The organism is Paenibacillus sp. OK003 (assembly GCF_900109515.1).
GTDB lineage: Bacteria > Bacillota > Bacilli > Paenibacillales > Paenibacillaceae > Paenibacillus > Paenibacillus marchantiae.
The window spans coordinates 1-57,671 of the sequence record NZ_FOBD01000025.1; the positions used below are offsets into that span (position 1 = coordinate 1).

Annotated in this window: 56 protein-coding genes, 1 rRNA gene and 1 riboswitch (1 of these 58 running past the window's edge); of the genes, 54 read left to right on the forward strand and 3 right to left on the reverse strand. The window is 47.7% G+C overall.

The window, feature by feature from the left end:
• Together rrf and BMW94_RS27215 are read left to right on the forward strand one after the other, a co-directional pair.
• A 5S ribosomal RNA gene (gene rrf, locus BMW94_RS27210) occupies positions 1-93 on the forward strand; the annotation flags it as partial.
• A 291-nt stretch (positions 94-384) separates the two neighbouring features.
• Positions 385-822 carry a hypothetical protein gene (locus BMW94_RS27215; protein WP_079697642.1) on the forward strand — a complete coding sequence of 146 codons (438 nt, stop codon included), beginning with the start codon at positions 385-387 and terminating at the stop codon, positions 820-822.
• 649 nt (positions 823-1,471) lie between these two features.
• On the opposite strand, the gene BMW94_RS27220 is transcribed toward BMW94_RS27215, so the two are convergent.
• A complete protein-coding gene (locus BMW94_RS27220; protein WP_063568461.1) occupies positions 1,472-1,996 on the reverse strand; it encodes a hypothetical protein in 525 nt (174 codons plus the stop codon).
• A gap of 594 nt (positions 1,997-2,590) precedes the next feature.
• Between BMW94_RS27220 and BMW94_RS27225 the strand changes: the two genes are divergently transcribed.
• The 12 genes from BMW94_RS27225 to rsmI all read left to right on the forward strand — a co-directional run bounded on the left by BMW94_RS27225 (position 2,591) and on the right by rsmI (position 12,287).
• Entirely contained in the window at positions 2,591-2,776 is a 186-nt protein-coding gene (locus tag BMW94_RS27225; RefSeq protein ID WP_024633689.1) for a sigma factor G inhibitor Gin, read from the forward strand.
• Positions 2,777-3,119: 343 nt separating this feature from the next.
• Positions 3,120-4,952, forward strand: coding sequence for an aminotransferase class I/II-fold pyridoxal phosphate-dependent enzyme (locus BMW94_RS27230; RefSeq protein WP_091001836.1), 1,833 nt, complete (start codon positions 3,120-3,122; stop codon positions 4,950-4,952).
• Positions 4,953-5,171: 219 nt separating this feature from the next.
• Positions 5,172-5,600 carry a CidA/LrgA family protein gene (locus tag BMW94_RS27235; protein WP_091001837.1) on the forward strand — a complete coding sequence of 143 codons (429 nt, stop codon included), beginning with the start codon at positions 5,172-5,174 and terminating at the stop codon, positions 5,598-5,600.
• On the forward strand, positions 5,570-6,262 hold the full coding sequence (locus tag BMW94_RS27240) for an LrgB family protein (protein WP_091001838.1): 693 nt from the start codon (positions 5,570-5,572) through the stop codon (positions 6,260-6,262). Before BMW94_RS27235 ends, BMW94_RS27240 begins: the two co-directional genes overlap by 31 nt.
• A gap of 229 nt (positions 6,263-6,491) precedes the next feature.
• Positions 6,492-7,139 (forward strand): dTMP kinase, encoded by a 648-nt coding sequence (gene tmk / locus BMW94_RS27245; RefSeq protein WP_091001839.1) that lies wholly within the window; start codon positions 6,492-6,494, stop codon positions 7,137-7,139.
• Positions 7,140-7,201: 62 nt separating this feature from the next.
• Entirely contained in the window at positions 7,202-7,531 is a 330-nt protein-coding gene (locus BMW94_RS27250; RefSeq protein WP_091001840.1) for a cyclic-di-AMP receptor, read from the forward strand.
• 269 nt (positions 7,532-7,800) lie between these two features.
• Entirely contained in the window at positions 7,801-8,244 is a 444-nt protein-coding gene (locus tag BMW94_RS27255) for a YaaR family protein (protein ID WP_024633694.1), read from the forward strand.
• Positions 8,245-8,253: 9 nt separating this feature from the next.
• Positions 8,254-9,225 (forward strand): DNA polymerase III subunit delta', encoded by a 972-nt coding sequence (gene holB / locus BMW94_RS27260; RefSeq protein WP_091001841.1) that lies wholly within the window; start codon positions 8,254-8,256, stop codon positions 9,223-9,225.
• Between the two features lie 117 nt (positions 9,226-9,342).
• A complete protein-coding gene (locus tag BMW94_RS27265; RefSeq protein ID WP_024633696.1) occupies positions 9,343-10,143 on the forward strand; it encodes a PSP1 domain-containing protein in 801 nt (266 codons plus the stop codon).
• Between the two features lie 28 nt (positions 10,144-10,171).
• Positions 10,172-10,540 (forward strand): DNA replication initiation control protein YabA, encoded by a 369-nt coding sequence (gene yabA, locus BMW94_RS27270; RefSeq protein WP_091001842.1) that lies wholly within the window; start codon positions 10,172-10,174, stop codon positions 10,538-10,540.
• An 85-nt stretch (positions 10,541-10,625) separates the two neighbouring features.
• Positions 10,626-11,405 carry a tRNA1(Val) (adenine(37)-N6)-methyltransferase gene (locus BMW94_RS27275; protein WP_091001843.1) on the forward strand — a complete coding sequence of 260 codons (780 nt, stop codon included), beginning with the start codon at positions 10,626-10,628 and terminating at the stop codon, positions 11,403-11,405.
• A complete protein-coding gene (gene rsmI, locus BMW94_RS27280; protein ID WP_091001844.1) occupies positions 11,406-12,287 on the forward strand; it encodes a 16S rRNA (cytidine(1402)-2'-O)-methyltransferase in 882 nt (293 codons plus the stop codon).
• Between the two features lie 290 nt (positions 12,288-12,577).
• Here rsmI and BMW94_RS27285 read toward each other — a convergent pair whose 3' ends face one another.
• A complete protein-coding gene (locus BMW94_RS27285; protein WP_024633700.1) occupies positions 12,578-12,832 on the reverse strand; it encodes an AbrB/MazE/SpoVT family DNA-binding domain-containing protein in 255 nt (84 codons plus the stop codon).
• 318 nt (positions 12,833-13,150) lie between these two features.
• On the opposite strand from BMW94_RS27285, the gene BMW94_RS27290 reads away from it, so the two are divergent.
• From BMW94_RS27290 to BMW94_RS27350, 13 genes are all read left to right on the forward strand, one after another.
• Entirely contained in the window at positions 13,151-14,431 is a 1,281-nt protein-coding gene (locus BMW94_RS27290; RefSeq protein WP_091001845.1) for an HD domain-containing protein, read from the forward strand.
• Positions 14,432-14,759: 328 nt separating this feature from the next.
• Positions 14,760-15,530 carry a TatD family hydrolase gene (locus BMW94_RS27295; protein WP_175382525.1) on the forward strand — a complete coding sequence of 257 codons (771 nt, stop codon included), beginning with the start codon at positions 14,760-14,762 and terminating at the stop codon, positions 15,528-15,530.
• A gap of 241 nt (positions 15,531-15,771) precedes the next feature.
• Positions 15,772-16,025: riboswitch (cyclic di-AMP (ydaO/yuaA leader) on the forward strand.
• 273 nt (positions 16,026-16,298) lie between these two features.
• Positions 16,299-17,483 carry a 3D domain-containing protein gene (locus BMW94_RS27300; RefSeq protein ID WP_091001846.1) on the forward strand — a complete coding sequence of 395 codons (1,185 nt, stop codon included), beginning with the start codon at positions 16,299-16,301 and terminating at the stop codon, positions 17,481-17,483.
• 155 nt (positions 17,484-17,638) lie between these two features.
• Complete coding sequence (rnmV, locus tag BMW94_RS27305) at positions 17,639-18,184, forward strand: ribonuclease M5 (RefSeq protein WP_091001847.1); 546 nt, start codon at positions 17,639-17,641, stop codon at positions 18,182-18,184.
• 4 nt (positions 18,185-18,188) lie between these two features.
• Positions 18,189-19,091, forward strand: a complete 903-nt coding sequence (rsmA, locus tag BMW94_RS27310) for a 16S rRNA (adenine(1518)-N(6)/adenine(1519)-N(6))-dimethyltransferase RsmA (protein ID WP_091001848.1) — start codon at positions 18,189-18,191, stop codon at positions 19,089-19,091.
• A gap of 59 nt (positions 19,092-19,150) precedes the next feature.
• Positions 19,151-20,047 (forward strand): sporulation peptidase YabG, encoded by an 897-nt coding sequence (yabG, locus tag BMW94_RS27315; RefSeq protein WP_091001849.1) that lies wholly within the window; start codon positions 19,151-19,153, stop codon positions 20,045-20,047.
• A 153-nt stretch (positions 20,048-20,200) separates the two neighbouring features.
• The gene (gene veg / locus BMW94_RS27320; RefSeq protein ID WP_053778931.1) at positions 20,201-20,476 is read left to right on the forward strand and encodes a biofilm formation stimulator Veg; all 276 of its coding nucleotides are present in this window, start codon (positions 20,201-20,203) and stop codon (positions 20,474-20,476) included.
• 246 nt (positions 20,477-20,722) lie between these two features.
• Positions 20,723-20,899, forward strand: coding sequence for a small, acid-soluble spore protein, alpha/beta type (locus tag BMW94_RS27325; protein WP_053778930.1), 177 nt, complete (start codon positions 20,723-20,725; stop codon positions 20,897-20,899).
• A gap of 149 nt (positions 20,900-21,048) precedes the next feature.
• Positions 21,049-21,903 carry a 4-(cytidine 5'-diphospho)-2-C-methyl-D-erythritol kinase gene (gene ispE / locus BMW94_RS27330; protein WP_090905253.1) on the forward strand — a complete coding sequence of 285 codons (855 nt, stop codon included), beginning with the start codon at positions 21,049-21,051 and terminating at the stop codon, positions 21,901-21,903.
• A gap of 98 nt (positions 21,904-22,001) precedes the next feature.
• A complete protein-coding gene (gene purR / locus BMW94_RS27335; protein ID WP_064641410.1) occupies positions 22,002-22,829 on the forward strand; it encodes a pur operon repressor in 828 nt (275 codons plus the stop codon).
• Between the two features lie 188 nt (positions 22,830-23,017).
• Entirely contained in the window at positions 23,018-23,302 is a 285-nt protein-coding gene (gene spoVG / locus BMW94_RS27340) for a septation regulator SpoVG (RefSeq protein ID WP_017691372.1), read from the forward strand.
• Between the two features lie 383 nt (positions 23,303-23,685).
• The gene (gene glmU / locus BMW94_RS27345; protein ID WP_091001850.1) at positions 23,686-25,086 is read left to right on the forward strand and encodes a bifunctional UDP-N-acetylglucosamine diphosphorylase/glucosamine-1-phosphate N-acetyltransferase GlmU; all 1,401 of its coding nucleotides are present in this window, start codon (positions 23,686-23,688) and stop codon (positions 25,084-25,086) included.
• Positions 25,087-25,187: 101 nt separating this feature from the next.
• The gene (locus BMW94_RS27350) at positions 25,188-26,141 is read left to right on the forward strand and encodes a ribose-phosphate diphosphokinase (RefSeq protein WP_017691370.1); all 954 of its coding nucleotides are present in this window, start codon (positions 25,188-25,190) and stop codon (positions 26,139-26,141) included.
• Positions 26,142-26,250: 109 nt separating this feature from the next.
• On the opposite strand, the gene BMW94_RS27355 is transcribed toward BMW94_RS27350, so the two are convergent.
• Positions 26,251-26,451, reverse strand: a complete 201-nt coding sequence (locus tag BMW94_RS27355) for a hypothetical protein (protein ID WP_024633712.1) — start codon at positions 26,449-26,451, stop codon at positions 26,251-26,253.
• 362 nt (positions 26,452-26,813) lie between these two features.
• Here BMW94_RS27355 and pth point away from each other — a divergent pair, with 362 nt between their 5' ends.
• From pth to BMW94_RS27490, 27 genes are all read left to right on the forward strand, one after another.
• A complete protein-coding gene (gene pth, locus BMW94_RS27360; RefSeq protein WP_063567548.1) occupies positions 26,814-27,374 on the forward strand; it encodes an aminoacyl-tRNA hydrolase in 561 nt (186 codons plus the stop codon).
• Between the two features lie 98 nt (positions 27,375-27,472).
• Positions 27,473-27,703, forward strand: a complete 231-nt coding sequence (locus tag BMW94_RS27365) for an anti-sigma-F factor Fin (RefSeq protein WP_024633714.1) — start codon at positions 27,473-27,475, stop codon at positions 27,701-27,703.
• Between the two features lie 278 nt (positions 27,704-27,981).
• The gene (gene mfd, locus BMW94_RS27370; protein WP_091001851.1) at positions 27,982-31,509 is read left to right on the forward strand and encodes a transcription-repair coupling factor; all 3,528 of its coding nucleotides are present in this window, start codon (positions 27,982-27,984) and stop codon (positions 31,507-31,509) included.
• Positions 31,493-32,641 (forward strand): peptidylprolyl isomerase, encoded by a 1,149-nt coding sequence (locus tag BMW94_RS27375; protein ID WP_091001852.1) that lies wholly within the window; start codon positions 31,493-31,495, stop codon positions 32,639-32,641. The genes mfd and BMW94_RS27375 overlap by 17 nt, the downstream gene beginning before the upstream one ends.
• Positions 32,642-32,960: 319 nt before the next feature.
• Positions 32,961-33,503, forward strand: a complete 543-nt coding sequence (gene spoVT, locus BMW94_RS27380) for a stage V sporulation protein T (protein WP_091001853.1) — start codon at positions 32,961-32,963, stop codon at positions 33,501-33,503.
• A 186-nt stretch (positions 33,504-33,689) separates the two neighbouring features.
• Positions 33,690-35,444, forward strand: a complete 1,755-nt coding sequence (locus BMW94_RS27385) for a putative polysaccharide biosynthesis protein (protein WP_091001854.1) — start codon at positions 33,690-33,692, stop codon at positions 35,442-35,444.
• A gap of 253 nt (positions 35,445-35,697) precedes the next feature.
• Positions 35,698-37,191: a bifunctional methyltransferase/pyrophosphohydrolase YabN gene (gene mazG / locus BMW94_RS27390; RefSeq protein ID WP_091001855.1), complete on the forward strand. Its 1,494-nt coding sequence runs from the start codon at positions 35,698-35,700 to the stop codon at positions 37,189-37,191.
• Between the two features lie 303 nt (positions 37,192-37,494).
• Positions 37,495-37,767, forward strand: coding sequence for an HU family DNA-binding protein (locus BMW94_RS27395; RefSeq protein ID WP_017691362.1), 273 nt, complete (start codon positions 37,495-37,497; stop codon positions 37,765-37,767).
• The gene (locus BMW94_RS27400) at positions 37,767-38,045 is read left to right on the forward strand and encodes an RNA-binding S4 domain-containing protein (RefSeq protein ID WP_024633720.1); all 279 of its coding nucleotides are present in this window, start codon (positions 37,767-37,769) and stop codon (positions 38,043-38,045) included. Before BMW94_RS27395 ends, BMW94_RS27400 begins: the two co-directional genes overlap by 1 nt.
• A gap of 178 nt (positions 38,046-38,223) precedes the next feature.
• Positions 38,224-38,508 carry a sporulation protein YabP gene (yabP, locus tag BMW94_RS27405; protein WP_053778920.1) on the forward strand — a complete coding sequence of 95 codons (285 nt, stop codon included), beginning with the start codon at positions 38,224-38,226 and terminating at the stop codon, positions 38,506-38,508.
• On the forward strand, positions 38,505-39,074 hold the full coding sequence (gene yabQ, locus BMW94_RS27410) for a spore cortex biosynthesis protein YabQ (RefSeq protein ID WP_091001856.1): 570 nt from the start codon (positions 38,505-38,507) through the stop codon (positions 39,072-39,074). The genes yabP and yabQ overlap by 4 nt, the downstream gene beginning before the upstream one ends.
• Positions 39,075-39,086: 12 nt before the next feature.
• A complete protein-coding gene (locus BMW94_RS27415; protein ID WP_091001857.1) occupies positions 39,087-39,422 on the forward strand; it encodes an FtsB family cell division protein in 336 nt (111 codons plus the stop codon).
• 198 nt (positions 39,423-39,620) lie between these two features.
• Positions 39,621-40,148, forward strand: coding sequence for a S1 domain-containing RNA-binding protein (locus BMW94_RS27420; protein WP_024633724.1), 528 nt, complete (start codon positions 39,621-39,623; stop codon positions 40,146-40,148).
• Between the two features lie 502 nt (positions 40,149-40,650).
• Entirely contained in the window at positions 40,651-43,158 is a 2,508-nt protein-coding gene (gene spoIIE / locus BMW94_RS27425) for a stage II sporulation protein E (protein WP_175480871.1), read from the forward strand.
• Positions 43,159-43,243: 85 nt separating this feature from the next.
• Positions 43,244-43,996: a vWA domain-containing protein gene (locus tag BMW94_RS27430; protein ID WP_091001858.1), complete on the forward strand. Its 753-nt coding sequence runs from the start codon at positions 43,244-43,246 to the stop codon at positions 43,994-43,996.
• Positions 43,980-44,927 carry a serine/threonine protein kinase gene (locus BMW94_RS27435; protein ID WP_024633727.1) on the forward strand — a complete coding sequence of 316 codons (948 nt, stop codon included), beginning with the start codon at positions 43,980-43,982 and terminating at the stop codon, positions 44,925-44,927. The genes BMW94_RS27430 and BMW94_RS27435 overlap by 17 nt, the downstream gene beginning before the upstream one ends.
• A gap of 44 nt (positions 44,928-44,971) precedes the next feature.
• Positions 44,972-46,411 carry a tRNA lysidine(34) synthetase TilS gene (gene tilS, locus BMW94_RS27440; RefSeq protein ID WP_091001859.1) on the forward strand — a complete coding sequence of 480 codons (1,440 nt, stop codon included), beginning with the start codon at positions 44,972-44,974 and terminating at the stop codon, positions 46,409-46,411.
• Positions 46,412-46,464: 53 nt separating this feature from the next.
• Complete coding sequence (hpt, locus tag BMW94_RS27445) at positions 46,465-47,004, forward strand: hypoxanthine phosphoribosyltransferase (protein ID WP_024633729.1); 540 nt, start codon at positions 46,465-46,467, stop codon at positions 47,002-47,004.
• 101 nt (positions 47,005-47,105) lie between these two features.
• Positions 47,106-49,151: an ATP-dependent zinc metalloprotease FtsH gene (gene ftsH, locus BMW94_RS27450; RefSeq protein WP_091001860.1), complete on the forward strand. Its 2,046-nt coding sequence runs from the start codon at positions 47,106-47,108 to the stop codon at positions 49,149-49,151.
• Between the two features lie 297 nt (positions 49,152-49,448).
• The gene (gene nadA, locus BMW94_RS27455; protein ID WP_024633731.1) at positions 49,449-50,387 is read left to right on the forward strand and encodes a quinolinate synthase NadA; all 939 of its coding nucleotides are present in this window, start codon (positions 49,449-49,451) and stop codon (positions 50,385-50,387) included.
• A 36-nt stretch (positions 50,388-50,423) separates the two neighbouring features.
• Positions 50,424-52,043: an L-aspartate oxidase gene (nadB, locus tag BMW94_RS27460; protein ID WP_091001861.1), complete on the forward strand. Its 1,620-nt coding sequence runs from the start codon at positions 50,424-50,426 to the stop codon at positions 52,041-52,043.
• On the forward strand, positions 52,040-52,906 hold the full coding sequence (gene nadC / locus BMW94_RS27465; RefSeq protein WP_091001862.1) for a carboxylating nicotinate-nucleotide diphosphorylase: 867 nt from the start codon (positions 52,040-52,042) through the stop codon (positions 52,904-52,906). Before nadB ends, nadC begins: the two co-directional genes overlap by 4 nt.
• 6 nt (positions 52,907-52,912) lie before the next feature.
• A complete protein-coding gene (locus tag BMW94_RS27470; RefSeq protein WP_091001863.1) occupies positions 52,913-53,683 on the forward strand; it encodes a type III pantothenate kinase in 771 nt (256 codons plus the stop codon).
• A 95-nt stretch (positions 53,684-53,778) separates the two neighbouring features.
• On the forward strand, positions 53,779-54,669 hold the full coding sequence (gene hslO / locus BMW94_RS27475) for an Hsp33 family molecular chaperone HslO (RefSeq protein ID WP_091001864.1): 891 nt from the start codon (positions 53,779-53,781) through the stop codon (positions 54,667-54,669).
• A gap of 24 nt (positions 54,670-54,693) precedes the next feature.
• On the forward strand, positions 54,694-55,644 hold the full coding sequence (locus BMW94_RS27480; RefSeq protein ID WP_091001865.1) for a peptidyl-prolyl cis-trans isomerase: 951 nt from the start codon (positions 54,694-54,696) through the stop codon (positions 55,642-55,644).
• Between the two features lie 338 nt (positions 55,645-55,982).
• Positions 55,983-56,921 (forward strand): cysteine synthase A, encoded by a 939-nt coding sequence (gene cysK, locus BMW94_RS27485; RefSeq protein ID WP_064641391.1) that lies wholly within the window; start codon positions 55,983-55,985, stop codon positions 56,919-56,921.
• A gap of 141 nt (positions 56,922-57,062) precedes the next feature.
• Positions 57,063-57,671, forward strand: partial view of an anthranilate synthase component I family protein gene (locus tag BMW94_RS27490; RefSeq protein WP_091001876.1) — the start only. The gene runs 963 nt beyond the window's last position; 609 of the gene's 1,572 nt are visible here — the first part of the coding sequence; it begins with the start codon at positions 57,063-57,065; the stop codon falls past the right edge of the window.

The window sequence follows — 57,671 nt, forward strand, 5'->3', positions numbered from 1 at the left end:
CCACACGTACCCATCCCGAACACGACCGTTAAGCCCTCTAGCGCCGATGGTACTTGGACCGCAGGGTCCTGGGAGAGTAGGACGCCGCCAAGCAAAGAACCACTGCCGATGTTATTCGGTGGTGGTTTTTATTTGTTTATAAACATAAATGTAGGAGTAGCTAGTTGATGGTGTATGGAGTTTTGGCTTTGGAAGCAGCTATTAATAGAGGGTGGATTGACTTTCAAAAGAGGGTAAATGAATGCCTTAAAAGAGTCTTGAAATGAAGGTAACATTTTTGTTACGGAAAACGCATTCTAAACCAGTATAATAGGACTATGTTAAATATGCTAAAAGTACCTGACCACAGAGCTGGAATGTGCAGCTGTGAAAAGGAGGGTGTGTGTGATAAGTTGGCGAAGACTAGTTCTTCATTCGTTTCTCTTGCTCGGCCTGATAGGCGTGCTTGTAGGATGCGGTGAAGCAGGATCTGCATGGACTTCTTATGAAGGAGCGGTAAACGAGAAGGGTTTCCCGGTTCCTAAAGTGGCGAATAAATCTGACCAGTCTGAAAACAATTCGGATATGGATTATGTTCGATATACGCTATCTGGTATTAGTGAGAGCACTAGTATTCCTGAGGTGTATCTAGACGAGATTAAGAGCTGGGGATGGACAGAAAAGCAAGCCAAGAGTACTTCCAATGACTCAAGTTCCCTACGTGTATTTGCTAAAGAAGGGCATACTGTACATCTAGCTGTACATGATGGGTTCTTCACGGTGATGGTTCCGAAAAGTGAAGCTGCCCAGACGACAGTAAAATCACTGGATGATGATGACTGAATAAGTTGTGTTTTGATGTAATGGTTCGACAATTAACGGTGTAATGGTCCGTATGATAGTAAAGCTCCCGATCTCTGATCGGGAGCTTTTTGTATTTATTTTTGTCTGTCATGAATCATATTAGATGAGCAATGAATCGTTCGGAGGTTTTCTTTTGGCGGTAACTTAACCAGGAGCTGTAGAGAGGCAGGCTTCAGCACTCACACAGGAGACATGAGCATAGATAGCAAAGATAGTAGGTACCTGTAGAGGCTGGTCTCAGTCGTCTATAGAGCAAGTAAACATGGAAGAGGCGAGAAGATACCGAAATAAAGCATGTTATAAGCCTACTACGTACTCAATATCAGAAAAGGTATTCAACAAGCTAGGGCGTGGCAGAACGGAAATGGATGTACTGCGTTGGGGATAACCATTTTAACTATACCCATGCTGTGGATAAGGGAGAAAGGGAGGGGAAATGAATAAAGGTTATCCACTGTGGATAACCTTTAGGATTTGGAAGCATGACGCAGTAATCAAGGAAGAGTGTCATAGGAGTGGTTGCGTCAGTTTGAATAGAAGGTATGGATGAGTTATAGCGTTTTATGTATTACTGGTTTCAACTATACATTGCGTTAGGCAAGGTTATAGGTAAAGGATAGGTGAACAATTATTGCAGGTAGTAGGAGACATCTTGTTCATTTAATTTGATAAGCCCGTCCTTACGTTCGCGTGAAAGAACAAGTACAACATATAGACGTGGTACAAGCAGCCACAGATGCCAGAAAATCAAAGATAGGGTGAAGGACAAGGGTGACCATATTAAACAGACGGTAATGATACATAGCCCAATCCAGCTCATATTGAGGTGGACCCGGACAAACATGCGGTAGCTGAAATGTTGGTCTGGAATATAGCCGAACCAAGGCATTTTGAGATTCCAGCGCCAACGACGTGCATAGGAGGTACGGACCAGCAGTAATATGGTTCTGGCAATGACATAATGAATCCATAGTGTGATCGGTCCTGCCAGGATAAAGTAGAAGAGGCCGGTCCAGGAGAATGCTAACAGATTAAACAAAAGCATAATGACAGGCAAAGACAGATAGCTAAAGATCACGCTGCGGGCAATGGCCTTTTTTTTCAGAAGCCGGTATTGATAAAAGGTTGCTTTATTCTCCGGTTCGGCGATCATACGATTACAAATCCTCCTTCTGGGATCACGTTCATTTGTAATAGGTATTCGTTTTCATTAATAAGGAAATGGATGATGCAGAGACGTATATGAACCTTGAATGGACTCCAGATTGATGTACAAGATATGGAAGTAGGTTAATCCTATACAAGTATACCTTCGAACGATCTGGCTGTCAGGCTCGGAATGGTGATGTATTATATATCGGCTGAAAATCCAAGTTTTTTTAAGATTATAGAATATAAGTTTTTATAGCCATAGGAGGGGGAGCAGATAATCACATGAAAAATACAATGGAGCGAGGCAATGTTTCTTGTAATGGCTGTCCAATCATGGTTTTCATATAATAGAAGAAATGCAGGTCTGCGAGGTTATAGATACGTTATAAGGTAAGGAGAATGGCTAACAAATGCGGGCTGTTTCGCTGAAGTATAGAACCAAAGGCATTTTTCTTATGTTTGTTTTCGGTACAGACACCCATAGAGGGGCAGGCGAATATATATATTTTATAGAAAGAAAGCACTATGAAAAGGTTTAAAATAATAGAAACTGTGCAATACTGATAGTAATACGTAAAACAAGGTGGGATGGTTGATGGAAGGACACGCCGAACACACATGCATTATCTGCGAACAGACCAAAAGAGAAGGCATTTTTATTGTATCTGAATTTATATGTGACGCTTGCGAAGCAGAAATGGTTCATACGGATGCACAGGATGCCAAGTATAATTATTTTATCCATCAGATGAAGCAGATTTGGGTGCAAAAGAACGCATAAAGAGCGTTAAATCATATTAGTGAAACATCACATTGATTTGTATCAATGTGCATAGAGGCCCTAGGGGCCTTTTTCTGTTTCTATCAGGGAAATAAGAAGGGGAAAATGGACATGATAAGCACCCATGGGGTGACTGGATATGATGATGCTGCATCGGTGGAAACGGTGGTTTGCACGGGGGCTGGACAATTCCTGATATAATGAAAGAAGAAGTGCTTCTACTACACGTTTTGAATACAGCAGATCGTAGGATAGAAACATGCGTGGAAAGGTCTCTGTTGTTATAGGGAGAGCATTGGTATGAACCGTATCAAAATTTATGAATGTACAGGATGATTATTCAATGGAGCATAAATCAAATACCGCACCTTTATATGAAGCGTTGCTTGCGTATCGTGATTCAGGGCAGCGTTCTTTTCATGTACCTGGGCACAAGAACGGACAAGTCTATCGGAGGTTACTGGAGCAAGCGGACCAGCAGCAGTTAGATGGGGAAGCCGGTGAAATTCACCGTAATGAGGGTGAGGCAAAGGGAAAACAAATTTTAGGTTGTTCATTAACAGATGGGGAAGAGTGCTTCAGACAAGCTGAGGAACACGGGCATGGTAATGAAATTCACGGGCTGACGGTTCATACTGAGAATGGAACTGGCGGATCTGAAGCAGATATTGTACCGGTGAATGCGTTTCTGGAGATGATGCGGATGGATGTAACGGAAATCTCGGGGACGGACGACTTGCATCATCCAGAAGGGGTTATGTTGGAGGCGCAGCAGCTGGCAGCGGATTGTTTTGGAGCAGAGGAGAGCTTCTTCCTTGTTGGAGGTAGTACGTCTGGTAATTTGTCTTTGTTGCTGACCGTATGTAATGGACCTAATAGTCTTGTACTGGTACAGCGCAATGTGCACAAGTCCGTCATTCACGGGTTGATGCTGGCAGGCGCAAGGGCTGTATTCCTGGAGCCATGGGTTGATCCTGCGAGTGGACTGGCGGTGATGCCGTCGCTAGAGACGGTGCAGGCCGCTGTCCAGGCATATCCTGAGGCAAAGGCAGTACTTGTGACTTTGCCCAATTATTACGGCATGGGCGCTGATCTGAAGCCCATCGCTGAGGTGTGCCATGAGGCAGGCATGCCGCTGCTCGTGGATGAAGCGCATGGCGCGCATTATGGGCAGCATCCGGAGCTGCCAGCCTCTGCACTGTCCTGCGGAGCAGACGGTGTGGTGCAGTCGACCCACAAGATGCTGTCTGCTTTCACCATGGGAGCCATGCTGCACGTTCAGGGACCACGGTTAAACCGGTCCCTGCTGCGTCAGCGTCTGGCCATGGTGCAAAGCTCAAGCCCATCGTACCCAGTGATGGCTTCGCTTGATCTGGCGCGCCGCCTGCTGCATACGCAGGGCGCGAATGCCTTCACGGCGGGGCTTGCCGCCGTGGACGCCTTTAAGCGCGGCCTCGCGGAGCTGCCGCGCTTTCGGTTGCTGCAGCCGGGGCAGCTGCTGCAGCAAGAGCCGCCAGCCGGGGCGAAGCCGGCAGCTGGCGGGAAGTCCGAGGCCGCCGCTGGTTCACCAGGGCGGCCTGAAGCAGTGCCCGCGGCGGCGTTGCCTTCAGCCGCGGGATACACCGCTCAGGACCCGTTCAAGGCCGTCATCTATGACGGCACAGGGGTGCTGAGCGGTTATGGGCTGCAGCAGCAGCTGGAAGCGCGCGGCTGCGTGCCCGAAATGAGCGACGAACGATACGTCGTCCTGCTCTTTAGCCTGGGCTCGACGCTGCGCGATGCCGAGCACCTGTTGCAGGCCTTACAGCAAATCAGCCTTGCAAATGAGCAGGCTCGTTCACTGCCTTCAGCCTCACAGCGTTTTACAAAAGATTCTGCAAATTATATTTCCACGTGGAACAATTTTCAAGAAGGAACTCCTTTCTCGGAGCCTATCCCTTTCTCATTGCAGACGATTATGGAGGAGGATACAACAGAGGTTTCCATCGAAAACTGTATTGGTCTTCGCTCGGCGGAGATGGTCATTCCGTATCCACCTGGCATACCTCTTGTTTACGCTGGTGAGCGAATAAGCGCGGCTATGGCAGCACGAATTAAGCTGCTGAGAGACGAAGGAGCAAGGTTCCACGGTGTATCGGATACTTCGCTGCAATCATTGAAAATCATCCGGGAATAATGGAGTTTAGCATGCCAAGGAACTTGAGGAGTCAACCAGCATTAAAATGAGCGTTTTGCTTCATTTGATTCGATTCAACCACGGGTACAATCTATAGACGAATAAGCATTTCGGATATATAACTTTGTTGATTGAAACAGGCTCTTTGGATTTATGCAAAATGCTCAAACAAGTTAAGACATCATTGTTGTCTGGACATAAGAAAGAAGGGAACAAACCTTGGATATTCCGCTAAAAAAATATACGGGAATAGTCCTGCAAGTCTTACTGATGTACGGGTTTTATTGGATAGGAAACCTGATTCAGGCTTTACTGCATCTGCCGTTAACAGGAAGTATTGTCGGGATGCTGCTTCTATTCATCGTCATTCAACTGGGCTGGATCAGAATAAGCTGGGGCGAAGAAGGATCATCCTGGCTTCAATCGAATTTGCAATTATTGTTTATCCCTCCCACGGTGGGCATTATCAATCATTTTGATTTTTTTAGAGCCAATACGCTGCTGCTTGTTCTGGGGTTAATCGTTAGTACATTAATTACTTGTCTGTTGTCTGCGAAAATCAGTGAATGGCTCATGGCGTGGAGATCGACGCATCCAGGTAAGAAGGAGGCGATCTCATGCTCGCATTCATCCTCGGAATCGGAATGATTGCCCTGACCGTGGCTATATATATTCCGGCGACTCATTTATATAGAAGATTGAAGTGGCCGATTCTTATGCCTGTATTGACGGCAACGGCTGTAATCGTACTGATTTTGCTCATTTCCGGCATTAAGCTCGATACGTACATGCTTGGTGGCAAATGGATACAGGAATTATTGGGACCGGCCGTGGTTTCCCTGGCATTCCCTTTGGCGAAGCACCTTGATGTATTGAAACGGAATATTATTCCGATATTAGGGGGGACCTTGGGTGGAAGCATCGTTGGCATGTCCACAGGGGCTGCCATATCACTGCTGCTGGGTTATCCGCAAGATATCGTTATCGCATTATTGCCTAAATCCATTACGACACCCGTTGCCATTCAACTGGCTGATCAGGTAGGAGGAAATTCATCCTTCACTTCGTTATTTGTGATGATAGCCGGATTTTCGGGGATATTATTGGGACCCATGATATTGAAATCGGGCAGAGTAAGCAGCAAAAATGCGTATGGAATCGGACTCGGCTCGGCTTCCCACGCACTGGGCATGGCAAGATCCTTTGAGTATGGCGAGAATGCGGTAGCGCTGAGTTCCGTATCGATGATTGTCAGTGCTATTGCCGGCTCTGTCATGCTCCCTCTATGGGTGTGGCTGATTTACGGCTGAACAGCCTATGTGCCTTATCGAAAATATTGGAGAATAGCTGACCGTTAACGTGGGATCATGTATAGTATTATAATAAGAAGCTTGTACCAAACTCGAACCAATCTACGGAGTGATCGTGAACATACACCTCTGGGCGGGCTAATTCATAGTCTGGAGTATAAGAGGATCGAGGTTGTAATTATCGCAGCACAATGAGGAGCAATTATCGATATAGAAAGCAGGGAAGCATATGCAGGGCAGAGGTAAATTCATTACGTTGGAAGGGGGAGAAGGATCGGGCAAAACAACGATGATCAGCAAGCTAGGTTCTTACTTTGAAGAACAGGGTATACCATATGTAGTTACTCGGGAACCTGGCGGGATTGAAATTGCGGAGAAAATACGTGCTATCATCCTTAATCCTCTTCATACGGCAATGGATGCACGAACCGAAGCGCTGCTCTATGCAGCTGCACGCAGCCAGCATCTGGCGGAGAAGGTGGAGCCTGCATTGAAGGCAGGGAAGACCGTTATCTGTGACCGATTTGTCGACAGCAGTCTGGCCTATCAAGGATACGCTCGTGGTCTTGGCGTAGAGAATGTTTGGGCCATTAATCGGTTTGCAATAGGTGAACTGATGCCGGACGTCACACTGTATCTGGATATCGAGCCGGAAGCAGGTCTCGCTCGTATTGATGCCCACGATGGACGTGAAGTTAACCGCCTGGATCTCGAAAGTCTGGAGTTCCACCGCAAAGTGCGTGAAGGCTATTTCCTACTGAAGGAACAGTTTCCTGACAGGATCAAAGTCATCGATGCTTCTCAAAAGCAAGAAGAGGTCTTGGCAGCAATGATTTTGTCGCTTGAGACAGGGATTTTGAAGGATTTTGACGAGTAATTGTCTAATATATAGACAGGGCATTTCACAAGGTGTTTATTATCTGAAGGAGGTTATGCAGGATGAAACTGATTGTTGCGATTATACAGGATAAAGACAGCAACCGATTATCCAGCGCATTGGTCAAAGCAAATTTTCGGGCTACGAAATTGGCCAGTACCGGTGGATTTTTGAAGGCAGGCAACACGACGTTTTTCATCGGTGTCGATGATGGTCAAGTCGAGTCCGTAATGAACGTCATTCGCAGCAGCTGTAAGGTTCGTGAACAGCTCGTGACTCCGGTCACTCCGATGAGCGGAACAACCGACTCTTACCTGCCGCTACCTGTCGAAGTTCAAGTAGGCGGAGCTACCGTGTTTGTTCTCCCCGTAGATCGATTCGAGCATTTTTAATGATGCAGTTTGCATAAATCTAATGGAGCGTCCTTCTTGTTATCAGGAATTGTGTTCTCTGTCCGAAAAAAACTTTTCGATCTGGGAAGATCTTATTTCGGACAGAGGTTGACTAATCAACGAATAGACCCAATCCATATGGTGATATTTAACTACTATTATATATAGAGTATGATGCAGCAAGTATATAAGGTCTCCTCCTCGCACAGGCGCAGCGCGCACTGTGCTGATGGGCGATAGGCCTACTAAGATAGAAAGCAGGCGTTTTCATGAAAATCAACCCTGGATTCCGACCGATGCAGAGTGGACTCAGTTCTTCCGATTCCGGCTCCAAACCGGTTCAATCCAAAAATTTCTCTGATATGATGAATCACCAGGGTGAACGGGCATCACAGGCTGAACTTACCCGCCGATTAAGTGAGATCCAGATGCAGGGTGACCGTTTGTCTCGTTCCATGACCATTCGTGAATTGAAAGCATACAAGCAGCTTGTAAAAAGATTTCTGGAGGAAACGGTCCGCCGCGGTGTTTCTATGAAAGAGACTCGGGGATGGGATCGTCGTGGAAGAGGGAAGCGTTACAAGTTGATTGATGAGATAGACTCTGCTTTGTTATCTATGGCTGACGAGCTTTTGGAGACAGAGGAAGGCAAGATTACGCTATTACAGCAAGTAGGAGAAATTCGGGGAATGCTTATTAACTTAAGCTTCTGAGGAGGAAGTATGTCCTTTCAACAAATTATGTGTCAGCAGGCAGCCAAGCAGATGTTACAGAGCAGTTTGAGACGTCAGGCCATAAGTCATGCTTACTTGTTTAGCGGACCATCCGGCAGTGGACAATTGCAGACGGCGATTACATTTGCGAAAGCGATATTCTGTACAGAGCTTGAAGATGATGCCTGCGGACAGTGTCTTGAATGTCGTAAGGTGGAACATGGAAATCATCCGGATCTAACGATGCTTGCACCGGATGGGAATAACATTAAAATTGATCAGATTCGCGATCTGCAGCGTATCTTTTCGTACCGATCAGAGGCGGGGCATCCCAAAGTATATATTATCGAACAGGCCGAGAAAATGACTGTCCAAGCGGCCAACAGCTTGCTGAAGTTTCTGGAAGAACCACAGGTGCCCGCGGTAGGCATTTTGATTACGGATAATGGACAGGCGATGCTGCCGACTATTCGTTCACGCTCTCAATTGGTTCCTTTCAGTGCACTGAATCCGGAAGAGATGCTGCAATCGCTGATTGCGGAAGGGCACCCTGCCAATCTGGCTCGCTCTGCCGTCCATTTAGCGTCAGGACTGGAAGCATGTAGAGAAATTCTCCAGCAGAATTGGTTTGCAGAAATTAGAAACGTAATGTTACAATTAGGGAAGGAGTCCCTGGGTAGAGGAAGTACCTCATTGATCTCTGCACAGCAGAAGCTTTTTAAAACCGGACTCTCAGAACACCTGGATACGATGCTTAGCCTGTTCCATTTATGGTTCAGGGATATGCTGTATGTCCAGTATGGTAGGCATGAACATATCGTTTTTATAGATCAGTTGGACATGCTGTCTCAGTTGGCCCATACCCGCAGCACCGAGCAGTGGGTTTCCTACATGGATATGGCCGCAGCATGCAGAAAAAAATTGCGTTTCAATGTCAATGGCCAGCTTTGTCTGGAGCAATTTTTGATCGGTTTGGCATAAGACTGGGAGAGGACAGATTTTGTTCCAATCATATGCAAACGGTTATAACTTCGGCGGGTTCCCTAAGAAGACAGGGCTTCAGACGAAGTGGGATTGGCTTACGAGGGGGTTAATTTTTTGTACAGTGTAGTGGGTGTCCGTTTCAAAAAAGCGGGCAAAATTTATTACTTCGATCCCCTGGACCTTCCCATTGAAAAAGAAAACTGCGTTATCGTGGAGACAGCGCGGGGGGTAGAGTACGGTAAGGTTGTCGTTGGCAAGAAAGAAGTAGGCGAGTCTGATGTGGTGTTGCCGCTCAAAAAGGTCATCCGGGTGGCGGGCGAGACAGATGCCCGTGTCGTAGATGAGAACAAGCGCGCAGCAAAAGAAGCATTCGGTACTTGTTTAAATAAAATCAAAGACCACGGCCTCAAAATGAAGCTGGTCGATGTGGAATTTACGTTTGATCGCAATAAAATTATTTTTTATTTTACAGCTGAAGGAAGAGTGGATTTCCGGGAGCTGGTCAAGGATCTGGCAAGCATTTTCCGGACACGGATCGAACTGAGACAGATCGGTGTACGTGATGAAGCAAAGATGCTTGGAGGGATCGGACCTTGCGGCCGAGTATTATGTTGTTCTTCCTGGCTGGGAGACTTTGAGCCGGTATCAATCAAGATGGCTAAAGATCAGAGCCTGTCACTGAATCCGACGAAAATTTCCGGGTTGTGCGGAAGACTCATGTGTTGTCTGAAATTTGAGCATGATAACTATGAAAGTGTGAGGGAAGAATTGCCGGCTGTAGGCAAGTTGGTCGTCACCTCTTTGGGTGAAGGAAAAGTTGTCGGCATCAATGCGGGTAATCGCACAGTCCATGTTCAACTGTTCGACATCAGTAAAGTCAAAGAACTTCCGCTGGATGACGTCGTTATCAAGTAAACCATAAAGGTTGCTTCGGGGTGGAAACTTGGAAAAGAAAAATCTGTTTACACACATTCATGAAATGGAAACCCAATTGGGTCAGTTGCACAGTGATTTAGGAGATTTAAAAATGATTGTTAAAGAGTTGCTTGAAGATAATCAGCGGCTTACCATCGAGAATGAGCAGTTACGCAAACTGCTGAAGCGTGAAGCTCCGGCAGATTTGCCCATCGCATCGGCACTCGCTCCGGTAGCAAGGCCCGCGGGTCCAGCTACTGGTGAAGATGTTGTAGGTGAAGGGTATGATAATCTGGCTCGGTTGTATCACGAAGGATTCCATATCTGCAATGTCTATTATGGACATTTGCGGACGGAAGGCGATTGTCTGTTCTGCCTGTCTTTTTTGAATAAATGAAGTGGCCGTAGGGATCCCCTACGGTTTTTTTTCAAGGTTAAGAACCTTGTCTGAGATATAGAGTACCGGAGGATGAGTGTATCATATGACAGAAATATCAGTAAAACTGCAAGATTCGGAACGCATCGACGATTTGCTCTCTCATGATTTGAAGATTATTCAAAGTGATGAAGTGTTTAGTTTTTCGATGGATGCCGTATTGTTGGCCCGATTTGCTTCAGTACCGAAACGTGGTCGTGTGCTTGATCTGTGTACAGGCAATGGGGTTGTTCCCATTCTGTTGACCACACGGACGCAGGCGAGTCTGGAGGGCATTGAAATTCAACCAAGATTGGCAGATATGGCACGTCGCAGCGTTCAGCTGAATGCATTGGAAGAATCCATTACGATTCATGAAGGTGATTTGCGTGAACTCGTGAAAGAAACGGGCCATGCTGTATACGATGCGATAACGGTTAACCCTCCGTATATGCCCTTGAATGGAAGTGACCTCAAGATGAACACTCATCAGGCAATGGCACGCCATGAAATCGGTTGTACACTGGAGGAAGTCATTCAGGCCTGCAATCGACTGGTGCGCAATGGCGGTAAAGTATCCATGGTTCATCGCCCGCAGCGTTTAGGAGAGATCATCTCTCTGATGCGTGAGTATAAACTTGAACCGAAGCGGATTCGGATGGTACATCCCCGTGCTCATTTGGAAGCCAATATGGTGTTGATTGAAGCACTCAAGGATGGAAAACCGGAGGTACGCATGCTTCCACCACTGATTGTCTACAATGAAGAGGGGAAATACTGCGAAGAAATCATGGACATCTATTACGGTGCACAGCATGCACAACGGACAACGGAAGGAGGGTTATAGATGACATTGCATATTCAGAAGAGCTACGCGGAGCAGTCGAGTGATGCTGGTAAACTATATCTGGTAGGAACACCGATCGGTAATCTGGAAGATATAACATTTCGAGCAATTAAAACATTGCAGAGCTGTGACATCATTGCAGCCGAGGACACACGTCAGACCCGAAAGCTGCTTACCCATTTTGAAATTACACCATCGATGTTGTTCAGTTACCATGAGCATAATAAGGCAGCCAGTGGCCCTGAACTAATACGCTATATAATAGAAGGAAAAAATTTGGCACTCGTCAGTGATGCCGGTCTGCCGGCCATTTCGGACCCTGGTTCCGATCTTGTAAAACTTGCGCTGGAAGCTGGAATTACGGTCATTCCCATTCCTGGAGCCAATGCCGCGTTATCAGCTCTGATCGTATCCGGTTTACCGACGGAGCGCTTCACATTCGGCGGTTTTTTGCCGCGGGAGAAAAAAGACATGCGAAAAGTGATCGAAGCTTTTAATGAGTCCAACGGTACGTTGTTATTTTATGAGTCCCCTCACCGTATTCGCAAAACGTTGGCCTATCTCGAAGAGATTCTGGGTGATCGGTCGATCGTACTGGCACGTGAGCTTACGAAACGTCATGAGGAGTTCGCAAGAGGCAGTATCCAAGAGTGCATAGACTGGCTTGAGGAACATCCGCCACTTGGAGAATATTGTTTGCTTGTAGAAGGTATCAGGGAAGAGGAGCGTAAGGCGGAGCGGGAAGCCTGGTGGCAGCTGTTGTCTTTGGAGGATCATGTGAGCCATTATGAGAATGAAGGACTTAGTCGGAAAGATGCGATGAAGAAAACGGCAACAGATCGGGGTTTGACGAAACGAGATGTGTATAATGCGTTAATCTGATAACGAATCAACAAAAATATACTGGAATAGGGAATATAACCTTAAAGGCACCTTAGATCCAACCTTAATGGAATATGAAAAAAACGAGCAGAGCGGAGAAAAAAATATATTACAAACATCACCGCTCCTCTTTTTGGAGTTGAACAGACTCCTAGCTCGATTTTTTGGTGAAAACCAATAAGAAAGCAAAAAAATACCTTCCAGCGGTGGGGTTCACACCGGGAAGGCGATCAAGGAATATAAAAAGGTTAGAAATAACAATTTAATAAGACCATTATACCTGATATTTCTTATTTTGTCACAGGTGCAGGGATTTCGGAAATACATTCGTTACAAACAATTTTACCTTTGAAATAAGTAACGTTCTCTGCATTGCCACAGAAGATACAAGCTGGTTCGTATTTTTTCAACATGATGCGCTCGCCGTCAACATAGATCTCAAGAGCATCTTTTTCACCAATACCGAGCGTACGGCGCAATTCGATTGGAATAACTACCCGTCCCAGTTCATCCACTTTTCTTACAATACCTGTTGATTTCATCATTATAATCAGTGCTCCTCTCAGCTAACGATCATTGTCATTATTCGACATTATTTTATGTTTTATGATACTCATCATACCAACGATTCCCAAAACAGTCAACCTTAAAATTAGCTTAAAATAAAGGCTGTTTTTGACAAGATTACGAGTGGTAAGGGGTTAGAAGCCATTTTTCGTATTTAAACATCAATGTCAGCTTTGTCGATTTGGAAAACGACAAAACTACCTTATTCGACAATATTCGTCAAAACATGTCGAATCCTTGGTGGTATTATACTGAAAAAGCGACAAATACAAATGATATTAAAGGAGTGAATAGACATGGAACAGCGTTTGACGGAAGAAAAGGTGTTTAAAGATCCGGTACATAATTATATCCATGTGCAAGATCCGATTATATGGCAGTTGATCAACACACCCGAGTTTCAACGTTTACGCCGAATCCGTCAATTGGGAACATCATTTCTTACTTTCCATGGTGCAGAGCACAGCCGCTTCTCACATTCCTTGGGCGTCTACGAAATTACGCGTAAGATTATTTCCCAATTCGAAAGAAGTCACTATTCAGATTGGCCAAAGGAGGAAAAAACGGTAGCCCTTTGCGCAGCATTGCTCCATGATCTTGGACATGGACCATTCTCTCACTCTATAGAAGAAGCCTTTGATATGAATCATGAGGATTGGACTTGTCGGATCATTACAGGTGATACCGAAGTAGGGGCGATCTTAAGACGGTATGCTCCTGATTTTCCCGAGAAAGTGGCTTCTGTTATTCAAAAAACATATGAGCAACCTATTGTCGTTAATTTGGTTACGAGCCCGCTCGATGCGGACCGCATGGATTACTTGCTTCGTGATGCCTACTTTACAGGTGTAAACTATGGGACGATCGACCTTGACCGTATCCTGCGTATGCTGCGTCCATATCACGGACGAATCGTAGTTAAGGAGTCGGGCATGCACGCCGTGGAGGATTACTTGATGTCCAGGTACCAGATGTACTGGCAAATTTACTTTCATCCGGTTACCCGAAGTTCGGAAATTATATTGCGACAAATATTTAAGCGGGCGAAAAGTCTCATACAGCAAGGTTTCCAATTCCGCTTCATGATTGATCCACTGCCCCAGTTATTCAATGGAGATCTATCGGTGGATGAATATTTACAACTGGATGAAGCTTTGATTCAGACGGCATTTATGCAGTGGCGCAAAGAGGACGATGCTGTTCTTAGTGAATTATGCGAACGTTTTATAGATCGCAAATTATATAAGTATGTAGAGATTGAACAGATCGACGTAAACATGATTGAAGAGATCCGGGAAGCCTTCACTGTAGCCGGTCTTAATCCCGAGTATGATCTGGAAATTGATTTTCCAACGGATAATCCGTATGATGTGTTTCGTCCGGATGAATCCACGGACAAGCAGATTCTGCTGCTTGACCGACAAGACAAGTTACATGAGTTGTCAGAGGTGTCCGACATTGTCCGTTCAATCAGTGGTCTTCATCGCGGCAAGCATCACTTGTATTATCCGCAAAATAAGGTGGATGCGATTGTTCATGAATTACCGTCCCATATACGCCCCTATTTCTCACATTAAATGATGTGCGATGCTGTTCAAGAATCATGATGCAAAGAAGCTTTCGAAAAGAGCTATTTTTCATGATACAGTAATCTGCTTTAATGGAGAGTACATGTAGATCGACATAATTTTGTAATCAGAGTAATTAGAATACAACCCAGCGGCTAAAAATAAGCAACATATAGATATGAAAGAACTTGTCTCCTCTACATGTTGTACTCAATGAACTAATGGAACGAAATGTAAAAAAATGATTCAAATTAATAATATTTATGTTCTGGCTAAGATCTGCAGAATGGATTAAAAAGAGATAGTCGTTTATTCGACATGAAGGGAGATATACAGCATGATGTTGTTCGACACACATACACACCTGGATGCACCACAATTCGACGAGGACCGCGAGGAAATGATTCAGCGTGCTGTGGATGCGGGCGTTGGTCGCATGATTAACGTTGGCTTTAACCGGGAGACTATTCCATCCACGATGAAGCTGGCTGAAACCTATGATTTTATATATGCTGCGGTAGGCTGGCACCCAGTGGATGCAATCACGATGCAGGAGGGTGATCTGGAATGGATTGCATCTTTATGCAAGCATGAAAAAGTGGTAGCTATCGGTGAAATTGGTCTAGACTATTATTGGGACACTTCACCGAAAGAGGTTCAACATCGCGTATTACGACAACAGATTGGTCTTGCCCGTGAGTTGAATATGCCGATTGTCATTCACAACCGGGATGCGCATGAGGATATTGTAAAAATTCTGCGTGAAGAGAAGGCTGGAGAAGTAGGCGGTGTCATGCATTCCTTCTCTGGCAGCTGGGAAACGGCGAAAATGTGTCTGGATTTGGGCTTTCATCTTTCCTTCGGAGGACCGATCACGTTCAAAAATGCGAAGCAGCCCAAAGAGGTACTTGAGAAGGTTCCTATGGACCGATTTTTCATCGAGACGGATGCTCCTTATTTGACACCTCACCCTTATCGTGGAAAACGAAATGAGACAGCGCATGTACGTCTGGTTGCAGAAGCAGCTGCGGAAATTAAAGGCATTTCGGTAGAGGAAATTGCAGCAATAACGACCAAAAATGCCATGGAACGATTTGGGATTCGTTAAAATATAGAGCAAAACGGGTGAAAAAGTGAGTTAGGCGGAGTTAATTTGCTTTTTGATCCAAATAAATCAAGAATATTACAATATTTTAACCAAATATTTAGAAAAACGTACTTGAACAACGCTTTACAACATGCATAGAAACAGGATATCATCTTTTCAGTGAATTGTTGTGCGGAAAATTGGACAGATGTTCGGGGGATGAACAAAGGGACACTTTCCGATGAAACAACATTACTTTCATGAATCAGTCTCGCTGAGTCTCCGTTAACGGAGAGCGGGGGAACCAATAGGGCTTAAACATCGGTGATTGCAGCCGATGCGCAATATGCGCTGACCCAAAAGCAGCGTATGAATCTGCGAAGCCGTATTTGATTTCTTCTTTGGGTCTCGGGGTGAATTCAAGGGCGTCCGCCATGAGCGGATGACCGGAGATAGGGCGGCTCTCTTTCGCCCGAACCCGACAGCTAACCTCGCAAGCGGAAAAAGAGAGGCAACCTCGTGCATGAATTTCCGATATTCAGAATCATTCGGAAGCCACGAAAGAGTTCCTCTTAAACTCTTTCTTTGGCTTTTTTGTTTTTGAATAAAAGAAATACGGTCATCATACGGTAAGTATTCAGGAGGATGACATCATGTTGCGAAGATTGATTCATGGTGCAGAACCGGATTATGTTGGTCCGATCTGTGTTCTGTAGAAAATTTGGTATAGTCGCGTCAAAGACATCATGCATTACTTTAGACGGCGAGGCTATGAAGGAGGACGGAGAAGTGGGCACATTCCAACCAGAAGAGACCCATGAGTCACGATCATCCAGTAAGTCTTTCGCGTTGCGGTGGAAGCATGAGAACTTGCGTCAAATGGCATTGATCGCGATTTTCTCAATTGCGCTTACAATCATGATCTTGTTAGTCGTTTACGGTCAGGCCGGGAAACAAATTTCACTGGTTATTGATGGCAAAGCTCAAGCGGTAGAGACTCGTACAGGAATGCTTCAGGAAATGCTGGAGGAGCAGTCAATCACAGTCAGCCCTCACGATCAGGTATCCATGCCCTTGAATGGGGCGATCACAGATGGAGACCGCATCGTTATTGAGCGGGCCGTTCCAGTTAATATTACGGCAGACGGAGACACCAAGACTCTGTATACAACCGATTCATCGGTAAAAGATGCGATTAAAAAATCAGGTATTCAGATTGCAAGTGAAGACAAAGTGTATCCGGCGCTTGGAACCACTATTGAAGCGGATATGAAAATCCGTGTAGTGCGGGTAACAAAGCGTACGGTGGACGTGGAACAGCCGATTGCTTATAAAGTGATCAAAACGGCTGACCCTAGCTTGTACAAAGGCGACAATCGTGTCGTTGTGAGCGGTAAAGAAGGCACACTTGTACAGCATATTGAAAAGGTGTTCCAGGATGGAGAATTGGTCTCCAAAAAAATGGTCGGTAAATCGGTCGCAACGAATCGCGTTGATAAAGTGATCGCCGTTGGTACCAAAGCCAAACCTGTTGTGAAAGAGCCAGTGATTCAGACGGTATCGGCGCAGACTTCCACGACAAAAACAGCAACAACTTCGAACTCGAAGAAAACCGCTGCCTCGGGCAGCAAAGTCATTACCGTCTCAGGCAGTTCTTTTAAATATTCTAAAGTGTTGAAAAATGTATCCATGACAGCATACTCTTCTGAAGAGCCCGGTATCGGCACAAAAACAGCATCAGGTACTCGGGTAACCGAGGGACGTACCATTGCGGTTGATCCTAAAATCATTCCGATTGGCTGGTGGGTGTATATCGAGGGCCTTGGCTTCCGTCGTGCGGAAGATACTGGTGGTGCCATTAAAGGCCATAAAATTGATGTGTATTATGATAGTGTGAAGCATGCCCTGAACTTCGGACGGAAGAAAGGCAAGACGGTATATGTGATTGGCCCGGTGAAGCCGGAAGCGAACTAAAATCGTTTTACTTTGAAATGGGAATGCTATAAAATATAAGCATGAATGATTCATGCGGAATATGCGGCGGAGGGGTCTGAATTCAGTCTCCCCCGCCGTTTGGCAGAGAAGAGGATATTCCTCTTCTTTTTGCGTTAGAAAGGAAGAAATGGAACATGATAAAAGAAGTGATCGTGGTAGAAGGTCGTGATGACACCGTAGCCATTCGACGTGCGGTTCAGGCAGATACGATCGAGACTGGTGGATCGGCTATCAACCAGCGCATTCTAAAGCGGATTGCACTTGCTCAAGAGAGACGTGGTGTCATTGTACTGACAGACCCGGATCATGCGGGTGAACGTATTCGGAAAATCATCGCCAATAAAGTACCTGGCTGCAAGCATGCCTTCATTCCGGAGGCAGATGCTACGCGTAAAGGCGACATCGGAGTGGAGAACGCCTCACCTGAGGCCATACGTCATGCACTGGCACGTGTACACACGTCTTATGAAGGCGCACCCAGTCTGATCGATTGGGAGGATCTGATTGCGGCGGGACTGATTGTGCACCCACAGGCTGCTGCACGTCGTATGGAGATGGGCAATCTGCTGGGAATAGGATATTGCAACGGCAAGCAGTTCCACAAGCGTTTGAGTGTATTCCAGATTACCCGGGAAGAGTTCTCCGCAGCATTATCGCAAATTGAACGTGAAGGATTGTGAGCGTATGAAGGGCATGGAAGAAACTGTAGAGATTGCAACCCCCAAACGAACCAAAGAAATTATTCAAAGACACGGATTTTCATTTAAGAAGAGCCTGGGTCAGAACTTTCTGATCGATCAAAATATATTGAACAAAATTGTAAATGCAGCTGATTTGGACGAGTCCAAGGGTGCACTTGAGATCGGACCAGGTATCGGCGCACTCACAGAACGTCTGGCTCGGGTGGCCGGTCCTGTAACGGCTGTAGAGATTGATCAGAGATTGATCCCGATTCTGGGTGAAGTGATGCAACCTTATCCGAACGTTCGTGTGCATCACGGGGATGTGCTGAAGCTGGATCTGGCTGAGCTGTTCCGCACGGATTTTGGAAAGGTAGATAAAGTGAGTGTTGTAGCCAATCTGCCTTATTATGTAACGACACCAATCATGATGAAGCTGCTTGAAGAGAAGCTGCCTGTAGACAGCATCGTAGTCATGATTCAGAAGGAAGTGGCCGAACGCATGGCTGCTGCACCGGGATCAAAGGATTATGGCAGTCTGAGCATTGCGGTTCAATACTACAGTATGCCGGAATTGGTCTGTATTGTTCCGCCCACGGTCTTTATTCCGCAGCCTAATGTGGAATCGGCTGTAATCAAGTTAAAGGTACGTGAGCAGCCGCCGGTTGAAGTTGCCGACGAGGCACATTTCTTCGAAGTGGTACAGGCTTCCTTCGCACAGCGTAGAAAAACCATCTCGAATAATTTGAAAGCTCGTTTCTTCACAAAGGAGAACAGAGAACAGGCTGATCTGCTGTTGGAGCAGGCCGGTATTCAGCCTTCAAGACGAGGAGAAACGTTGAGCCTGCAGGAGTATGCCACACTCAGTACTGTAATGTGGGAAGCTGGGGTACGCGCAGCCCTGTAAAATTCGGATGAACCAATCCGGGTTTCTGCCCATACGATGGGGTAGAGGTGATTATGTTGATGAATATCGGAGACTTGGTCGTTCGAAAGTCATACGGTGGAGATGTGACTTTTCGGTTGGAAGGCCTCCAGTCGGACGGTGCCATCATTAAAGGGACCGAGTTCCGGCTGTTAGCCGATTCCCCTGTGGACGATTTGATACAGGTTCCTTATGAACCGCAGAGTGCGAAGACGAGGCAGGCTCATGTGAAGGCACATCAGACGCTCTCACGCCTGCAGCAGCATCGAATGGAACAGGCCGAGCGCAATCGTGAAGGTTTGGTTCAGGAATGGTCTGTTCAACAAGAACCCGCTTATTTCGAGATGCCTGGCAAAGTGCTGCACTTGGATGGCGATCCCAATTATCTAAAAAAAAGCATGAACCTTTATGAGCAGCTTCGTGTTCCCGCAGAGGGGCAATATGTACACGAGTCTGCCATGGCAGACACTTTATATCGTCTGCTGCCGAAAGTGCGTCCAGATATCGTTGTCATTACTGGACATGACGGGGTACTCAAGACCCGTCAGCCCTATGACTTATATAGTCTGGGAAGCTATAAGAATTCGCAAAACTTTGTATCTGCTATTCAGGTGGCTAGGCAATATGAACGTCATCTCGATGCGCTAACGATTGTAGCTGGCGCGTGTCAGTCCCACTTTGAGGCCCTGCTGCGTGCTGGAGCAAACTTTGCCAGTTCACCCGGCCGAATTCTCATTCATGCTCTGGACCCAGTCTATGTGGCAGCCAAGGCAGCCTTCACGTCGGTGCGGGAAACCGTGAATATGAATGACATTTTGCATAACACGATTAGTGGTAGCCAGGGTGTGGGCGGCGTAGAGACACGGGGCAGTTATCGGGTAGGTCTGCCCGGATTGAACGATTTATCCACGTTAAAAGTGAATCCGTCAGCCGTCTGAAGATGGCAGAAGAAAGTCCCATTTAGGGGCTTTTTTTGTTTGCAAAAAAATTCATTGACAACAACTTTTTGATACTGATATAATAATTAGTTTTGATTTGACAATGACTGTAAAATCCGGTATAATGGACAAGAAAAGAGGTGGTCGTCGACAATGGCTAAAAATACGCTATTGGATATCAAACGCAATCTCGATGCACATATTGGTCAGAAAATTATGCTGCGGGCTAATGGTGGCCGCCGTAAGACCATTGAGCGTACGGGTGTATTGGAAGAAACGTACCCTTCTGTTTTTATTGTTAAGCTTGATGAGGAGCAAGAAACTTTCAAGCGAGTATCCTACAGTTATGCTGATATACTTACGGAATCGGTGGAAGTCATGGTATTTGATCCAGGCAGCCAGACGCATAGCTCCTACATGGAGACGTAAGTATCGATTTACGGCGATTCTGCCCCCTTGGGCAGGTCGCTTTTTTTATTTTGGGAAAATCACGCTCGATTCATCGGAGAGCCACATAGTTGATCAGGAATGAGTCTGGGGAAGAAGCGGCATACTATTTGGACAGGTTCAAGGCATTTTTTTAAGTAAATCCAAGGAAATGGCTTGGCCTGGGGGCAAATAGTCCCGGATACCAATGGACTTATCATGAATGAACGATTTGGAGGAGGATGATCCATGAGCCGGAGAAGAAGAAGTGTAATGTCGGATGAACTCAAAAATGAACTGGCAAAAGACCTTGGATTCTATGATACCGTCCAGCAGGAAGGTTGGGGCGGGATCAAAGCGAAGGATGCGGGCAATATGGTGAAACGTGCCATTCAACTTGCGGAAGAAGCGGCACGCAAATCGTAATCCGGTTCAATCGGTTTGGAGAGCGGGGCAATCCGGCAGGAATGACCTCGCTTTTTCCCCATGGATGCGGAATAGAAATGACTTGACAGCCCCATTTTGATATAATATGTTAAGTTGTCTTAGGGAAAAGGTGAGGACGGGTGAACGCCTTGAAAATTTACGAAAAAGCGCCTGCTAAAATCAATTTGATGCTAGACGTTTTACATAAAAGAAGAGATGGTTTTCACGAAGTTGAGATGATCATGACGATGGTGGATCTTGCCGATCGACTGGAAATGTCTGAGCTGCCTCGTGATACGATCTTTATCTCCAGCCAGGCGGGATATATCCCTCTGGATGAGAAAAACTTGGCTTTTCAGGCAGCCAGGCTTATCAAAGAGCGTTACGACGTGAGAACCGGAGTTCATATTCATCTGGACAAAAAAATACCGGTGGCCGCCGGACTTGCTGGTGGCAGCAGTGATGCAGCAGCAACGCTGCGTGGATTGAATCGCCTTTGGCGTCTCAACATCCCGGATCAAGAGCTTCAGGAGCTCGGAGCTGAACTGGGGTCTGATGTGCCTTTCTGCATTACAGGTGGAACAGCACTCGCCACAGGCCGTGGGGAGAAGCTGACACCGATGCCTAATCCGCCGCAATGTTGGGTGATTTTGGCCAAGCCGCCGATTAATGTGTCCACAGCCGACGTCTATGGACGTTTCCGCAGCGACAAGATTGTTCGTCATCCGAGTGCTGCCAAAATGGAGCAGGCCATTCGCAACCAATCCTTTGCCGAAGTGTGCGGGCAGATGGGGAATGTGCTTGAGGATGTAACGTTGAAGCTGTATCCGGAAGTTCAGCATCTGAAGGATGCCATGATTCGGCTCGGAGCAGACGGAGTATTGATGTCAGGCAGCGGTCCAACCGTGTTTGGGCTGGTCTCCAAGGAGTCCAAGGTTGCCCGGATCTACAATGGACTGCGAGGCTTCTGTAAAGAAGTATATGCCGTACGCATGCTAACTTAAAATTCGCTTTTATAATGTACAAACACGTATAAAGGTGGTATATTTTTAAATAATTATTCGGATTTGGATGTTTTCCGTGATCGTGAGGATGGATCTCTGTGAAGAAATTAAAACGAAGCGCAAGGCTGGTTGAAATGACGCAGTACTTATTGTCTAGACCGCATACGGTTATTCCGTTGACTACATTTGCCGAACGCTATGGAGCTGCGAAGTCGTCGATCAGTGAAGATTTGGCGATTATCAAGGAAGTGTTCGAAGAAGGTGGTTCGGGAGAACTGCATACACTGGCTGGAGCAGCTGGGGGAGTAAAGTGGATTCCAAAGGTGTCCAGAGAGCTGGCACTGGCTTTTGCAGAACGACTTTCTACCCAGCTCGCGCAGCCCGATCGGATACTGCCAGGTGAATACCTGTACATGTCCGACCTGCTTGGACAGCCCGCATTGATGAATGAAGCCGGCAAGATTTTTGCGACGGCCTTTGGCAATATGAATATTGATGTGGTGATGACGGTCGAGACTAAAGGGATTCCGCTTGCTTATGCGACCGGAGCCCAGCTCAACCTGCCTGTAGTGCTCGTGCGCAGGGACCATCAGGCTACGGAAGGATCGGCCGTAAGTATCAATTATGTATCCGGGTCCCATAAAAGCCTACATACCATGTCCCTATCTCGCAGGGCAATGCGTGAGCACTCCAGAGTGCTCATTGTAGATGATTTTATGAAAGCTGGGGGAACCGTCCAAGGGATGATCGACCTATTGGCCGAGTTTAATGCCACGGTAGCTGGGGTAGGCGTATTAGTAGAATCTGGATCGGTTGATTCGGAAGAACGACTGCTGACGGATTACATATCTCTGGCAAAGCTGACGGCGGTTGATGCGAAGAGCAGACACATTTCCGTCAAGCCTGGCAACTATTTTGACCTGTAGAATCATGACGAATTACATGTCGGGAAAGGTTCTTTTCCATCGACCTGGCACTAACATTGTCGAATTGTGTATTAAATAAAAAAATTCCTGAAATTAGGACATTTTTGTGGTTATAAAAAGAAGGAGTTCGTATGTGCTGTGTGGAATTATACACCAAGTTCTGATGGAAAAAGGTGGTGAACACACACATGCAAATTACGGATGTCAGACTCCGCCGTGTTAACTCTGAGGGGAGAATGAAGGCTATCGCATCCATTACCATCGATAACGAATTCGTCGTTCATGACATTCGCGTCATCGATGGCAATAACGGAATGTTTGTTGCTATGCCGAGCAAGCGGACTCCTGACGGAGAATTCCGTGATATCGCCCACCCGATCTCTTCCGGTACTCGCGAGAAGATTCAAGCAGCTGTTTTGACTGAGTATGATCGCGCAGCAACTGAGGAAGAAGTCATTGAAGAAGGTGCCTGAGAACATTATTGGGGTTCGAAGGAAAAGAGAGCCATGTCTTATGGCTCTCTTTTCTTTTTGACCGGAATAAGATATATTCAGTATTGAGTTTATTCACAGAAGAGCATTTTCGCAGCTTAAATGTTGCAAAATGTTGAAAGAACAAAAAGCGCAGCGTGCGCTTGGTAACAGGGCGGCATCTAGGAATCATGGGAATCGGTTAAGCTCGCAAGTACACGGCGTATACATATAGGTCACGATTTGTTGGTGTCCGCGTTGTTACGCGTGATTACAGAGACAGCAGGCGATGAACAAGACCGGCGCAGGGCCGGCTGAACGTTACTCATCGGATATATACAGGTAAGGTCAAACGATGGGTTTTTCAGAACAGGAGGTCGTAAATTTTGAAAAGAATGGCAATCGTTCTTGCGGCAGGGCAAGGCAAACGGATGAAATCGAAATTGTACAAGGTACTGCATCCCGTATGCGGTAAACCGATGGTGGGTCACGTGCTGGATGCAGCTCTTCGCGCAGGCGTTGAACGCAGTGTCGTTGTGGTCGGTCACGGTGCCGAAGCGGTGCAGTCATTTTTGGGTTCCAGAGCAGAGTACGTGCTTCAGGCTGAACAATTGGGAACAGGACATGCGGTGAAGCAGGTTAAATCTCTGCTCGGCAGTGAAGCAGGGTCAACCATTGTTGTCTGTGGAGATACACCACTTGTAACCAGCGAGACGCTGGAAGGATTGATGAAGCTCCATGAGAGTCGCGGAGCAGCAGCAACGGTACTCACTGCTAAACTGGACAATCCCAAAGGATACGGCCGTGTTATTCGCGGAGAAGATGGTTCTGTACAGCGCATTGTGGAACAGAAGGATTGCACGGAGCAGGAAGATGCTGTGAACGAGATCAACACAGGTACGTACTGCTTCGATAATGCCAAGTTGTTCGCTGCGCTGGAGAAAGTGACGAACCAGAATGCTCAGGGAGAATACTATCTCACTGACGTGGTTGGCATTTTCCGTAATGATGGAGAAGTGGTGGAAGCCTACATGTCAGATGACATCGCGGAATCCATCGGAGTTAATGATCGACTTGCTCTTTCACAAGCAGAAGCGTTCATGCGTGAACGTTTGGCGGTAAAACATATGTTGAACGGTGTTACAATCATCGATCCGGCATCGACATATATCGGGGCGGATGTTACCATTGGATCAGATACAGTATTGTATCCGGGTACCATACTCAAAGGTACAACTACCATTGGTGAAGCATGCCATATTGGTCCTCAGGCAGATATCGAAGACAGTATTATACAGGATGGGGTTACAATCAAGCATTCTGTACTGTCACAAGCCGAGGTTGGATCAGAAGCAACTGTAGGTCCATTTGCTTATTTGCGTCCAGGAACCAAACTGGGCCGCAAAGTAAAAATTGGTGACTTTGTTGAAGTGAAAAATGCTACAATTGATGAAGGCTCCAAAGTATCTCATCTCAGTTATATTGGGGATGCTAAAGTAGGGAAAAACGTAAATGTTGGATGCGGCGCAATAACGGTGAATTATGATGGATATAATAAAGCTGTAACGACGATTGAAGACGATGCGTTCGTAGGCAGCAATGTCAATCTGATTGCACCTGTCACGGTAGGAAAAGGCGCATATGTTGTTGCGGGCTCTACCGTTACCCATTCAGTTCCCGACAATGATCTTGCGATTGCCCGCCCACGCCAGGAGAACAAACCTGGGTATGCGGAGAAAATCCGTGGTCGTGCCAAAGCCAAGAAACAAAATGCCAAACCCGAATAAGGGGTATTGATATTAAGAATTGCCTCCCGAACATCGGGGGGTGCCGACATGTCGCAGACGCTTATAGATTCCAATGAACCAGCACGGAGGGTTTTTATTTTATGACTTATTTTGATTCGAAATTAAAAATATTTACTTGCAATTCTAACCCCAAGCTTGCCCATCAAATTGCTGATTATATCGGAATTCCTATGGGTGAATCTCACACAACCAGCTTCAGTGATGGTGAGATCCAAGTGAAACTCTCTGAGAGTGTTCGGGGCTGTCACGTTTATATCGTGCAGTCTACTTGCTTGCCGGTTAATGACAACCTGATGGAAATGCTCGTTATGATTGATGCACTTAAACGGGCATCTGCCAAGACGATTAACGTCGTTATTCCGTACTATGGTTATGCTAGACAGGACCGTAAGGCCCGTTCGCGTGACCCGATTACAGCCAAACTGGTTGCTAATCTGATCGAAAAAGCGGGTGCAACCCGTGTAATCGCGATGGACTTGCATGCCATGCAGATTCAAGGATTCTTCGATATTCCGGTCGATCATCTGCTCGGCGTGCCGATTTTGGCTCAATATTTCCGCTCGAAACAGATCGAAAATCCGGTTGTTGTATCGCCTGACCACGGCGGAGTAGTACGCGCTCGGAAACTAGCGGACTTCCTGAATGCACCTCTCGCAATTATCGACAAACGTCGTCCAGAGCCGAACGTCAGCGAAGTGATGAACATTATCGGTAACATCGAAGGTAAAACAGCAATTCTGATCGATGACATCATTGATACGGCGGGAACGATTGTATTGGGAGCGAATGCTCTGATGGAAGGCGGCGTGAAGGAAGTATACGCTTGCTGTACTCACCCAGTATTGTCCGGACCTGCGATGGAACGCTTGGAGAATGCACCACTGAAGGAAGTTATCGTAACGGATACCATTCCGATTACGCATGCTAACCCGACAAGCAAACTTAAAGTGTTGTCTGTAGCACCTTTGCTCGGAGAAGCCATTATCCGGGTTCATGAGGAATTGTCAATCAGCAAGCTGTTTGAAATTGAATAAGGATGTCTGCATAAAGTAGTAGAGGGGTTACGTTTTCCGGATCAATGGAAAATGTAACCCCTGTCGGCGTGCCGTTATATTGGAAGTGAAGCAGTTGCCTGCCGGATTTCTAGTATCCGGGGCGGGAGATAAAACGGAACCGGCGCCGATGAAAAAGAGTGTCGGCAATTTCGACAAATTGATTATCGAAACGTGTGATTAGTCCGATCTCAATATGGGTGTCGCGGTCATATACCTGTACAGGTACGTGATATTCCAGATGATAGATAAAATCGCTATGTTGAGTCAGTTGTCCGTTGTCTTCGCGCAAAACCCGCTCACCTTCCTGGGTTGATGAATAAAAGCTGTAAACATAATATAAGTTGAACTGACGTTTACACTAAAACGGAGAGTGCAGAACCAATCTGAAGAAGCGGAGCGTGCGCCTGAAAGCTTTCTGCAAGAAAGCTACTTCGGAAGCATAGGCTATCACCGGATTTTTCCCTTGGATCAAGGGAGTAAAGAAAATCTGGGGATAAGAGCGATCGAAAGATGGTACTGCAATCGGAGTGATTAGGTGTAATTATCGTTCAAATTATATAACCAATTCTAATCGCACTTTGTTGATATTATATGAAATATAACATTCGAAGTCTATGCTTCACCTTAGGCTGATCCGAAGGAGGGAACAAGATGAAGTGGATTGTTGGCCTCGGGAATCCAGGCCCGAACTACGCTAAAACCCGTCATAATATCGGCTTTATGGCACTTGATCGACTTGCAGAGCGCCATAATATCTCCATAACGCAGAGCAAATGCAAGGCGTTGATTGGAGAAGGTGTAATTGGTGGTGTCAAAACCGTGCTGATTAAACCAATGACGTTTATGAACCTGTCCGGTGAGTCGGTAAGGGCTTATATGGATTTTTATAAAGTTAGTCTAGAAGACCTGATTGTCGTCTATGACGACATGGACACGGAAACAGGCAAAGTCAGATTGCGTTACCAGGGCAGCGCAGGCGGTCACAATGGAATCAAATCCATTATCCAGCATACCGGTACACAGCAGTTTAACCGGGTACGGATGGGAATATCCCGACCAGAACCGGGACATGCCATTGTAGACTACGTACTGTCGAAGTTTATGAAGAACGAAAAGGAAGCACTCGATCAAACGATTGAACAGACCTGTGATGCATTGGAGTATAGTCTGGATCATACGTTTGAGCAGACGATGGCCAAGTTCAACGGGTGAACCCCTGCAAGTGACAATGGAAAAATGATCAGGATTCGGGTTCGATTCGGTCTTAATGGGCATACTGGACGTATAAACCATGTTCAGGAGGCATAAACATGTCAGTGAATTATGTGTGCAGGCATTGCCGTACTTTTATTGGACGAATCGATTCTGCCCGGATAACGGAAGCGCAATTGGGCTTTCATTTCTTGACCCCCGACGAGCGGAGGGATATAATAGCGTATAATTCCGGTGGCGATATAACCGTTCGGATTACATGTGATTATTGCAAAGAAGCTCTGGAATTCAATCCTGAGCTGAGCCTGCTTGCGAGTCCGCTTCAATAATTATCTCGCCCGCAGCAAGAACGTATGACAGATGATGGCGGCTGCGGAATACCGCTCCGCCTTTATAGCCTTGGCAGCCTGCTGAGGCTTCTTTTCAGTTGGGATGAAACCAGACTATATTCAAATTAGCCCCCAGCCACATCAAACGGATGTGGCAAAGTAGCGATTAATCCTTTATGATGAAACAGGACAAAAAGGAATTTGTATCCAATTTTTAATGTGGTGAACCTGCGCGCATGCGTGAGATACTCAAGTAAGTTATAAGAGAGGTGCCCCTTTTGTTACAAGCACTTATACAGGCTTTTTCCAAAGATCCGGACTTCGGGTCCATTACGGCCGGGATTACATCTGGCATGAAAGAGCAATTGGTTTCGGGCTTATCCGGTTCGGCGCGTCAGATTATGCTGGCTGCTCTACATCAGGAAATGAACAGACCCCTGCTCGTTGTGACACACAATATGTTTTCTGCTCAAAAAATCGCAGAGGACTTACAGGAAGCGCTTTCACCTGATCAGGTGTTGCTCTATCCTGCCAACGAACTTGTTGCCGCTGAAGCTGCTGTTTCCAGTCCGGAAACATTGGGTCAGCGTATTGACGTGTTGGTCCGTTGCGCCCAGGGATTTAGGGGCGTTGTTGTTATCCCGTTTTCCGGGGTACGGCGCTATGTCCCACTTCCAGAAGTAATGGCTAATGCTCAGATTACAATTAAACAAGGCAATACGCTGGAGCTCGATGCATTCCTGCTGGAGATGGTGAAGCTCGGATATGAACGTGTAGAGCGTGTAGAATCACGCGGTGAGATGAGCGTGCGTGGAGGAATTATTGATTTCTATCCAGTCACATCGTCCATTGCGTATCGTGTGGAATTATTCGACGATGAGATCGATTCCATTCGTACATTTGATCCTGCAGATCAGCGTTCCATTGAACGAATTGACGAAGTAACGGTTCTGCCGTGCAAAGAGTTAATTGCAGATCGTGAACGTATGGAGAAGGCTGCGGATGCAGCGGTTATTTTGCTTGACCAACAGTTGGAGAAAATGACGGACCGGCAGGCGAAGCTGCGTCTGCGAGAAGAAATTCATCGCGAGATCGAACTTCTGCGGGAACATGTGTATTTCTCCGAAATGTATAAATATATTTCACCGCTCTATCCGGAAAACAAGACGATTTACGACTACATGCCAGAAGATACGTTGCTGGTACTCGACGAGCCAGCAAGGCTCGCGGAGACGTCGAAACAGCTTGACCGTGATGAGTCGGAGTGGAATCTGCATTTGATGCAAAACGGAAAGACCCTTCCCGACCTGCATCTGTCGGCGGATGGGGATGATCTGATCTATGAACGTCCATTCCAGACGCTGTTTATGTCCATCTTTTTGCGTCAGGTTCCTCATACCCAGCCACAGAATATTCTCAACTTTATCAGCCGTGGAATGCAGGACTTCCATGGTCAGATGAACGTGCTCAAAGCAGAGATGGAGCGCTGGCAGAAAGCCGGAGTTCAGGTGCTCATGCTGGCTAACGGTGAGGAAAGACTCGATCGCATGCGCCGGGTACTCATGGATTATGATATCCCTGAGCCGGAGATGCTTATTGGCAATCTGCAAACCGGATTTGAGATGCCTTCTATTCATTTGGCTGTCGTTACCGAAGGCGAGATGTTCTCACAGAAGCAGCGCAAAGTACGCAAACCGATTCGCAATGTGGACAATGCCGAACGCATTAAATCCTATAGTGAGCTGAAAGTGGGCGATTATGTCGTTCACCAGAATCACGGGATTGGTAAGTATCTTGGGATCGGCACACTTGAGGTAGGCGGTATTCATAAGGACTACATGCATATTCTCTATGCAGGTGGAGACAAACTGTCTGTACCGATTGAGCAGATTGATCTAATTCAGAAATATGTCGGTTCGGAAGAGAAAGAGCCGAAAATATATAAGCTGGGCGGCAATGAGTGGACACGGGTTAAAAATAAAGTCCGCACATCTGTACAGGATATTGCTGATGATCTAATCAAGCTTTATGCGGAACGCCAGACGTCAAAAGGTTTTGGCTTCGACAAAGACTCTGCGGAACAGCAGGAGTTCGAGGACTTGTTCCCTTATGATGAGACACGTGATCAGGTGCGTGCCATCGAAGAAATCAAAAAGGATATGGAACAAAATCGTCCGATGGACCGTTTATTGTGTGGAGATGTCGGTTACGGCAAAACGGAGGTTGCAATCCGTGCTGCATTTAAGGCTGCCATTGAGGGGAAACAGGTTGCTGTATTAGTTCCTACAACTATTTTGGCGCAGCAGCATTATGAAACGTTCCGTGAGCGTTTCTCCGGTTATCCATTCAATATTCATGTACTTAGCCGATTCCGTTCACGTAAGGAACAGAATGAGACGGCCAAAGGCATTAAGGCGGGCACCGTCGATATCGTCATCGGAACCCATCGCTTATTGTCACAGGATTTAGTCTTCAAGGATCTTGGCTTGTTAATTGTAGATGAAGAGCAGCGCTTCGGTGTAACACACAAGGAAAAACTGAAAAAGCTGAAAACAAACGTGGACGTGCTGACACTGACAGCGACGCCGATTCCGCGTACCCTTCACATGTCCATGCTGGGCGTACGGGATCTGTCGGTTATCGAGACACCGCCGGAAAACCGTTTTCCGGTACAGACGTATGTCGTTGAACACAGTCAGGCGCTCGTTCGTGAAGCGATTGAACGTGAATTGGCTCGTGGCGGTCAGGTGTACTACCTGTATAATCGTGTGCAGGGAATTCAGGAGATGGCTGCGGAAATTTCCGAATTGGTGCCGGAGGCCAAGGTTGGTGTGGGGCATGGTCAGATGTCGGAAACGGAGCTGGAAAAAACCATTCTGGACTTCCTGGATGGGGAGTATGACGTGCTCGTCAGCACAAGCATCATTGAGACCGGGGTGGATATTCCTAACGTTAACACCCTGATTGTGCATGACGCGGACAAAATGGGGCTCTCCCAGCTGTATCAGCTGCGTGGACGGGTGGGTCGTTCCAACCGGATTGCGTATGCTTATTTCACATACCAGCGGGACAAAGTGCTGACCGAAGTTGCTGAGAAACGTCTGCAATCGATCAAGGAATTTACCGAACTGGGTTCGGGATTCAAGATCGCGATGCGCGATTTGTCGATCCGCGGCGCTGGAAATCTGCTCGGAGCTGAACAGCACGGCTTTATTGCGTCTGTCGGATTCGATCTGTATTCTCAGATGCTGGCGGAGGAAATCAACAAACGCAAAGTTACGATGCTCGGCGAAGAGCCGGTGCCATCCGATCAGTGGAACACAACGCTGGATCTCAGTATTGATGCGTACTTGCCGTCTGATTATATTTATGACAGTATTCAGAAGATTGAAATTTATAAAAAAGTGGCGGTTATTTCTTCCTTCGACGATGCGATGGAACTGGAAGACGAATTGGTTGACCGATTCGGTGATCTTCCGGAAGCCGTGATCAATCTGCTGGCGGTGGCCAGAATGAAAGTTTATGGCAAGATCTACGGTATTGAATCCATCTCCCAACGCGGAGATGATCTTACTGTGAAGTTCTACGAAGGCCGAGAACATGCCTTTGAGCTCTCAAAAATCGCACACATTGGAAATCAGTTCGAAAGACGTGTACAATTTGAACAAGGACCCCATATGCTTATTCATGTCAAGGGCAAAGGGCTTGGGGACAAGCAACTGATGGAGCTGGTAGAGAAATTTCTGGAGTCCATGAAAAGTGCTTTTAAATCAAAGGGGGAACTAAAGGATGTTAGCAAAGTATAAAAAAGTAGGGAAAGTACTGTCTGTGAGTATGGTAGCAGTACTGTCCCTATCACTGCTTGCTGCTTGTGGCAAGAAGGAAGAAGCGACAACGGAACCGAAGGATACAAGTGCTGTAGTCGCTACGTATGATGGCGGTACAATTACAGCCAATGAATTCGACATGGAGCAACGGGTCATGAAATTCCTCTATCCGGAATATGCACAAATGATGGATATGGATGATTTCAAGGAGTACCTGGTAAAACAGGAAGTTGCATATGAATATTTGAGTGGAAAAGCAAGTGACGCAGCCAAAACCGAGGGTGCCAAAGCAGCGACAGAGCAATTCGACAAAATGAAAGCTTCTGTTCAAGCTGACCAATGGACTGAGATGCTGAAAGCTCAAAATCTGACAGACCAGAACATTAAGGATTACATGACTCGTATCATGACGGTAATTAAGGACAAAGAAACGGGCGTTACTGAAGATGCGATTAAAGCTGAATTTGAGAAAAATAAAGATCAATTCACAACGGCGTCTGTTCGTCACGTACTGATTAACTTTACGGATCCAAAAACGCAAAAAGAGCGTAAGAAAGAAGACGCTCTGAAACTTGCGAAAGAAGTGAAAGCGAAATTGGACGGCGGAGCAGACTTTGCTGAAATCGCGAAGAAATACTCCGAAGACACAGGTTCTGCAGAAAACGGCGGCTTGTATGAAGATACACCTGTAGCCAGCTGGGTAGATGCGTTCAAGGAAGCGGCCAAAACGCTGCCATTGAACAAAATCAGTGATCCTGTAGAAACTGAATATGGTTATCACGTTATGAAAGTAGAAAAACGTACAGAAGCGGACTACACGAAACTGACTGCTGAGCAAAAAGAAACACTCAAAAGCCAATTGGCCGCTGCTGAGATCGATACATTCATGACCAGCGAACTGGACAAAATCGTAAAAGAAATAAAACTGCCGAAAACAGACAAAGCTGAAGAAGGCACAACTGAAGGTACTACTGAAGGCACCACCGGTACAGGAACAGGTACTGAGGGCGAAAAAACCGATGCGGGTACGGACACCAAAACGGATCAAGGAACAACTGGAACCGACAAGGATACAAAAACAGGTGAAGGTACAGATACAAGCGGTAAGTAAGATAGGGAGTGCGTACACTCAGCAAATACGTTTGTCTGGATGATGCACTGAATGGTTCCAATATGGACAACCATACAGAAAAGCAAGGGGGGGACTTAAGGCCTCCCTCTTGCTTTTCCTTGTCTCTATGGAGCAAAGTGGGTACATGGTCGCCTTCTGTGGAAGTTTACACAACTATATTCTCCAAAGTATGTATAAGGAAATGGGAACAGATGAATACTATGGTCAAGATATCACACTAAACGTTCTGGGACTTTCCTCAACCCATTAAGGAACAGTAGTTGAAAAATCTTCTCGAGAAAGTGGGGCAACATGTGAAATGAAAGCTACTGGTATTGTCCGCCGTATAGATGACCTCGGTCGAGTGGTCATTCCGAAAGAAATCCGCCGTACGTTACGTATCCGTGAAGGCGATCCACTTGAGATTTTTGTGGACCGCGATGGAGAGGTTATTCTTAAAAAATACTCGCCGATTGGCGAACTTGGTGATTTTGCCAAAGAATATGCAGAATCGCTGTATGAAAGTACAGGCCATGTAACGATGATCTCTGACCGTGATTCGATTATTACGGTGGCAGGTGGCTCCAAGAAAGAGTATCTGGACAAGCAGGTAGGTCCTTTGCTGGAGAGTTGTATGGAAAACCGGAAGACGATTTTGGAGACCAACAATGGTTCTTATGAGCTTAGCAAAGATCATGACGAGACGTTATCTTCTTTTGTTATTGCCCCGATCATTTCAGGTGGTGACCCCATCGGAACGGTTATCCTTTTCAACAAGGATGAATCGGTGAAGATGTCTCAGATGGAAATTAAAATGTCCGAGACGGCTGCCGGATTCCTTGGCAAACAGATGGAGCAATAAAAAAAGCAAATGAACTCCTGGTGCCCTAAGGGCAACCAGGAGTTTTTGCATTTTGGGGAAGACGTAGACAGTCTGGATGATGTCCTGAACGGCAGGAAACCTTGGGGGTTAGTCTGTGCGCCTTTGGACAGGTATAATAGCTAGGTATAGGTTGAAGGAATGAATGGACATACGCAGGAGGGATACATGAAACAGTCGTCTACAGGCTCAAGATTGCTTCAGGGCGCATTTGTGCTCGGGCTTGCCGCCATTATATCCAAAATCATTGGTGCTTTTCAGAAGATTCCGCTACAGAATCTGGGGGGAGACGGTGTTTTTGGCATCTACAATACGGTGTACCCGTTCTATATGCTCATCATTACCGTTGCTGCTGCCGGGCTGCCTGTGGCTGTATCCAAATTCGTAGCCGAGCAGAATGCTCTTGGCCGACCGGAGGAGGGTAGACGGGTTATACGCTTATCCTCGATGCTGCTCTTTGGGATTGGACTGGCGTTGGCCTTGTTGATGTATATAGGTGCACCACTTGTCGGAGATCTGATTGGAAATGGAAGTGTCGTACCGTCCATTCGGGCAGCTTCAATGGCATTGTTGTTTGTACCGGTGATGACAGGTCTGCGCGGATATTTCCAGGGGTTGCAGCAAATGGTGCCTACAGCCGTATCCCAGGTGGTAGAGCAGACGGTTCGGGTCACGGTGATGATTGTTCTGTTGTTGTGGCTGATGGGGCGGGACGCTTCATTGGAGACCATTGCAGCTGGAGCTATGATTGGCTCAGTAGCAGGCGGATTTGCCGGGTTAGTTACGATGCTCGGATATGTGTACCATCATCGACGGAAAAATTGGGAAGCTACAGAGGAAATGCGGAAATCACCTCACGGCGATAACAGGAACAACCGAGGTAATAATAAATTTTCCACAAAAGAATATTCGGCTGTGCTGGTTGAGAAAACGGAAGAGCGTCGAAGCGACAGCACCAGCCTTCTGTATGAACAGCGCCGATCCAACCGTGATTGGATCAAGACGTTGCTGATCTATGCCATTCCCGTCTGCCTCGGTTCACTGGCTGTGCCGCTGATGAATCTGGTGGATACCTTTACGGTACCCCGGTTATTAAGACGAGAAGGGCTGGATGAGCTCCAATCCATGGTGTCCTTCGGTATTTACAACCGGGGTTTGCCGCTGGTTCAGTTGGTGACGATGCTTGCCACGTCGCTGTCTGTGCTCTTTATTCCGGCGATCGCCGAAGCCCGGCTGAAAGGCGGGCCAGAAGCCGTGAGGCAGCAAGCAGGCCTTGCGCTGCGCTGGTTCTGGTTGATCGGCCTGGCGGCATCCGCAGGTCTGGCGGTGCTGGCAGAGCCGATTAACCGCATGCTGTACGGGGATGCCGCAGGCACCGAAGCTCTGCGGTACATGGCGCTGACGGCTGCGGGCAGCACCGTCAGCATTATCGCGGCGGCGCTGCTGCAAGGCCTCGGCGCCGTGCGCGCACCCGCGTTCAGCATGCTGGCCGCCGCAGGCGTCAAGGCGCTGCTGAACGTCATGCTTGTGCCGGCGCTGGGCATCAGCGGCGCGGCTCTGGCAGGCGCAGTCGCCTACATGCTGGCGGCTGGCCTAAATGTGGCGCTGCTGGCGCGGCTTGTCGCCCTGCGCCCGGCCCCTGGCGCCGTCCTGGCGAAGCCGGCGCTGGTGATCGCCGCCATGAGCCTGGCGGCGGCAGGCACGGCCTGGGCCGCCGAAGCGGTGCTCGGCGGCACCGGCATCGCGGCCGACCGCCGGCTGGCCGCGATGGGCGTGAGCCTGCTGGGCATAGCCGCAGGCTCGGCCGTGTTCTTGCTGGCCGCGGCCCGGACGGGGCTGCTGACCGCCGCAGAGCTGGCGGCCGTGCCCAAGCTGGGGCCGCTGCTGGCCAAGCTGCTGCGCAGACTGCGTGTGCTGCGCTAACCCCCGCGTTGCGCTGCTACACTTAGCGCTACGCCGTCCATTCTTCCCGGCTCTCGCATTCTAAAGCGGAGCACCAGAGGTTGAATGAGTCACACCGTGTCACATGCAAATGCAATTATAGGATAACGTCTAATTCTGGTATAATACGTGTAATTATAGAGCCCTGTTCTGTACGATGTATGGCCCGTCCACGATTGAATTTGATCAAGGATGGAAAGTTGGAACAGGATAGTTCGGATGGAGGCTTATAAAGATGAGTGCAGCTTTGACAGTAGTGGGTCTTGGATCTGGAGATGCAGATCAGCTGACGGTAGGAATCATCAAAAAAATGAAACATGCAGCGACGCTGTATGTACGCACACTGGATCATCCCGTATTGAATGATCTCAAGCAGGAAGGGTTGGAGATGACATCCTTCGATGCCGTCTATGAGGCGAAGGATTCTTTTCCGGAAGTGTACGACGAAATTGCAGACCGGCTGATTGAAGCCGCACGCAAAGGCGAGCCAGGTACGGAGATCGTTTATGCCGTGCCAGGGCATCCCATGGTCGCTGAAGCGAGCGTACGTCTGTTGAAGGAGCGCTGCCCACAAATGGGCATTTCGCTGCGTGTTATGGGCGGGGAGAGCTTTCTGGATGAAGCGTTTATTCGTCTTGGATTCGATCCGATTGAAGGTTTCCAGCTTCTCGATGCCAGCAGTCTGAACACGGAACTGGTGCAGCCACAGCTTCATACCTTGATTGGACAAGTATATGATGTGTTTACCGCTTCCGACGTAAAGCTGTGCCTGATGGACGTTTACCCTGACGATTATCCGGTATTTGTCGGACATGCCTTGGGTGTACAGGGACAGGAGATCATACACAAGGTGCCACTGCATGATCTGGACCGGATTGAAGGGTACGGTAATCTCTCATTGATATATGTGCCCAAAAATACGGATGACGCGCTTCGTCGGCGCTCCTTCGCACGACTGCATGAAATCGTGAATATCCTACGCAGTCCAGGCGGCTGTCCATGGGATCAGGAGCAGACCCACCAGTCGATTCGCAAAAACCTGATTGAGGAAACCTATGAAGTCATTGAAACGATTGATGAAGATGACCCTGATCACATGAAGGAAGAGCTGGGGGATCTCCTGTTGCAGATTTTGCTGCATTCCCAGATGGAAGAAGAGGTTGGCACATTTAATGTGTACGACGTTATTGAAGGATTGAACGACAAGCTAATTTTCCGTCATCCGCACGTATTCGGCGAACAACAGGCAGATAATGCGAATGAAGCGCTGCAAAACTGGGAACAGATGAAGGCAGAGGAGAAAAAGCGCAAGGGACAGGATCTACAGCAGACTTCTGTGCTGGACGGTATTCCCCGCGACTTGCCTGCCTTGATGAAAGGGTACAAATTACAGAAAAAAGCGGCTAAAGTTGGCTTCGATTGGGATGACGTGGAAGGTGTCTTTGCCAAGATTGAGGAAGAGCTGGCAGAGCTAAAAGAAGCAGTGCAGCATAACCAGTCTGCGGAAGAACGGAAGCTGGAACTGGGCGATTTACTGTTTGCAGCTGCCAATGTAGCGAGATTTATTGATACCGATCCAGAGGAGGCGCTTGCCGCCACCAATAGGAAATTCATTCAGCGTTTCCAGTATATTGAGGAGCGTCTGCGTGAACAGGGAAGAACTCCATCAGACAGCAATGTCGATGAAATGGAGCAATACTGGCAGGCAGCGAAGAAGGCTGGATTGTAAAGGGTTCTGGCATTTTGGGCGCTGATCCGATATCATTAGTTGCATCATGCGTATCGTGTCGTCGAAGCATCTCGGGTGGGGTTGCACGAGAAACCGTGTGATTAATGCAGAGGCGTTTCGGGTACTGGACTTAGACTGTTCTTGGGCAGGACCGACAAAAAGTGAAAAAAGTCGAAGACCGAGGCAGGATTTCAGATTCCAAGCCAGAATACATGTGTAGTAACCTTGCGCGGAGCCAGCAGCAGCAGATCTGTTGTCACGGATTCGCAGATACTTTTTTTTCAATTTGGGAGGCTTTTAAAAATGAACAAAACAGATCTGATTAACAACATTTCCACCAAAAGCGGTTTGACTAAAAAAGACGTTGAGTCCGTATTGAACGGCTTTTTGGGAGAAATTACAGATGCACTTGCCAGCGGAGACAAAGTACAACTGATCGGCTTTGGCACTTTTGAGACCCGCAAACGTTCCGGTCGTACCGGACGTAACCCGCAAACAGGGAATGAAATCGTGATTCCTGAGTCCACCGTTCCTGCGTTCAAAGCAGGCAACAAACTTAAAGAAGCCGTAAAATAATGCGTCTTGATAAATTCCTGAAGGTCTCCCGGCTGATTAAACGCCGCACCGTAGCCAAGGACGTTTCCGAACAGGGACGTGTGCTGGTGAACGGACGTGAAGCGAAGCCAAGCGCCGCTGTCAAAGTGGGCGATGAGCTTACGGTTCAGTTCGGTCAAAAGCTGGTCACCGTGAAGGTGGAGCGTCTTGCCGAGAGTACCAAGAAGGATGAGGCGAGCAGCCTCTACACCTTGGTTAAGGAAGAGCCGATCGCCAAGGATAACGGGCTTAACTGGTAACAGGGATGCCTGATATACTTTTGTACAACATTCATTGCAAAATGAAGAGAAACGCCTTTCCCCTTCAGGGAAGGGCGTTTTTGTGTTTCTCAAAATCGGATATGTGCTTTCATCCATCCTTGGTTCTATTCTGAACTTCTGATCCATAAGCTAGGGTTAAGAAGGAGGGGTACATGCCATGGTTGAGCAAAGTAAGACGAAACAGCATCATCTGAGCATGCAGAATCGGAAACTGCTGGATCTGACGGGTGTCTCCAACGTGGAGAGCTTCGACAGTGAGGAATTTTTGCTGCAAACTGAACTTGGGCATCTGACCATCCGGGGGCACAATTTACATATCAAAAACCTGAGCCTGGAGGACGGTTTGTTATCCATCGAGGGCACTGTCAGTTCTCTTCAATATCTGGATCCCGGTTCCCAGTCCAAAAACGGTAAAGGCCTGTTCGGCAAGATGTTCCGATGAGTCCGGATACTCAATGGATCACATTGATGTGGATGCTGATGTCGGGAGCCGTGATGGGGATGGCCTACGACAGTTACCGGGTACTGTCCGGACAGCTGCGGTTCCCGAGATGGAGCGTCCACACGCTAGATCTGTTGTATTGGGTCGCTTCCGCGCTGTTCGTCTTCCGGATGCTGTATGCCGGGAACCACGGACAGCTGCGGTTTTATGTCTTTTTGGGGCTGATTATAGGGGTTTGCTTCTATTTTTGGCTTTTAAGTGTTACAACCCAGCGTTTTGTGGTAATGTTAATTAAACTCGCAAGAACGCTGATTCATTGGTGTGGACATATCCTTAACATCCTGATCGTTATGCCCGTTAAAGGACTTTACAAGCTAGTGCGCGTATTATTTGGTTTCATACTCGCCATACTGTTATTCCTGGGTAAGCTGGTGCTGCAATGTTTGGTACCTTTCGGCAAGTTGTTCCGCTGGATGTTTAGGCCAATCCTGAAACATTGGGTTACGCCGCGTTGGATAATCCGTGCGGGTTCAAGTATCGCAGCGATGTGGAAACGCTGGTTTTAAGGAGGTCCGATAATGGGTAAAACACCTATGAGCAAATCAAAAGCTCCAGCAGGCCAAGGAAAATCTGCAGGTGCCAAAAGGCGTCTCATGCTCTGGATGACCTTTATGGTTGTGTTTATCATATGGGCAGGATATACGTTCCTTGTGCAGACTGCGCAAATTTCGGACAAGAGTTCTCATCTGGCTGCCCAGCAGGCTTCAAAGGAAGAGACCCAGAAGAAGCTGGATCAATTGAAGTACGAAGTCAGTCGGTTGAAGGATCCCGAATACATAGGACAGCTGGCTCGAAAAAAAGGATACTATCTGCCTGAGGAAACACCAATTCAGGTTGAAGAGTCAGGGAACTGATGTAATTTGGCTCATTATCGAGCAAGGATTGTTATCTATATGTCTGAAGCCGTTATACCGGAAAAAATAGGCTACCTTAAGGGGTAGTGCTCAGTTGACCTTGGTTTGCGGCATAAGGTATAATTAAATTAGCACAGCATTGATTTTGGCATTCAAAAAATCGGGTTGTATATTTTTAAGGGAGGATCATTTTATTCTATGGCAATTGAAGTGGGCACCAAGTTAGAGGGCAAGGTGACAGGCATCACGCATTTTGGAGCATTTGTGGATCTGTCAGGAGGTGTCACGGGTCTCGTTCACATCTCGGAAATCGCCGACAATTATGTCAAAGATGTCAACGACCACCTGAAGCTTAATGACCTCGTTACCGTTAAGGTCATCAACGTTGACAAGGATGGCAAGATTGGGCTTTCCATTAAGCAAGCTGTTGACAAACCGGTTGAGCAACAAACACAGTCCAGACCCCCAAGAGCTCCTAGACCGGAACGCAGTGGAGGAGATCGCGAACGATTCAGCGGTGGAGGCCCAAGTGGTGGCCAAGGCCGTGGCGGCGGTGGTGGTGGTTTTAACCGTGACCGCGGAGGCCGTTCTTTCAAGCCCGCAGCAGGCAAACCTTCATTTGAGGATAAAATGTCACGCTTCCTGAAAGATAGCGAAGAACGGATCTCTTCGCTGAAGAAGAACACAGAAGGCAAACGTGGTGGCCGTGGAGCCAAACGCGTGTAATCTGGTTCAACCTGATTTAAAATATAAGAAAAACCGTTAGCCTTGGGGCTGACGGTTTTTTTGTGTTTATTTTTAGTTTTGGAGTTTAACCGTTCAGATATAGACAATTAACCGGATTCATAGCCGTTTTTGTAAAGTGAAGCTCCATATCCCCAGTTTTTCTGCACAGGAAAAAAAGTACATAAGAACATTTGTCGTCTACCATTTTTTACCGACAGGTTTCCGTGGCATTCCACAGGTATCCTGCTCAAATCGTGGCGATGACGAACCGCGTCCGGTTCAAAATCAGACAAGTGCCCTGTCGGCAAGGGTCGTGGCAAATGGATGAAACCACAATAAGGCCGGGGGTTCCGCACCACCGCGCCGCGTCTGTTTCTTTTGTCGTAAAGTTTTTGGACCCTACCCACCAATTGTGACAAACTACGTCTTCTATTCTATCTATAATCAGAACCATCGAGAACGAAACACGAAAATTAAATTAATCGAATGGGGTGCCTTGAGGATGATGGAAAAGTGGAATGTCATTCAATTTCCGGGAATGAAAGCTGGTAAAGGAGGTACAGAAGCTCGGGAGGAGCTGTCGGTACGTCTCAAACAGTGGATTAGCTCCCGCAAGGCCGTCCAGATCGTTGCTGCACGTAAATGGGTGCTGCTGCTTACCTTTATGGGATTTTTACTGGGTAAGGCCATGATTCTGAATGAATTATCACCCTTTGCGATTGCTTACTTTGCGGTTATCGCCTTCATGCGCAGGGATTATATTATTCCGGTAGGAGCTGCGTTGCTGGCAGGAAGTCTCTTCGCCCCGTTTCCGGTACCTCTGATTGTTGCTTCGGAGCTCGCTATCTTCTATCTGTTGTTCAGAGGACTGGAGTCTTATGACCGCGCTGAATTATCTTATGCGCCAACGATGGTGTTTACGACTACTTTTATGGTCAAGTTATTCGCCGTCGTTATTGGGCCGTCTTTCAGCTGGTACGCCATGCTAATGCTCACGATGGATTCCGTACTCAGCTTTGTGCTTACCTTAGTTTTCATACAGGCCATACCGATCTTCACGTATCGCAAAAAAAAATTCAACCTAAAGAACGAGGAGATCCTCTGTCTGATCATCTTGCTGGCTTCCGTAATGACGGGGGCGGTGGGCTGGACGATCCAGTCCCTGTCTGTAGAGCATATGCTCTCTCGTTATCTCATTCTAATCTTCGCGCTGGTGGGCGGAGCCCCCCTCGGAGCATCGGTTGGGGTCATTACTGGCCTCATTCTGAGTTTGGCCGATATGTCGGCGGTATATCAGATGAGTCTGCTTGCTTTTGCCGGTATGCTGGCGGGTATGCTCCGGGAAGGAAAACGTGCGGCGGTTGCTCTGGGCATGCTGCTAGGTTCCTCTATTCTATCCATATACCTGGGTGGACCGGGAGATGTCATGAACTCCTTATGGGAGACATGCGCAGCCATTGTTCTGTTTATGTTAACGCCAAAAAGTATGCTGACGGCCATCTCCAAATATGTTCCTGGTACGCAGGACCACACGAAATCGCAGCATGAATATGCGAAGCGGATCAGGGATGTCACCGCAGAGCGGGTTACCCGCTTCTCGCAGGTATTCCGTCAGCTGTCACGCAGCTTCGATCAGATGTCCGGCGCGGGGGAGCCGGTACAGAACGATGGCGGGATGGAGCATTTTATGAATGCTGTAGCCGAAGGCACATGTTCAGGATGCTTTAAGAAGGCGCAGTGCTGGGATGCAAAGTTTATTCAAACCTATAAATATATGACCGATGTGATGAGTTCCATTGAAGCCAATCCGGAGATGTCAGGCAAGCAGATTCCGGTGGAATGGAACAGGGTATGTGCGAAGCCGGAGGAGGTACTTGAAGTGATGCGCGCCCAGTATGGTCTGCATCAACATAACATGCAATGGAAACGTCAGATTATAGATAGTCGTCAGCTGGTTGCAGAGCAATTATCAGGAGTATCCCAGGTGATGGAGGACCTGGCCAAAGAAATTCAACGGGAAAGTGAGGAGATGGTACAGCAGGAGGAGCAGATTCGGGATGCGCTTGAGTCGTTAGGTCTGTCCATACATTCTATTGAAATCATTAATCTGGAAGCGGGGAATGTGGAAATTGAGATTGTTCATGCCTATACACGGGGATTTGACGAGTGCCGGAAAATGATCGCTCCGCTGATCTCGGATGTACTGGACGAGCATATTGCCGTCTTGAATGAAACGATGCTTGACCCTCGCCAAGGGCTGGCGACAGTCACCTTTGGCTCTGCCAAAACGTTTGAGATAACAACGGGTGTTGCCGCTGCCGCCAAAGGGGGAGATGTGATGTCCGGAGACAGTTTCAGTACAGTTGAACTGGGTAATGGCACCTTTGCGGTTGCGCTCAGCGATGGCATGGGCAATGGAGAACGGGCACGCATGGAGAGCAGTGCTGCGCTTAATATATTGGAGCAGTTATTACAGTCGGGCATGGATGAGAAGCTGGCGATCAAATCGGTGAATTCCGTTCTGCTGCTTCGTTCTCCTGAAGAAATGTATGCAACGGTGGATATGGCTCTGATCGATGAATATACGGCAGAGACCACGTTTATGAAAATCGGATCGACTCCAAGTTTTATCAAACGAGGGCAGGAGGTTATCCAAGTATCGGCGAGCAATCTGCCGATTGGAATAATCAAAGATATTGAGGTGGACCTGGTAACCGTACAGCTTCAGCCAGGGGATATTTTAATTATGATGACAGATGGTATCTATGATGCACCGGGGTATGCCGTCAACAAAGAACTATGGATGAAGCGACTCATTCAGGAAATTGATAGTGATGATCCTCAAGAGGTAGCGGATTGTCTGCTTGAAAGTGTTATTCGTTACCAGCAGCATGAGATCTATGATGACATGACTGTAATTGTAGGCAAAATAGAACATTATCGCCCGGAGTGGGCCACATTGAGAGTACCCGGAATAAGCCGGATGGAGCGTCCGCGCACCGTTAGTTAATTGCATATTCCTCTGTTTGAAGTCTCTTCATTCTGGCAATGCTAGTCATAGAGTTGGAGAGTAACCCAAAACGGAGGGATATCGGATGAAACAAATCTTGTTGATCACCGACGGTTGTTCCAATGTAGGTGCAAGCCCGGTGCTGGCGGCGGCGGAAGCGCGGGAAGAGGGAATTACGGTCAACGTGGTCGGTGTTATTGATTATGGAACCATTGGTGAGTTGGGCAGCCGGGAGATCAAGGATATAGCCAAAGCCGGAGGTGGGATCAGTCAGATCGTAGGCACCAGACAGCTTGCCCATACGATGCAGATGATGACAAGAAAAACGGTGGTTCAGACCATTCAACAGGCGGTTAATAGAGAGTTAACACAAATTCTGGGAGAGCACGAGCCGAAAACGGTAACAGACCTTGAACCGGCTAAACGTGCGCAGGTCGTTGAAGTGATGGATGATATGGCCGAGACAACGCCACTTCAGGTCGTGCTTCTCATTGACGTAAGTGCCAGTATGAAGCCGAAGCTTGCTGCTGTGGAGGAAGGGATTCGGGATTTAATGCTTAGCTTGCAGGCACGTATGGGTCAGAGCCATCTTTCCGTCTTTCATTTTCCAGGACGACATAGCGGAGAAGAAGCTGTCATGGACATTGACTGGACAGCCGATCTGAGCCGTGTTCGTTCACTATTTGGACGTTTGCAAATGAAGGGAGCGACGCCGACAGGTCCTGCGATTCAAAGGGTGATTGATTTTTACCGTTATGGTACACTGGAGGAACAGCAGGAAATAGAAGGGAACTATCGCATTGAAAGAGAAGGGATGCTCGGTGACAACGTTGTCTGACGCCTCTTTCCCGCCAGGAACAGTCATCACAGGGAAATGGAATCGCAGCCGTTATACGATTCGGAAGCTGCTGGGCAAAGGAGCCAACGGCATCGTTTTTCTTGTCCAGCGGGGTGAGAATGGCAAACATTATGCGCTTAAAATGGGATTTGACCCAGTAGATCTGCAATCGGAAATTAATGTGCTCAAATCTTTTCAATTACAGCGTAATCATGAGGCCCTTCGGCAGAGTGGCATTCCTTCTTATCTGAAAGATGTGGATGACTACGCCATTCGTGGTCGTGATATTCCCTTTTATGTGATGCGTTACGTTCGGGGGGAGTCCCTGCACCACTTCATCCGGCGTCAGGGAACGGACTGGACACTTCTCGTTGGACTCAGACTATTGCAGAAGCTGGCTCAATTGCATCAGGCTGGATGGGTGTTTGGCGATCTCAAACCTCAAAATGTACTGGTATCGGATTATGGGCAGGTAGAACTTATCGACTATGGTGGAGTGACTTCTATCGGCCGGAGCGTCAAGCAGTTCACTGAATGGTATGATCGCGGATTCTGGAATGCAGGCAGCCGAACAGCAGATGGTACCTATGATGTGTTTGCTTTTGCGCTATTATTGATTCATGTACTTGAAGCTGATGCACTCAAAGCGCTGGCTGCAGAAGGATTACCCCAACTGCGAAGTGTGAACCAGCTCACAGCTCTCGTGGAGCGCAGCGAACGTCTCCGCCCTTTTCGAAACTGGACTATTCAGGCATTACGAGGTCAATTTCAGGATGCAGGACACGCGGCTAAGGTTTGGAAAGAGATGATGGCACGCCCTTCTCCTCTTCGTCGCCGTTCCAAAAGTACGACACCGCGTTGGCTCAAGAATGCATTTGCTGTATCCGTTATATTACTTATTGGGGTACTCATCTATGCACTGCGATTCTGACCTGTGAGCGTGCATATACATAACGTAAGGAATGAGGAACAGGTATGGAAGCTTTACGCTGGAACAAGCTGGTGAATAACGTGCTGGATGCAGCGGAAGAGCATCAGTTATGGGTTCCCGGGGATCGGATTGTCGTCGCAGTATCGGGCGGACCGGACTCGGTAGCTTTTTTGCATATCATGCATGAGATCAGTATCAGGCATGTCCCGCTGGAATTGATCTGTGCCCATGTACATCATGGTTTTCGGATTGAATCCGATCATGAAGCCGAGATGATGAAGGAACTTGCGCACCGGCTTGGCATTGCATTTGAATGGGTGAAGGCCGATGTACCTTCTTATATGAAGCTTACTGGTCAAGGTTCTCAGGAAGCCGCACGCAACAAGCGATATGAGTTTTTGCATGAAGTGGCTGCCAAATACGATGCGGCGAGTATTGCACTAGCCCATCATGCCGATGATCAGGCAGAGACGGTTATGCTCCATTTGCTGCGTGGAAGTGGTCTTTCCGGACTCGCGGGAATGAAGTTTAAACGGCGAGAAAAAAATGTGGAACTTATTCGTCCATGCCTTCGTATAAACAAGACAGACCTTGTAGAAGCTTGTAATACCCAGGGTTTTCTGTATTTTAATGATGAAAGCAATTCCCTGCGTAAATATCGGCGTAATGCCGTTCGCTTGGATGTGCTTCCTTTTTTGGGGCAATATAATGGACAGTTGACGCCGTCTTTGAATCGACTTGCCGAAATTGTGGGCGATGAAGACGATTTCATGGAACAAGGTGCATATGACGCATACAGGTGTCTAGTGCAGGCGAACGGCGGAAGGCAAACCTTTGAGGTGCCTTCCTTTTTGAAGTTACATGTCGCTTTACAACGAAGGTTGATTAAACTAATATTGAATTATCTGCCTTTGGACAGTGATTTTGTCGACTTTACCCGTATTGAAACCATTCGGCGCAAGGTCATTCAGCCTGACGCGACGACCTGGAGCCTGGATATAGGACAGACACTCGCCTGCACCCGGGAGTATGATCTGATCTCTTTCGGCATACGGACTGACGTACAGGATCAATCTTACGAATATCGTCTTGCTCAATGGAGCGGAACTTATGAGCTTTCTCTCACGGAAATCGACCGACATGTTCGGCTCGTTCCGATGAGTCCCGAGGACTATCATGTACCGGAATCGGCGGATCATGCCGCATTTGATGCGGATCAACTGCTTATGCCGCTGGTTGTGCGTTCACGGTTACCTGGAGATACCATGAAAGTGATGGGATTAAACGGAAGCAAAAAGGTGAAAAATATTTTCATTGATGAGAAAATTCCCCCTTCTGTCCGTTCACGGGTTCCCGTGGTATGTGATGGAGCAGGCAATATCATCTGGTTACCGGGTGTTCGCCGGTCTAGTGTAGCTCCTGTCAGGGAGAATACTTCCGCAATCCTGTACATGACTGTAGGCGATTCAGCGATTCAGGGGTAGTGGTTATGGTTCAGGTAAGGCTTTCATATGTATAACTTAGGAGGTTCGCACAGTTGCAGAACGACATTCAGGAAGTATTGATCAGTGAAGAAGAAATTCAGAGTAAAATCAAGGAATTAGGCGCAACAATAAGTGCCGAATATGCAAATCGCAATCCTTTGGTCATTTGTGTGCTCAAGGGTGCGTTTATATTTATGGCTGATTTGGTTAAGAACATTACGGTACCTGTTGAGATGGATTTCATGGCCGTATCGAGTTATGGTGCTTCCACCAAATCTTCCGGCGTGGTCAAAATCATTAAGGATCTGGATGAATCCGTTGAGGGACGCGAGGTTCTGATTGTAGAGGACATTATTGATAGTGGACTCACGCTCAGTTATCTGATCGAACTCTTGCAGAACCGCGGTGCTGAATCGGTCCGCGTGGTTACGCTATTTGACAAGCCTTCAGGTCGCAAAGTCGAACTTGAAGCCCATTACACCGGCTTTGACATTCCGGACGCATTCATCGTTGGCTATGGCCTGGATTATGCGGAGAAGTACCGGAACCTCCCTTACATCGGGATTCTGAAACCGGAAGTTTACAGCAACTAATGCTTAAGCTAGTTCCAAGCCCATATCTGTTGGTGGCTTCTGTTGAGAAGCCATGTCGGGCTATGTTAAAATAATTAAAGTGTCTCGAGAGGAGGTAGGGGATGAATCGGTTCATCCGGAATTCTGGTTTTTATTTGATTCTTTTTTTAGTTGTGGTGGGGATAGTCCAGTTCGTCAGCAATGGCGGCGAAGCCACCGATAATCCTAGATATGATCAGTTGCGCACGGCAATCAAGGCCAACAACGTCTCTGAATTGACGGTTCAATTCAACGGTCAGACGTACCTCGTGACCGGTCAATACAGAAAGATACCTGACGGGGCCAAATCAGAAAATTTCTCAACGTATATTCCTCCTACGGATGAGGCGATTAGTGAGCTTGTAGCTGCAAGCGAAACGAACAATTTTGAATATCATCAGGAACCTATGAAAGGTGACAGCATCTGGTTGACGTTGCTGACTTCCTTTATTCCTTTGATCATTATGTTCCTGCTGTTCTTCTTCCTGTTTAATCAGGCTCAAGGCGGCGGCGGTAAAGTAATGAACTTTGGTAAAAGCCGTGCTCGTCTCTATAACGAAGAGAAAAAACGGGTTACGTTTGAAGATGTTGCGGGTGCTGACGAAGAGAAACAGGAGCTTGTTGAAGTCGTGGACTTCCTCAAGGACCCTCGTAAATTTGCAGCAGTAGGTGCGCGGATTCCTAAAGGCGTATTGCTTGTAGGTCCTCCGGGTACAGGTAAAACCTTGCTCGCTCGTGCTGTTGCTGGTGAAGCGGGTGTACCATTCTTCAGTATTTCCGGTTCTGACTTCGTTGAAATGTTTGTCGGTGTCGGTGCATCTCGTGTACGTGATTTGTTTGAAAATGCGAAGAAAAACGCCCCATGTATCATCTTTATCGATGAGATTGATGCTGTAGGACGTCAGCGTGGTGCTGGCCTTGGTGGTGGTCACGACGAACGTGAACAAACACTCAACCAGTTGCTCGTTGAAATGGACGGATTCGGAGCCAATGAAGGTATTATCATCGTTGCTGCAACGAACCGTGCTGATATTCTGGACCCTGCCTTGCTGCGTCCAGGACGTTTTGACCGTCAAATCACGGTTGATCGCCCTGACGTGAGAGGTCGTGAAGCGGTTCTGAAAGTACACTCTCGCAACAAACCACTCACCAAAGATGTGAAACTGGATATTATTGCGAAGCGTACAACCGGATTCTCTGGTGCAGATTTGGAAAACCTTCTGAACGAAGCGGCGCTGCTTGCGGCACGTCGTAACCGTAGGGATATTTCCATGAAAGAGGTAGACGAAGCGATTGACCGTGTCATCGTTGGTACGGAGAAGAAAAGCCGTGTTATCAGTGACCGTGAAAAACGTATTGTTGCTTATCACGAAGCAGGTCATACCATTGTAGGTTACTTCCTGGAACATGCCGATATGGTACATAAAGTTACCATTATTCCGCGCGGACGTGCGGGTGGATATGTAATCATGTTGCCAAAAGAAGATCGTATGCTTGTTACCAAGCAAGAATTGCTGGACAAAATTACTGGACTCCTAGGCGGCCGTGTTTCCGAAGAACTGTTTATTGGTGAAATCGGTACGGGTGCATACAGTGACTTCCAACAAGCGACGGGCATCGTCCGTAGCATGGTTATGGAGTACGGTATGAGTGAGAAGCTGGGACCTATGCAGTTCGGTAGTTCGCAGGGACAGGTATTCCTGGGTCGTGACATCGGTCACGAACAGAATTACTCGGATTCCATTGCTTACGAGATTGATCAGGAAATGCAGCGCTTCATTAACGATTGCTATGAGAAGTGTAAAGACTTGCTCGTTAAGCATTCGAAGGAAGTGCATCTGATCGCTGAAACATTGCTGCAAGTGGAGACACTGGAAATGGATCAGATCAAGCAATTGATCGAGACCGGTTCTTTGACTCCAAAAGATGAAAGCAGCAATGATGGTGAAGGTACGCCTAGTGAAGGTGGAGAAGTAATCGTCGATAACATCGGTGATGTACGTGTCCGTATCCAAGGCAAAGATGAAACGCCTGAGCCACCAGCCGGAGATATTCCTAACGAAGCTCCGAATCTGGACAAAGGAAACAGCAATGACCCGGATGATGGTGGAACGAAGCCAACGTCTTAATTTATATCAACCATCTGTTTATAGTGGCAGATGAAAAAAGAGAGCCTTCGGGCTCTCTTTTTTATATATTCCTTTAAATTGTATAGATAATGATAACGGGGAGCTATAGGGCGAACCACGTAGGAAATGGGCGGTTATGCCCTTGTTCTGGGGCGTTTTCATTTATTGACAGAGTCGTGAACGTTGTGTACATTAGGTGTTAAACCGCTTGTGATTCGTTTCTCAAGCGAAAATAACGACTTGGATTTGCCATATGAAACAGCGTATAAGGCTGTCCCGATAAGGAGAGGATCACAGGTGGAAGCTCTGGCTTTAGAGCGCAAGGCTGAGATGAACCGGGAGCTGCGCGAGCGGCTGATGGAGTTGAAGAAGGAACGTAATGCCATTATTCTTGCCCATTATTATCAACGTGACGAGGTACAGGAGGTCGCTGATTTCCGAGGAGATTCGTTTCTGCTTGCTCAGAAGGCAGCGCAGACCGATGCGGATGTTATCGTTTTCTGCGGGGTTCATTTTATGGGTGAAAGCGCTAAAATTCTTGCCCCTAACAAAACGGTTATCATCCCCGACGAGCGTGCAGGCTGCCCAATGGCAGACATGGTGAACGTTGAAGGCTTACGTAAATTGAAAGCACAGCACCCGAACGCTAAAGTTGTAACGTACATCAATTCTTCAGCTGAGATCAAGGCAGAGACCGATATCTGTTGTACTTCGGCCAATGCTGTCAGAGTCATTCAATCTGTTGATTCCGATGAAATCATCTGGGTACCGGATAAAAATCTGGGACATTATGTGCAACAACATACAGACAAGAAAATGATTATATGGGAAGGCTACTGCAATACCCATGATATGCTGACGGTCAAAGACGTGGTTGAAATGAGAGCGAAGCATCCAAATGCCGAATTCGTTGTTCACCCGGAATGTCGTCCTGAGGTTGTAGAGATGGGTGATTTCGTAGGCAGCACGACCGCTATCCTGGAATACTGTAAGAATTCGTCCGCTAAGGAATTTATCGTAGGCACTGAGGATGGTACAGGATACCAACTGCGTTTGGATAGCCCGGACAAACAGTTCCACTTTGCTACCAAGTTCCTTGTATGCCCGAATATGAAGGTGAACAACTTGAAAAAGCTGGTTAAATGTCTGGAAACGATGAAGCCACAAATTTACGTGCCACCGGCTGTTGCTGACAAAGCCAGAGAATCACTAGAGCGCATGTTACTGGTGAAGTAGCATGCGCTACTCTTGCTCCAAGACAGGTGAAATAACATGATACCGCAATATTTAGTGGATTTTGATCTGTCCGCGCTGCCGATGGTGGAGACGGATGTGCTGGTTATTGGTTCGGGCATTGCTGGTTTGTTTACTGCGATCAAGGCGAGTGAACAACGCAGTGTGTTGATGATCACGAAGAAGTCGTTACTGGAAAGTAACACCCGGTATGCGCAGGGAGGAATCGCTGCGGTTATTGCTGAGGATGATTCACCTGCCTACCATTTGCAAGATACACTTGTTGCCGGAGCGGGACTATGCCGCTCCGAAGCAGTAGAAGCATTGGTGAACGAGGGCCCGGACGGCGTGAAAGAACTGATTCGACTGGGTACTTTGTTTGATCTGGAGAACGGCGAGTTGGCGTTGACGCAGGAAGGTGCGCACAGCCACCGCCGTATTTTGCATGCCAATGGGGATGCAACGGGATATGAGATTGTGCGTGCACTGGCTGCACAGGCGAATGAACATCCGGGGATTGAAGTGTGGGATGAGCATTTTGTCATTGACCTGATTACAGAGCAGGGAGAATGTGTAGGTGCGTTGGTTCAGAAGGCTGACGGTTCGCAAGTATTTGTGAAGGCAGAGGCAACCGTACTATGCTCTGGCGGGGCTGGACAGTTGTACCGATACACCACTAATCCAGAAGTGGCTACAGCAGATGGTGTGGCGATGGCCTATCGTGCCGGAGCGGTTGTCCGGGATATGGAGTTTATCCAGTTCCACCCGACCTCCCTTTGTTATCCGGGAGCACCACGTTTCCTGGTGTCCGAGGCTGTACGTGGCGAAGGAGCCTATTTACGTAATGTGAAAGGCGAGCGCTTCATGGACCGGTATCATGCACAGCTTGAACTGGCACCACGGGATATCGTCGCCCGGGCAATTGTCAGTGAGATGGAATCGACAAACAGTACCTTTGTATATTTGGATATCACTCATGAACCCGCGGAGATGATTAAGCACCGGTTTCCTACCATTTATGAGACCTGTATGCGATACGGACTGGATATGACCACAGACTGGATTCCGGTCGCTCCTGCTGCACATTACATGATGGGCGGAGTGAAGACGGATCTCAGCGGGGAGAGCAGCATTGGCCGGTTATTTGCCTGCGGTGAGGTATCTTCTACTGGAGTACATGGAGCCAATCGCCTGGCGAGCAACTCTCTGTCTGAAGCAATCGTATTTGGCCGGAGAATCGTGGATCGTATTCAATCCCTTCCTCCGCTTGCTTCAATCCAGACAAATATTCCCACATTAACAACTATTCGCAGGATCATAAAGGAAGAGCAGAAGCCGGTGTCCGAAAGACGCTTGCGTCTGCAAAAAATGATGGTGCGTCAAGTGGGGCTGCGCCGGAATGGCGTTAACCTGCAAGCAGCAATAGAGAAACTGCAACAAGAACTGCAATTTTTTGATCAGAAGTTTACTCACAAAGAAGAGATGGAATATGCCAACCTTTTGACCTGTGCCTGGTTGGTTACCACTGGAGCATTACACCGCGAGGAAAGTCGGGGAGCCCACTACCGTGAGGATTTCCCGCAGCGTGACGATGCCGTATGGCAGAAGCATAGTCTGCAGCAGCGAGAACAAGCGATTGTGGAGGAATTGATGTCATGATACTGAACGGATATAATGAAGGACTCATCGAATCAATCAAAAACTGGCTTCGTGAGGATGTCGGTGCAGGGGATGTCACAACAAGTGTGACGATTCCCGCTGGAAGTCAGTCCAAGGCCGTTATACATGCCAAAGACAATGGAATCATTGCAGGAATTACGGTCGCAGAACTCGTGTTCCAGGTAGTGGATTCTGGACTTGTGTTCACCCCGATGGTCAAAGACGGGGAAGCAGTCACTCATGGTATGATTCTGGCTGAGGTAGAAGGGAGCACACATAGCTTGCTGACAGGAGAGCGTCTGGCTCTGAACCTGCTTCAGCGCATGTCTGGTATCGCTACCCGCACACGTAGTTATGTTGATGCGTTGGAAGGCCTTTCTACACGGCTGGTCGATACTCGAAAAACAACACCGGGACACCGCTTGCTTGAAAAATATGCAGTGCGGGTTGGTGGCGGAGCAAACCATCGGTTCGGCCTCTATGATGCCGTCATGATTAAGGATAACCACATCAAGGGCGCAGGTGGGATCACTGAAGCAGTACAGCGTGCCCGGGCCGTCATTCCGCATACAATGACCATTGAAGTCGAGACCGAAAAACTGGAACAGGTGCGAGAAGCCTTGCAGGCTGGGGCAGATATCATTATGCTGGATAACATGCACCCAGATCGGATGCGTGAGGCCGTTGCTCTTATTCGTGAGCAGGCTCCCCATGTGAAGGTTGAGGCATCAGGCAACGTCTCGCTAAATACCATTCGTGGTATTGCAGAGAGCGGAGTGGATGTAATTTCAGTTGGCAGGTTAACCTACTCTTTTGAGAGCCTGGATATCAGCCTGGATTTTAACGAAAAGAAAGAGGGGTGAACCTCTTTGATTCTTGTGGTAGATGTGGGCAACAGCAATATCGTACTCGGTGTGTATCAAGGCCGGGAGTTGCTCCACCATTTTCGCTTGAGCACATCCCGTCAGTCGACAGTGGATGAATATGGCGTAATGATTTATAATTTATTTCATATGTCGGGTATTTCAACACGCGACATTGAAGGTGTGATCATCTCATCCGTGGTTCCGCCACTGGTGAATGTGATTGAAGCCATGTGTGAAAAATACGTAGGGAAAAAACCGCTACTCGTTGGGCCTGGTATCCGAACCGGCCTGAACCTGCGATATGAGAATCCTCGCGAAGTTGGCGCGGATCGCATTGTTAATGCAGTAGCAGCCGTTGAGAAGTATGGCGGCCCTCTCATTGTGGTCGATTTCGGTACAGCGACCACATTTGACTGTATTGACGAGAAAGGAAATTATCTGGGTGGGGCTATCGTACCCGGCATCCATATTGCAACCGAAGCACTCTATGAACGGGCGTCCAAGCTACCTCGCATTGAATTGGAGAAGCCCAAGAAAGTCATTGGTCGCAACACCATTCATGCGATGCAGGCCGGCATTATTTATGGTTATGCAGGACAGGTGGACGGCATTGTGGAGCGTATCCGCGAGGAAATGGGAGCCAAACCCAGAGTTATTGCAACCGGAGGCCTTGCCAAGCTGATTGCAGAAGAAACACGCAGCATCGAGGAAGTGGATCCGCTGCTTACGCTTGAAGGGCTGCGTATCGTTTATGAGCGAAACCGGGAAAGGTAAGAACAGAGACGGCAAACAGCGGGCTGAGATTACAGTCTTATATGTTATGCCGTTTTTTCTATAACTGGCGATTACGCCAAAGGAGGCTGACTGACTTGGAAAACAACAACAAACAAGACCGGTTAATTCGCGGTACAGCAATGAACGGACGGGTTAGGGCCTTTGCTGTACAGACGACGGAACTGGTTGAGGAACTGCGCAGAAGACATGATACGTTTCCCACGGCTACAGCAGCTATGGGGCGTACGGTTACAGCAGCATCCATTATGGGTGCTATGCTTAAGGGAGAAGAGAAGCTGACGATTCAAGTCAAAGGCGACGGTCCCATTGGACAGATTGTTGCCGATGCTAATGCGAAGGGTGAAGTTCGTGGCTATGTAAGCAATCCGCATGTACATCTGCCGAGCAACAGCATGGGCAAGCTGGACGTTGCTGGCGCAGTCGGAACAGAAGGATTCGTGAACGTAACCAAGGATCTGGGGCTGAAAGAGCCTTATCGCGGCAGTGTACCGATTATTTCGGGAGAACTTGGCGAAGACTTTACGTACTATTTTGCCAAATCGGAGCAGACGCCTTCGGCTGTAGGCGTTGGTGTACTGGTCGATACCGACAATTCGGTTATTGTAGCCGGTGGATTCATTGTACAATTGCTTCCAGGTTTGACGGATGATGAGATTACGGTGATTGAAAAAGCCATTGGTACAATGCCGCCAGTGACCTCTCTGCTGGCAGAGGGGCTTGAATTGGCAGAGCTGCTTCGTCGTGTACTGCCTGATGTACAGGTCATGGACGAAATGGATATTCATTTCCACTGTGAGTGTTCACGTGAGCGGGTAGAGAAAACGTTGATCAGTCTGGGCCAATCCGAAATGGAACAATTGATTGAGGAAGAAGGACAGGCTGAAGTGGTCTGCCAATTTTGCAACGAGGCTTACGATTTCAACAAGGAACAACTTGAGACCATCCTAGAGCAAGCCAAGAACTGATTTTATGCGGGGACGGGACGCGGAATGACAAGACAGGAAAAAGGGCTATGGACGGCTGTAATTGTCTTGACGCTTGGAATGCTGGTGATGGGTTCGGTTATGGTCGTGCAAGGACTACGGAATGGACGTGAAGGAGCAGATTCGCCTCAGGATACCAATCAGGAAGAGGGAACTGCGGTAGCAACGATCAATGGGGAGGTCATCACCAACAAGGAATGGACCGAGGCATTGAAACGGCGCTATGGCAGTGAATTACTGCTCCAGATGCTCAATCGCAAAGCGGTTTATGCGGAAGCAATTGATCGTAATCTGACGGTGACTCCCAAAGAAATTGCGAAGGAGCTTGCCGCGGCCATGGATGGATATGATTCGGAGAAGGCTTATTTTGACGAGATGCAGTCCCAACTCGGTTTATCCAGGCAGGATCTTGAGTTGGAGGCGGGATACCGACTTCTGCTGGAGAAAATCGCGACGAGCGGTATCCAGATCAAGGATGCAGATATCGAGCGTTACTGGAACGAACACCATGAAGACTATGTTTCCCCGGAGAAATATGATCTGTCTATTATTGTATTGAAGGAAGAGGAACAGGCTGAATCAGTCCTGGATGCGCTCGACAAGGGAGCAGACTTTGAAGAAACCGCACGTAATGAATCGACGGACAGTTACTCCCGTGACTCGGGCGGTCATCTGGGATGGATCGAGCAGAACGATCCGTTTCAGTCCGAAGCAATCCTTAAACTCGCAGCTCAACTGGACATTGGCGATATTGCAGGGCCGGTGAAGGTGGAAGAAGGCTACGCCATCATTAAAATGAACGACAAGCAAGGGCCTCAGGTGCAGCCCGCTGAAGAGGTCCGAGAAGATATTCGGATGCAGCTGGCTCTCAGCCAGGCTGATCCCCTGCCTCAGGTGGAGGAAAGGCTTCGGAGCAAGTATGAAGCTGTCATCATCGCTGAAATTCCGGCATCCTGATTATCCTGCTAACGCATGTCCTGCTGCATCTTGATAAAAATACTCTGTCTACGGCCTTAGGGCCCAGGGCGGAGTATTTTTTTGAGTACTCATATTGACAATGGGGTGTAACGTTGATAAGATAAAAATAATCAAAAACCTACTCATTTACTCGGAATAAAACCATTTATATGACCAAAGAAATCTTCGGAAACCCAGTTTCTGTCCGGTTTATTGCAGACGGAATGAACTCAGGCGGATTTCCGTAGTTCTTCTATAACATCTAGAGGCTGCTCGGCCACACATGTATATGGCAACAGGACTTAAGTAGTATTCATCCCACTAAGGAGGGCATTCATATGGCTAAAGTAGTTAATAACGTAACAGAACTTATCGGAGGTACTCCGCTTGTTCGTCTGAACCGTATCGTACCTGAAGGCAGTGCTGAAGTATTCGTGAAACTGGAATACCAGAATCCAGGTTCAAGCGTCAAAGACCGTATCGCGATTAGCATCGTGGAAGAAGCGGAAAAAGAAGGCAAGCTGAAACCGGGTGATACCATCATCGAAGCAACAAGTGGTAACACAGGAATTGGACTGGCTATGGTGGCTGCAGCCAAAGGCTACAAGTCTGTTATTGTTATGCCGGAAACGATGAGCATGGAGCGTCGTAACCTGCTTCGCGCCTATGGAGCTGAGCTTGTGCTCACACCGGGAGCCGAAGGTATGAATGGTGCAGTTAAAAAGGCTGAGGAATTGCTTAAGGAAAATCCATCTTATTTCATGGCTGAGCAATTTAAAAATAAAGCCAACGTGAAGATCCACCGTGAAACGACTGGCCCTGAGATTGTTGAAGCTATTCAATCTGTAGGCGGTACGTTGGATGCTTTCGTTGCAGGAATTGGTACAGGCGGAACGATTACAGGTACAGGTGAAGTGTTGAAGGAAGCCTACCCTGGGATAAAAATCGTTGCCGTTGAACCAGCAGCTTCGCCAATCTTGGCAGGTGGCAAACCGGGTCCTCACAAAATTCAAGGGATCGGTGCTAATTTTATTCCTGAGATTTTGGATCAGGAAATCTATGACGAGATCATTCACATCGAGAACGACGATGCGTTTGAGACGGCTCGTCAAGTAGCGAAGGAAGAAGGTATTCTGTCCGGTATTTCTTCCGGTGCAGCTATCCGCGCAGGTCTGCAAGTGGCTAAACAGTTGGGTGCAGGCAAACGCGTTGTCGTGATCGTGCCAAGTAACGGCGAACGTTACCTCAGTACGCCACTTTACAACTTCGAAGCTTAAGTGTAACAAGTGATGAAACAAATCCTCCTTGCCCGCATGCCGGGTGTGGAGGATTTTTTGCTGAATGCTTTTAAAAGCAGCGGCGCTTTAGTATACTATCAGACAATAGAACTAGCGACAGATGGAGGGCGGCAAACCGCAATGACACACCTGATGACAACATACGCCGACTGGACAGAGTGGGCCGGAGAAGGTTGGACCATGATGCCGTATATGATCAAGTCGGATAAGGGACCGTATCATGGCGGTTTACCGTTAACGTGGGAAGCAGCCTGGCAGCAGGCGTCACCCTATGCAATGGTACTGGAGAATGGTAAAGGCGGAAGGTATACCTTTCTGGGATTAAACCCCGTATCCGTGATTTCCGGCAAGGGCAACGAAGCTGTTATTCAAGATCTTATTCAAGGCGATATCCGAACAGACTGTGGTAAACCGCTTGAAGTATTAAAAAGGTGGGCTGCGCCATACCGTGCACCAAAGGTGAGCGGGGCTCCAGACTTTGGTGGTGGTAGTGCAGGGTATCTAAGCTATGACGTAGCCAGATCCCTGGAAAAGCTGCCAAACTTGGCAGAAGATAACCCGGCACTTCCGGATTATTGGTGGATGCGGTTTGAAGAAATATGGGCGTATGACCATGAACAGCAGGCGCTGTTCTGTATGGTTCATCTGGCTGTAGAGCCGAATCAGGATGAAGCTCAGCTTCGCCGGCTGTACGCAGAAGCAGAAGAGCGAGCAGCAGCCATGCAGCAG

Coding starts and splice junctions, on each gene's coding strand:
- BMW94_RS27220 (WP_063568461.1), bottom strand. CDS start 1,996: ATGATCGCCGAACCGGAGAATAAAGCAACCTTTTATCAATACCGGCTT.
- BMW94_RS27225 (WP_024633689.1), top strand. CDS start 2,591: ATGGAAGGACACGCCGAACACACATGCATTATCTGCGAACAGACCAAA.
- BMW94_RS27230 (WP_091001836.1), top strand. CDS start 3,120: ATGGAGCATAAATCAAATACCGCACCTTTATATGAAGCGTTGCTTGCG.
- BMW94_RS27240 (WP_091001838.1), top strand. CDS start 5,570: ATGCTCGCATTCATCCTCGGAATCGGAATGATTGCCCTGACCGTGGCT.
- tmk (WP_091001839.1), top strand. CDS start 6,492: ATGCAGGGCAGAGGTAAATTCATTACGTTGGAAGGGGGAGAAGGATCG.
- BMW94_RS27250 (WP_091001840.1), top strand. CDS start 7,202: ATGAAACTGATTGTTGCGATTATACAGGATAAAGACAGCAACCGATTA.
- BMW94_RS27255 (WP_024633694.1), top strand. CDS start 7,801: ATGAAAATCAACCCTGGATTCCGACCGATGCAGAGTGGACTCAGTTCT.
- holB (WP_091001841.1), top strand. CDS start 8,254: ATGTCCTTTCAACAAATTATGTGTCAGCAGGCAGCCAAGCAGATGTTA.
- BMW94_RS27275 (WP_091001843.1), top strand. CDS start 10,626: ATGACAGAAATATCAGTAAAACTGCAAGATTCGGAACGCATCGACGAT.
- rsmI (WP_091001844.1), top strand. CDS start 11,406: ATGACATTGCATATTCAGAAGAGCTACGCGGAGCAGTCGAGTGATGCT.
- BMW94_RS27285 (WP_024633700.1), bottom strand. CDS start 12,832: ATGATGAAATCAACAGGTATTGTAAGAAAAGTGGATGAACTGGGACGG.
- BMW94_RS27290 (WP_091001845.1), top strand. CDS start 13,151: ATGGAACAGCGTTTGACGGAAGAAAAGGTGTTTAAAGATCCGGTACAT.
- BMW94_RS27295 (WP_175382525.1), top strand. CDS start 14,760: ATGATGTTGTTCGACACACATACACACCTGGATGCACCACAATTCGAC.
- rnmV (WP_091001847.1), top strand. CDS start 17,639: ATGATAAAAGAAGTGATCGTGGTAGAAGGTCGTGATGACACCGTAGCC.
- rsmA (WP_091001848.1), top strand. CDS start 18,189: ATGAAGGGCATGGAAGAAACTGTAGAGATTGCAACCCCCAAACGAACC.
- yabG (WP_091001849.1), top strand. CDS start 19,151: ATGAATATCGGAGACTTGGTCGTTCGAAAGTCATACGGTGGAGATGTG.
- veg (WP_053778931.1), top strand. CDS start 20,201: ATGGCTAAAAATACGCTATTGGATATCAAACGCAATCTCGATGCACAT.
- BMW94_RS27325 (WP_053778930.1), top strand. CDS start 20,723: ATGAGCCGGAGAAGAAGAAGTGTAATGTCGGATGAACTCAAAAATGAA.
- spoVG (WP_017691372.1), top strand. CDS start 23,018: ATGCAAATTACGGATGTCAGACTCCGCCGTGTTAACTCTGAGGGGAGA.
- BMW94_RS27350 (WP_017691370.1), top strand. CDS start 25,188: ATGACTTATTTTGATTCGAAATTAAAAATATTTACTTGCAATTCTAAC.
- pth (WP_063567548.1), top strand. CDS start 26,814: ATGAAGTGGATTGTTGGCCTCGGGAATCCAGGCCCGAACTACGCTAAA.
- BMW94_RS27365 (WP_024633714.1), top strand. CDS start 27,473: ATGTCAGTGAATTATGTGTGCAGGCATTGCCGTACTTTTATTGGACGA.
- BMW94_RS27375 (WP_091001852.1), top strand. CDS start 31,493: ATGTTAGCAAAGTATAAAAAAGTAGGGAAAGTACTGTCTGTGAGTATG.
- spoVT (WP_091001853.1), top strand. CDS start 32,961: ATGAAAGCTACTGGTATTGTCCGCCGTATAGATGACCTCGGTCGAGTG.
- BMW94_RS27385 (WP_091001854.1), top strand. CDS start 33,690: ATGAAACAGTCGTCTACAGGCTCAAGATTGCTTCAGGGCGCATTTGTG.
- mazG (WP_091001855.1), top strand. CDS start 35,698: ATGAGTGCAGCTTTGACAGTAGTGGGTCTTGGATCTGGAGATGCAGAT.
- BMW94_RS27395 (WP_017691362.1), top strand. CDS start 37,495: ATGAACAAAACAGATCTGATTAACAACATTTCCACCAAAAGCGGTTTG.
- BMW94_RS27400 (WP_024633720.1), top strand. CDS start 37,767: ATGCGTCTTGATAAATTCCTGAAGGTCTCCCGGCTGATTAAACGCCGC.
- yabP (WP_053778920.1), top strand. CDS start 38,224: ATGGTTGAGCAAAGTAAGACGAAACAGCATCATCTGAGCATGCAGAAT.
- yabQ (WP_091001856.1), top strand. CDS start 38,505: ATGAGTCCGGATACTCAATGGATCACATTGATGTGGATGCTGATGTCG.
- BMW94_RS27415 (WP_091001857.1), top strand. CDS start 39,087: ATGGGTAAAACACCTATGAGCAAATCAAAAGCTCCAGCAGGCCAAGGA.
- BMW94_RS27420 (WP_024633724.1), top strand. CDS start 39,621: ATGGCAATTGAAGTGGGCACCAAGTTAGAGGGCAAGGTGACAGGCATC.
- spoIIE (WP_175480871.1), top strand. CDS start 40,651: ATGATGGAAAAGTGGAATGTCATTCAATTTCCGGGAATGAAAGCTGGT.
- BMW94_RS27430 (WP_091001858.1), top strand. CDS start 43,244: ATGAAACAAATCTTGTTGATCACCGACGGTTGTTCCAATGTAGGTGCA.
- tilS (WP_091001859.1), top strand. CDS start 44,972: ATGGAAGCTTTACGCTGGAACAAGCTGGTGAATAACGTGCTGGATGCA.
- ftsH (WP_091001860.1), top strand. CDS start 47,106: ATGAATCGGTTCATCCGGAATTCTGGTTTTTATTTGATTCTTTTTTTA.
- nadB (WP_091001861.1), top strand. CDS start 50,424: ATGATACCGCAATATTTAGTGGATTTTGATCTGTCCGCGCTGCCGATG.
- nadC (WP_091001862.1), top strand. CDS start 52,040: ATGATACTGAACGGATATAATGAAGGACTCATCGAATCAATCAAAAAC.
- BMW94_RS27480 (WP_091001865.1), top strand. CDS start 54,694: ATGACAAGACAGGAAAAAGGGCTATGGACGGCTGTAATTGTCTTGACG.
- cysK (WP_064641391.1), top strand. CDS start 55,983: ATGGCTAAAGTAGTTAATAACGTAACAGAACTTATCGGAGGTACTCCG.